Source organism: Xanthomonas hyacinthi (assembly GCF_009769165.1).
Taxonomy (GTDB): domain Bacteria; phylum Pseudomonadota; class Gammaproteobacteria; order Xanthomonadales; family Xanthomonadaceae; genus Xanthomonas_A; species Xanthomonas_A hyacinthi.
Genome location: NZ_CP043476.1, coordinates 3,398,060 through 3,455,730, shown reverse-complemented (window position 1 = coordinate 3,455,730; position 57,671 = coordinate 3,398,060). Strand labels below are relative to the sequence as shown.

At 64.7% G+C, this 57,671-nt stretch carries 40 protein-coding genes and 6 pseudogenes (2 of these 46 running past the window's edge); 10 read left to right on the top strand and 36 right to left on the bottom strand.

What is annotated here, in order from left to right; genetic code table 11:
- From yoaA to FZ025_RS15245, 8 genes and pseudogenes are all read right to left on the bottom strand, one after another.
- Positions 1-1,045, bottom strand: partial view of a DNA repair helicase YoaA gene (gene yoaA / locus FZ025_RS15275; RefSeq protein ID WP_104559002.1) — the 5' portion only. 956 nt of this gene lie to the left of the window's left edge; only the first 1,045 of its 2,001 coding nucleotides appear in the window; the start codon lies at positions 1,043-1,045; the stop codon falls past the left edge of the window.
- Between the two features lie 363 nt (positions 1,046-1,408).
- Positions 1,409-1,552: pseudogene (locus FZ025_RS22455) on the bottom strand (IS1595 family transposase); the annotation flags it as partial.
- A 203-nt stretch (positions 1,553-1,755) separates the two neighbouring features.
- Positions 1,756-2,187 carry a histone H1-like repetitive region-containing protein gene (locus FZ025_RS15270; protein WP_046980698.1) on the bottom strand — a complete coding sequence of 144 codons (432 nt, stop codon included), beginning with the start codon at positions 2,185-2,187 and terminating at the stop codon, positions 1,756-1,758.
- A gap of 338 nt (positions 2,188-2,525) precedes the next feature.
- Complete coding sequence (locus FZ025_RS15265) at positions 2,526-2,930, bottom strand: hypothetical protein (RefSeq protein ID WP_146093625.1); 405 nt, start codon at positions 2,928-2,930, stop codon at positions 2,526-2,528.
- A 476-nt stretch (positions 2,931-3,406) separates the two neighbouring features.
- Positions 3,407-3,802, bottom strand: a complete 396-nt coding sequence (gcvH, locus tag FZ025_RS15260; RefSeq protein WP_046980697.1) for a glycine cleavage system protein GcvH — start codon at positions 3,800-3,802, stop codon at positions 3,407-3,409.
- Positions 3,803-3,928: 126 nt separating this feature from the next.
- Complete coding sequence (gene gcvT / locus FZ025_RS15255) at positions 3,929-5,035, bottom strand: glycine cleavage system aminomethyltransferase GcvT (RefSeq protein ID WP_046980696.1); 1,107 nt, start codon at positions 5,033-5,035, stop codon at positions 3,929-3,931.
- A 270-nt stretch (positions 5,036-5,305) separates the two neighbouring features.
- Complete coding sequence (locus tag FZ025_RS15250; RefSeq protein WP_046980695.1) at positions 5,306-6,190, bottom strand: DnaJ C-terminal domain-containing protein; 885 nt, start codon at positions 6,188-6,190, stop codon at positions 5,306-5,308.
- A 136-nt stretch (positions 6,191-6,326) separates the two neighbouring features.
- Positions 6,327-6,794 (bottom strand): Hsp20/alpha crystallin family protein, encoded by a 468-nt coding sequence (locus FZ025_RS15245; RefSeq protein ID WP_046980694.1) that lies wholly within the window; start codon positions 6,792-6,794, stop codon positions 6,327-6,329.
- 167 nt (positions 6,795-6,961) lie between these two features.
- Here FZ025_RS15245 and FZ025_RS15240 point away from each other — a divergent pair, with 167 nt between their 5' ends.
- On the top strand, positions 6,962-7,444 hold the full coding sequence (locus FZ025_RS15240) for a peroxiredoxin (protein WP_046980693.1): 483 nt from the start codon (positions 6,962-6,964) through the stop codon (positions 7,442-7,444).
- 480 nt (positions 7,445-7,924) lie between these two features.
- Here the strand turns inward: FZ025_RS15240 and pbpC are convergent, their stop codons facing one another.
- The 10 genes from pbpC to FZ025_RS15185 form a co-directional block, all read right to left on the bottom strand.
- Positions 7,925-10,348, bottom strand: coding sequence for a penicillin-binding protein 1C (gene pbpC / locus FZ025_RS15230; RefSeq protein ID WP_046980692.1), 2,424 nt, complete (start codon positions 10,346-10,348; stop codon positions 7,925-7,927).
- A 205-nt stretch (positions 10,349-10,553) separates the two neighbouring features.
- Positions 10,554-11,057, bottom strand: coding sequence for a sensor histidine kinase (locus FZ025_RS22035; protein WP_208803819.1), 504 nt, complete (start codon positions 11,055-11,057; stop codon positions 10,554-10,556).
- 803 nt (positions 11,058-11,860) lie between these two features.
- Positions 11,861-13,075 carry a sigma-54-dependent transcriptional regulator gene (locus tag FZ025_RS15220; protein WP_046980691.1) on the bottom strand — a complete coding sequence of 405 codons (1,215 nt, stop codon included), beginning with the start codon at positions 13,073-13,075 and terminating at the stop codon, positions 11,861-11,863.
- Between the two features lie 10 nt (positions 13,076-13,085).
- Positions 13,086-13,499: a type II toxin-antitoxin system tRNA(fMet)-specific endonuclease VapC gene (gene vapC / locus FZ025_RS15215; protein WP_046980690.1), complete on the bottom strand. Its 414-nt coding sequence runs from the start codon at positions 13,497-13,499 to the stop codon at positions 13,086-13,088.
- A complete protein-coding gene (locus FZ025_RS15210) occupies positions 13,496-13,732 on the bottom strand; it encodes an antitoxin (RefSeq protein ID WP_046980689.1) in 237 nt (78 codons plus the stop codon). The genes vapC and FZ025_RS15210 overlap by 4 nt, the downstream gene beginning before the upstream one ends.
- 95 nt (positions 13,733-13,827) lie before the next feature.
- Positions 13,828-16,269, bottom strand: coding sequence for an ADOP family duplicated permease (locus FZ025_RS15205; RefSeq protein ID WP_104559001.1), 2,442 nt, complete (start codon positions 16,267-16,269; stop codon positions 13,828-13,830).
- A complete protein-coding gene (locus FZ025_RS15200; RefSeq protein ID WP_104559000.1) occupies positions 16,266-17,036 on the bottom strand; it encodes an ABC transporter ATP-binding protein in 771 nt (256 codons plus the stop codon). Before FZ025_RS15200 ends, FZ025_RS15205 begins: the two co-directional genes overlap by 4 nt.
- Before the next feature lie 18 nt (positions 17,037-17,054).
- The gene (locus FZ025_RS15195) at positions 17,055-18,305 is read right to left on the bottom strand and encodes an efflux RND transporter periplasmic adaptor subunit (protein ID WP_104559004.1); all 1,251 of its coding nucleotides are present in this window, start codon (positions 18,303-18,305) and stop codon (positions 17,055-17,057) included.
- A 150-nt stretch (positions 18,306-18,455) separates the two neighbouring features.
- Positions 18,456-19,400 carry a glycerophosphodiester phosphodiesterase family protein gene (locus FZ025_RS15190; RefSeq protein WP_104558999.1) on the bottom strand — a complete coding sequence of 315 codons (945 nt, stop codon included), beginning with the start codon at positions 19,398-19,400 and terminating at the stop codon, positions 18,456-18,458.
- A gap of 30 nt (positions 19,401-19,430) precedes the next feature.
- The gene (locus FZ025_RS15185) at positions 19,431-22,307 is read right to left on the bottom strand and encodes a TonB-dependent receptor (RefSeq protein WP_046980511.1); all 2,877 of its coding nucleotides are present in this window, start codon (positions 22,305-22,307) and stop codon (positions 19,431-19,433) included.
- Between the two features lie 209 nt (positions 22,308-22,516).
- Here FZ025_RS15185 and FZ025_RS15180 point away from each other — a divergent pair.
- Positions 22,517-23,346, top strand: a pseudogene (locus FZ025_RS15180) (IS5 family transposase).
- Positions 23,347-23,372: 26 nt separating this feature from the next.
- On the opposite strand, the pseudogene FZ025_RS15175 reads toward FZ025_RS15180, so the two are convergent.
- The 8 genes and pseudogenes from FZ025_RS15175 to FZ025_RS15140 form a co-directional block, all read right to left on the bottom strand.
- Positions 23,373-24,142, bottom strand: a pseudogene (locus FZ025_RS15175) (IS5 family transposase).
- A 214-nt stretch (positions 24,143-24,356) separates the two neighbouring features.
- Complete coding sequence (locus FZ025_RS15170) at positions 24,357-25,619, bottom strand: glycosyltransferase family 4 protein (protein ID WP_158185581.1); 1,263 nt, start codon at positions 25,617-25,619, stop codon at positions 24,357-24,359.
- Positions 25,620-25,626: 7 nt separating this feature from the next.
- Complete coding sequence (locus tag FZ025_RS15165; RefSeq protein WP_104559040.1) at positions 25,627-27,741, bottom strand: peptidase domain-containing ABC transporter; 2,115 nt, start codon at positions 27,739-27,741, stop codon at positions 25,627-25,629.
- A gap of 560 nt (positions 27,742-28,301) precedes the next feature.
- Positions 28,302-29,462 carry a radical SAM protein gene (locus tag FZ025_RS15160; RefSeq protein WP_158185580.1) on the bottom strand — a complete coding sequence of 387 codons (1,161 nt, stop codon included), beginning with the start codon at positions 29,460-29,462 and terminating at the stop codon, positions 28,302-28,304.
- A 61-nt stretch (positions 29,463-29,523) separates the two neighbouring features.
- Complete coding sequence (locus FZ025_RS15155) at positions 29,524-29,691, bottom strand: hypothetical protein (RefSeq protein WP_158185579.1); 168 nt, start codon at positions 29,689-29,691, stop codon at positions 29,524-29,526.
- A gap of 97 nt (positions 29,692-29,788) precedes the next feature.
- Positions 29,789-30,901: a hypothetical protein gene (locus FZ025_RS15150; protein ID WP_146093645.1), complete on the bottom strand. Its 1,113-nt coding sequence runs from the start codon at positions 30,899-30,901 to the stop codon at positions 29,789-29,791.
- Positions 30,898-31,749, bottom strand: coding sequence for a prolyl hydroxylase family protein (locus tag FZ025_RS15145; protein WP_046980249.1), 852 nt, complete (start codon positions 31,747-31,749; stop codon positions 30,898-30,900). Before FZ025_RS15145 ends, FZ025_RS15150 begins: the two co-directional genes overlap by 4 nt.
- Positions 31,750-31,775: 26 nt before the next feature.
- Positions 31,776-34,283 (bottom strand): ABC transporter permease, encoded by a 2,508-nt coding sequence (locus FZ025_RS15140; RefSeq protein ID WP_146093646.1) that lies wholly within the window; start codon positions 34,281-34,283, stop codon positions 31,776-31,778.
- Between the two features lie 92 nt (positions 34,284-34,375).
- Here FZ025_RS15140 and FZ025_RS15135 point away from each other — a divergent pair.
- The 8 genes and pseudogenes from FZ025_RS15135 to FZ025_RS15100 form a co-directional block, all read left to right on the top strand.
- A protein-coding gene (locus FZ025_RS15135) for an IS3 family transposase (protein WP_208803671.1) occupies positions 34,376-35,523 on the top strand; the annotation gives its coding sequence in 2 pieces (ribosomal slippage) (positions 34,376-34,652 and positions 34,652-35,523; 1,149 coding nt in all).
- A 392-nt stretch (positions 35,524-35,915) separates the two neighbouring features.
- Positions 35,916-36,134 carry a hypothetical protein gene (locus FZ025_RS15130; protein WP_046980807.1) on the top strand — a complete coding sequence of 73 codons (219 nt, stop codon included), beginning with the start codon at positions 35,916-35,918 and terminating at the stop codon, positions 36,132-36,134.
- Positions 36,135-36,136: 2 nt separating this feature from the next.
- Positions 36,137-37,387 carry an efflux RND transporter periplasmic adaptor subunit gene (locus tag FZ025_RS15125; RefSeq protein ID WP_046980806.1) on the top strand — a complete coding sequence of 417 codons (1,251 nt, stop codon included), beginning with the start codon at positions 36,137-36,139 and terminating at the stop codon, positions 37,385-37,387.
- Positions 37,388-37,400: 13 nt separating this feature from the next.
- Positions 37,401-38,108 (top strand): ABC transporter ATP-binding protein, encoded by a 708-nt coding sequence (locus FZ025_RS15120; RefSeq protein ID WP_104559061.1) that lies wholly within the window; start codon positions 37,401-37,403, stop codon positions 38,106-38,108.
- Positions 38,109-38,119: 11 nt separating this feature from the next.
- Positions 38,120-38,740 (top strand): hypothetical protein, encoded by a 621-nt coding sequence (locus FZ025_RS15115; protein ID WP_053057339.1) that lies wholly within the window; start codon positions 38,120-38,122, stop codon positions 38,738-38,740.
- Between the two features lie 342 nt (positions 38,741-39,082).
- Positions 39,083-39,259, top strand: a pseudogene (locus FZ025_RS15110) (transposase); the annotation flags it as partial.
- 68 nt (positions 39,260-39,327) lie between these two features.
- Positions 39,328-40,883, top strand: a pseudogene (locus tag FZ025_RS15105) (IS3 family transposase).
- 31 nt (positions 40,884-40,914) lie between these two features.
- Positions 40,915-41,551, top strand: a pseudogene (locus FZ025_RS15100) (IS5 family transposase); the annotation flags it as partial.
- Between the two features lie 21 nt (positions 41,552-41,572).
- Here the strand turns inward: FZ025_RS15100 and FZ025_RS15095 are convergent.
- The 10 genes from FZ025_RS15095 to FZ025_RS15050 form a co-directional block, all read right to left on the bottom strand.
- A complete protein-coding gene (locus FZ025_RS15095; RefSeq protein ID WP_104558747.1) occupies positions 41,573-46,540 on the bottom strand; it encodes an alpha-2-macroglobulin family protein in 4,968 nt (1,655 codons plus the stop codon).
- Between the two features lie 390 nt (positions 46,541-46,930).
- Positions 46,931-47,947 carry a nucleoside hydrolase gene (locus tag FZ025_RS15090; RefSeq protein ID WP_046978162.1) on the bottom strand — a complete coding sequence of 339 codons (1,017 nt, stop codon included), beginning with the start codon at positions 47,945-47,947 and terminating at the stop codon, positions 46,931-46,933.
- A 72-nt stretch (positions 47,948-48,019) separates the two neighbouring features.
- The gene (locus FZ025_RS15085) at positions 48,020-50,239 is read right to left on the bottom strand and encodes a TonB-dependent receptor (RefSeq protein ID WP_046978163.1); all 2,220 of its coding nucleotides are present in this window, start codon (positions 50,237-50,239) and stop codon (positions 48,020-48,022) included.
- A 350-nt stretch (positions 50,240-50,589) separates the two neighbouring features.
- Entirely contained in the window at positions 50,590-51,780 is a 1,191-nt protein-coding gene (prpF, locus tag FZ025_RS15080) for a 2-methylaconitate cis-trans isomerase PrpF (RefSeq protein WP_046978164.1), read from the bottom strand.
- Between the two features lie 35 nt (positions 51,781-51,815).
- Entirely contained in the window at positions 51,816-52,277 is a 462-nt protein-coding gene (locus FZ025_RS15075) for an SRPBCC family protein (RefSeq protein WP_046978165.1), read from the bottom strand.
- 143 nt (positions 52,278-52,420) lie between these two features.
- Positions 52,421-52,738, bottom strand: coding sequence for a type II toxin-antitoxin system RelE/ParE family toxin (locus tag FZ025_RS15070; protein ID WP_046978166.1), 318 nt, complete (start codon positions 52,736-52,738; stop codon positions 52,421-52,423).
- Positions 52,735-52,977: a type II toxin-antitoxin system ParD family antitoxin gene (locus tag FZ025_RS15065; protein WP_046978167.1), complete on the bottom strand. Its 243-nt coding sequence runs from the start codon at positions 52,975-52,977 to the stop codon at positions 52,735-52,737. Before FZ025_RS15065 ends, FZ025_RS15070 begins: the two co-directional genes overlap by 4 nt.
- A 94-nt stretch (positions 52,978-53,071) precedes the next feature.
- Positions 53,072-55,684 (bottom strand): Fe/S-dependent 2-methylisocitrate dehydratase AcnD, encoded by a 2,613-nt coding sequence (acnD, locus tag FZ025_RS15060; protein ID WP_046978168.1) that lies wholly within the window; start codon positions 55,682-55,684, stop codon positions 53,072-53,074.
- Positions 55,685-55,995: 311 nt separating this feature from the next.
- Positions 55,996-57,162: a bifunctional 2-methylcitrate synthase/citrate synthase gene (gene prpC / locus FZ025_RS15055; RefSeq protein ID WP_046978169.1), complete on the bottom strand. Its 1,167-nt coding sequence runs from the start codon at positions 57,160-57,162 to the stop codon at positions 55,996-55,998.
- 43 nt (positions 57,163-57,205) lie between these two features.
- A protein-coding gene (locus tag FZ025_RS15050) for a DUF1003 domain-containing protein (RefSeq protein WP_046978170.1) crosses the window boundary here: on the bottom strand, positions 57,206-57,671 show its 3' portion. Its footprint extends 137 nt past the window's final position; 466 of the gene's 603 nt are visible here — the last part of the coding sequence; the start codon falls outside the window, past its right edge; it ends in the stop codon at positions 57,206-57,208.

Genomic DNA, 57,671 nt, shown 5'->3' with positions numbered 1-57,671 from the left:
GCATCTCCTGCGCGCGTGCGGCGCAGGCGTCGAAGCCGGGCGAGGCCGCGCGCAGCGCCGCCAGGCTCTCCTGCAAGCGCGCCAGTTCCGCCAGCAGCGCGTCGAAACCGTCGCGCAGCTGCGGCTTGGCCAGCAGCCGCCATTGGGTGCCGCGGGTGGGCAGCCCTTCCATCGCCGCGCGCAGTTCGCGCAAGGCCTGCTCCAGCGCCTGCACCGGCGCCTGCAGGCTGGCCAGCGCGCCGGCGACGTGGCGGCTCTCGGTCACGCAATCGCGCGCCAGCTCCTGCAACGGACGCATGCCGAAGCTCTCGCCGAAGAAGTTCGCCGCCAGTTCCGGCAGCTGGTGCGCCTCGTCGATGACGAAGGCCTGCGCACCGGGCAGGATCTCGCCGAAGCCCTCCTGCTTCAGCGCCAGGTCCGCCAGCAGCAGATGGTGGTTGACCACCACCACGTCGGCCGCCTGCGCGCGCTGCCGCGCCTGCACCACGAAGCACTCGCCCCAGAACGGGCACTCGCTGCCGAGGCAGTTGTCCATGGTCGAGGTGACCATCGGCAGCAGCGGCGAATCGTCGGGCAGCGCCTCCAGCTCGGCGATGTCGCCGAAGCGGGTGCGTGCGCCCCAGGCGACGATGCGCTGGAACTGGGCGATCTGCTCGCGCGCGGTGAAGCGCGGCTCGCCCTTGGCCTGCTCCAGCCGGTACTTGCACAGATAGTTGGCGCGGCCCTTCAGCAGCGCGCTGTTCAAGCCCACGCCCAGCGCCGCGCGCACCCGCGGCAGGTCGCGGTGGTAGAGCTGGTCCTGCAGCGCGCGGGTGCCGGTGGAGACGATGGTCTTCAATCCCGACAGCAGCGCCGGCACCAGGTACGCATAGGTCTTGCCGGTGCCGGTGCCGGCCTCGGCGAGCAGCACGTCGCGCTGCTCGAACGCCTCGGCGATGGCCGCGGTCAAACGCAACTGCGCCGCGCGCGGCACGAACGCATCGAGTTGGCGGGCAAGCGCACCGCCTTCGCTGAGCGCTTCGGTGCTGGCATGGGCGAGGGACATGGGGGGACTCGGGACCGCAGGATGATGGCCCGGGGCAAATCGCTGTCAAGCGATTTGATGAGAAAGTGCCGACTTTAAAAAAAAGCGGCTTTTTTTGCAGCCCCAGCCCAACCGCCTTCTGTAGGAGGGGCTTCAGCTCCGACGCGTCACCGGGACCTGATTCTCCACATCGCCCATCCAGCGTCGCGAGCCGATAGGGCCGCGGTGCTGGATGCAGGGCGGCGCAGATCCATCGTGGCACCAAGGCCGCCAGGCCGAAGCGTCGGTTGAAGCGGTAGCAGACCGCGCTGAGGCCGCGCCGCAGGTCCTTGGGGCGCAACGCGTGGGAGCTGCCATGCACGGCGTTCTTGCCGTTGTCCAGCGATGCCCGCAGGCCTGGCCAAGGAAGCCTTGCGGCCAGCGCTGCTCGAACACCGCTGGCCGGCATTGCGCTTGGCTGCCATAGGACTCCAGCAACGCCGGCAGGCTCATGCCCGCCTGGAACTGGATCAGGTTCTTCTTGGCCATCGCCGCATCGCCTCTGCAGCATCAGCGGCGTGCAGCACCGGCCAGCCCCGGATCAGGAGATGCGATTGATCGGCAATCGGGTCCCGGTAAGGCGTCGGGCTGAAACCCCTCCTACAGCAAAGCCACCGGGCTGAAATAAAAAAGCTCCCTCCCCGCTGGGCACCGGGGAGAGGGCTTAGGTACGGCTATCGGGATGGATCGGATCAGATCAGCGGCGCGGGCGTTGCCGGCAACGCGACCGGCGCGGCCTTCTTCTTGCGAGCGGCCGGCTTCTTCTTTGCCACGGCCTTCTTGGCGACGGCCTTCTTGGCGGCCGGCTTCTTGGCAGCCGACTTCTTCACGGCCTTCTTGGCGACGGCCTTCTTCGCAGTCTTCTTTACCGCCTTCTTCGGGACGGCTTTCTTTGCAGCTGCCTTCTTCGCCGTCTTTTTCACCGCCTTCTTCGCGGTGGTCTTTTTGGCGGCCGCCTTCTTGATCGCCTTCTTTACCTTGGCGACCTTCTTGGCGACCTTCTTGGCGACTTTCTCGACCGCCTTCTTTACCGAAATCTTCTTCGCTGCCAGCTTCTTGGCGGCAGTCTTCTTGACCGCTTTCTTAGCGGCCGGCTTCTTTTTCGCAGCTTTCTTCGTGGCCATGGGATGGCTCCTCGTCAGTGAACTATGGATTGAAAACGCCCAGTTAAAGCAAACCCGCGGCGATGGTCCGCCTGCAGGACCCGCCGGCGCGCGCTGCGGGCCGGGTCGGATACAGAAACACCCGTACCGAAGCTCGATACGGGTGCCGTGCCAGGGGAGACGTTGCGTTTCTCGGAGGGAAGCGACACCTGCTCCACCATCATCAGGTTCCTGGCGGATGTCCAAGTCGTGCTTCGCGTTTCGATGTCGATCCGATTCACTCGCTTGCGCAGCAACGTCTGCTGGGCGAAACCTAATCACGCTTTTTTTTACTGTCAACAGTTCCGCGCAATTTTTTTTCAGGCGCCGCGCGTCGCGACGGCGCCGATCGCCGCGATCGGCAGCGCTCGGACCGCGACGGCAGCAGCGGCGAACCCCGCCGCCAATCTTCCACGCAAACAAAAACAGCGGTAATTCCCGTGCTTTTTTGCAACAGGCCAACGCAACCGACAGTTTCGCGTGCCGCCGCGCGCGGCGCTGGCGGCATCCAGGCGCGCGCACGCGCGCCTGTCCGCAAGCTGAAAAAAACTTTTCGCGGCATGCGCTGTTCCGGCATCGCACAAGAGCAAATAGGCGAAACTGCGCAAACTTTTTCGCGCTGTTCGACGCTTGGCAGCGTGCGCATGCGCCGCATCGCGGTGCAGCGACGCTGCCGCGGCGGCGTCCGCTTGTCTGCGCGTGTTCCTCACCGGCACATCACGCACACGCGGTCGCACGCGTCGGGTTGCGTCTTGCCCGGCACCCGCGCTGCCGATCCGCGTTCGCCTCGCATGCACGCCGCAGCGACCACGCTCGCGGCAGGTCGAACGCGACGCCGCGCGCCGACGATGGCCGCAGCGCGGCAAGCGCTGCTGCACTCGGCGGACGCTCCGCGCGCGGCGCACGCCTGCGATCCACATCACCGTCACTGCCAAAAATCCGACGCGTGGTTCGCCGCGTACCGGTGTCGATGCCGCGATGCCGCCTGTCGGCGGCGGCGGAGCCGCGGCGTGCGCATCGCCGCCCGCGCTGCGGCGCGCCTGGCAGACCGCATCCGCGGTAGCGCACCCGCCCGCTGCCACGCCGATCGCCTGGCTGGCGAAACCCAGCTGCTCTTTTGGCGATGCCGGCGTCCGCCGCCGCAAACGGAAACCGGCCGCACAAGGCGGCCGGTTCGGCTGTCGCGAGGAGGCGGGTCGGCTCAGTGGCCGTCTTCCTCGAGCAGCTCGGCGTAGTCGTCCGGGGCCAGCAGCTCGTTCAACTGCTCCGGGTCGGCGATCTCCAGCACGAAGATCCAGCCTTCGCCGTACGCGTCCTCGTTGATCGTCTCCGGCTTGTCGCTGAGCGCGGCATTGACCTCGACCACCTTGCCGCTGAGCGGGCTGTACACGTCCGAGGCGGCCTTGACCGACTCGACCACGGCCACGCCGTTGCCGGCGACGACGTCGTCGCCGACGTTGGGCAGCTCGACGTAGACCAGGTCGCCGAGCAGGCCCTGGGCGTGCTCGGAGATGCCGACGGTGACGCGACCGTTGCCTTCGACGCGCGCCCATTCATGGGACTTGAGGAATTTGAGGTCGCCAGGGATCTCGCTCATGGGGCTGCTCCGGAAGAAGACGGTGTCGGGGATGGAGGGATAGTGTAGCGAAGCGGATGCTCCGCAACGCAGCGGGAGACGCAGCGGCCGCCCGTCGGTGGCGGGAAGGCCGCCGCCGCGGCCGGCTCAGCCGAGCACGCCGGGCTGGACCTGGCCTTCGCGCACGAACGGGAACTTGACCACGCGCACCGGCACGTCCTTGCCGCGGATGTCCACCCGCACCAGCCCCGGCTCGCCGGCCGGCACCCGCGCGAACGCGATCGCCTTGCCCAGCGTCGGCGAGAACGTGCCGGACAGGATCTCGCCTTCGCCCTGCGCGGTGAGCACCTTCTGGCCGTGGCGCAGCACGCCCTTCTCGTCCATCACCAGGCCGATCATCTGCCGCGGCGCGCCGCTGGCCTTCTGCGCCTCGAGCACGTCGCGGCCGATGAACACACGGCCCTCGTCCAGCGCCACGGTCCAGGCCAGCGCGGCTTCGTACGGCGACACGCTGTCGTCCATGTCCTGCCCGTACAGGTTCATGCCGGCCTCCAGGCGCAGCGTATCGCGCGCGCCCAGCCCGGCCGGCGCGACCCCCGCCTGCAGCAGCGCGTTCCAGAACGCCACTGCCCGCTGCTGCGGCAGCACGATCTCGAATCCATCCTCGCCGGTGTAGCCGGTGCGCGCGACGAACAGCGCCACGCCGTCGCTCGAGGTCGCCTCGAACGCGGCGAAGCGGCCCAGCTTCTGCACCGCGGCGCGATCCTCCTCGCGCAGCAGGCCGATCGCCTTGGCGCGCGCATTGGGACCCTGCACCGCGATCATCGCGAAGTCCTCGCGCTCGCGCACCTCCACGCCGAACGCCTGCGCCTGCTCGCCGATCCAGGCCAGATCCTTGCTGCGCGTGGCGGCGTTGACCACCAGGCGGAAGAAGCTGTCGGACATGTAGTAGACGATCAGGTCGTCGATCACTCCGCCCTGCGGATTGAGCATGCAGGTGTACAGCGCTTTGCCCGGCAGCTTCAACTTGTCCACCGAGTTGGCCAGCAGATGGCGCAGGAACGCGCGTACCTGTGCGCCATGCAGGTCGACCACGGTCATGTGGCTGACGTCGAACATGCCGGCGTCGCGGCGCACCTGGTGGTGCTCGTCGATCTGCGAGCCGTAGTGGATCGGCATATCCCAGCCGCCGAAGTCGACCATCTTGGCGCCGAGGGCGCGATGGCTGTCGTTGAGGATGGTCTTGCGGGTCATGGCGCGGGTCCGTGGGTAAAGTTGCCCATTATCGCCGCCTGTGTGGGGGCAGAGGGAATGGGACGCGGGACGGCAGGATGCTCTGTCCCGGGACAAATCGATGTCAGGCGATTTGATGCAAAAAGGGCCGCTTTTTGCAGAAAAACGGCCCTTTTTGCAGCTCCGGCACAAGCGCTGTTCTGTAGCAGGGGCTTCAGCCCCTGCTACAGAACAGCCCAAAAGCAAGGCACTCGCGACCATCCCCTGGTCCCCGATCCCGGCTCACCTAAATCAACCCGCCTCGCCGAACGCCTTGGCCAGATTCCGATAGGCCTTGCGCTGCGCCTCGGTCTCCGGCGCCGGTGCCAGCACTTCCAGTTCGACGATCTGGTCGCCCGACGGGGTGCCCGGCAGGCCGCGGCCGCGCAGGCGCAGCTTGCGCCCGGCATCCGAGTCCGGCGGGATCTTCAGTTCCACCGCGCCGCCCAGGGTCGGCACGCTGATGCTGGTGCCCAGCGCCGCCTGCCACGGCGTCACCGGCAGGGTGTACAGGATGTTGAGCCCGTCCACCTCGAACTGCGGGTGCGCGGCGTACTCGATCTCCAGCAGCAGGTTGCCGCCGCCGTTGCCCTGCCCGCCCAGCCGGATCACCTGGCCAGGGCGCACGCCCTTGGGCACGCGCACGTCCAGCTGGCGGCCGTTGATGGTGATGCGCACGCTGTCGCCGCTGTGCACCGCTTCCAGCGGCACCGCCAGCTTGGCGCGGGTGTCGCCGCGCGGCGCCGCGCCCGGGCCGGGACCGGCACCGCCCTGGCGCGCGCGCTGCTGGCGCGCGAACAGGCTCTCGAAGAAATCGCTGAAGCCGCCGCCGGCGCCGCCGTTGCCGAACACTTCCTCGAAATCGTAGCCCTGCGCGCCGCCATAGTTGGGCGGGGCCTGGAACTCTTCGCCGGGCCGGTAGCCCTGCGCACGCAGCTGGTCGTAGGCAGCGCGCTTGGGCGGATCGCGCAGCGCCTCGTAGGCCTCGTTGATGGCCTTGAACTTGTCCTCGGCGCCGGCCTCCTTGCTGACGTCGGGATGGTACTTGCGCGCCAGCCGCCGGTACGCAGTCTTGATCTCGGCGTCGCCTGCGCTGGGCTCCACACCCAGGGTCGCGTAGTAATCCTTGAATTCCATCCATCACCTCAAAAAGAGTCGGCCCGCCGCCTTGCGGCAACGGGCCGGTTGCATGCTGCGCACCATCGCCCGGCCATTCTACTGACCGGCCGCGAAGGCGCGGCGGCGCCGCGGCGGCGCCGACGCGGGCGGGCGCTTACTGCACGATCGTGGCCCCGCTACCGACCTGGATCCGGCGCGGCGTGCTCGCCGGGCGCTTGGGGATGCGCACTTCCAGCACGCCATGGTAGCCGCTGGCGGAAATGTTGTCGGGATCGGCGCTGTCGGGCAGCGCGAAGCGGCGGTGGAAGCTGCCGTAGCGGCGCTCGATACGCGAGAAGCGCTCGCTGTCGGCGGTGGACTCGCTCTTGCGCTCGCCCCTGATCGACAGGATGCCCTTGTCCATCGACACCTCGATCTCGGACGGGTCGATGCCGGGCAGGTCGGCGTACAGCACGAAACGCTCGGCCTCTTCCTTGATGTCCACGCGCGGCACCCACTGCGCGGTGACGACGGCCGACTCGTCGGTGCCGCCGTTGGGGTCGAAGAAGCGGTCGAACACCTGCTTGATCTCGTTCTGGAACGCGGCCTGGGCCGGCAACGGGCGATAACGGATGATGCTCATCGTGGTCTCCTTGAACGTGAATGGGATGAACCCTGACGGGTGGTTCGCGGCGCCGGGCCAGGCCCGCCGCCATGCCTGCCAGATAGGAATGGGTCCGCGCTTTTCAAGGGCCTTGACGCCGGCTTCCCATTCCGATTTCTATACTCGATTCATCCAAGGAGCCCGACATGCCCATCCAGCCCGGCCAACGCATTCCCGAAGTGGTCCTGCAACGCATCCGCGAGGGCGTGGAGCAGGTGGACACGCGCAGTCTGTTCGACGGCCGCAACGCGCTGCTGTTCGCGGTGCCCGGCGCGTTCACCCCGACCTGTTCGGAGAAGCACCTGCCCGGCTACGTGGAGCACTTCGAGGAATTCCGCAAGCGCGGCATCGCGGTGTACTGCATGGCGGTCAACGACCCGTTCGTGATGCAGGCCTGGGGCAAGAGCCAGCTGGTACCCGACGGCCTGCAGATGCTGTCCGACGGCAACGGCGAACTGGCCAAGGCGCTGGGCCTGGAAATGGACGCCAGCAGCTACGGCATGGGCGTGCGGGCGCGGCGCTTCGCGCTGTACGCCGAGGACGGCGTGGTGCGCGCGCTGTTCGTGGAGGCGCCGGGCGAATTCAAGGTCTCCGCCGCCGACTACGTGCTGCAGCATCTCCCCGACTGATCTCCCTTCACCCGCCACACAGGAACCGGCCAGCCATATCCAACAAGCCAGCCAACGACGCCAAGCCGCTGCGGCGCACCGCCGGCCTCACCGATCCCGCCGCGCTGCGCACCAACGCCCGCCAGAGCATCGAGGACGGCGTGATCGCCAAGCGCTACAGCGCCGACCGCGAGGCGGCGATCGACATGCCGACGAGTTCGCCGACTTGCTGGAAGGGTGGATCGGGAAGTAATCCGACCAGTCGTATGCATGACATCAGCGCCCGGCACATGCCGGGCGCTTTTTTGTGGCAACCGCGGTGGGATTCACCGATAGAGCCCGTCGCGGTCGGAACAAGATCCTGCGTCTGCGTAACCCCGCCGCGCGCTCCCTGTAGGAGCAACTTCAGCCGCGACGGGCTTTCCCGACAAAGCCCCGTCGCGACTGAAGTCGCTCCCACAACCATTCCCCACTGCCGAAGGAATGGCCTGTCGGGCGCACTCAGTGCAACACCCGGAACCGCACCTGGGTCCAGGCGCCGTTGCTGGCCAGCGCGGTCAGGGTGTGCTCGCCGGCGTCGGCGAAATCGCGCTGGAAGTGGCGTGCGCCCTCGGTGCGGGCGATCCAGCGCCCATCCAGCAGCCAGTCCACCGGCGCAGTGGTGCCCAGCGCGTGCACCTGCAGGCGCACGCTGCTGCTGCCCGGGGCGCGCGCCAGGGTGGCGCGGTCGTTCAGCCCTTCGATGCGCAGCACGTCGTTGCCGCCGCGGCCGTCGTCGCGGCAGTCCGGCGCCAGGGCGGGCAGTTGTCCGGCCTGGCGTTCGCTGGCGTGCAGCCACGGCGTCAGCAGCGCCGGCCAGCGCGCGAGCTCGCGCTGCACCGGCGTGTGCGGCCGCGCGCAATCGGGCGACAGGCGCAGGCCGCTGCGCGCATCCACCTGCAGCGTGTCGCGGCCGGCGCTCCACAGCCGCGCGTCGCGCTCGGCGAAGGTCGGCGGCACCGCGCCGTCCAGCGCGTAGGCGGGGAAGCGCCGCTGGCACAGGGCGGGCGGGGTCTGTTCGGCGACGATGCCCAGCGGCCAGCACACGTCCAGCTGCTGCACGTTGCCCGGCATCGGCCGCGGCGCGTTGTCGCCGCGCGCGCGCGGCAGGCTGTCGATGGTCTCCAACATCAGCGGCAGCGCGGTCACCGCGCCGTACTGGCCGGGTAGCGGCGTCCCGTCGGGGCGCCCGACCCAGACCCCGACCGTGTAGCGGCGGGTGCTGCCGATCGCCCAGGCATCGCGGTAGCCGTAGCTGGTGCCGGTCTTCCACGCCACGCGCGGGCGCGTGCCGACGTCGAAGGTGCCGACGCCATAGCCCGGGCGCGGATTGGCCTCGAGGATCTCGCGCACGATCCACGCCGCACCGGGCGACATCAACCGCCGCTCGATGACCTTGTCGGTGGCGGTGTAGCGCACGTGTCCGGCGATGCCGTCGCGGTTCAGCGCGGCGAAGGCGCCAACCAGTTCTTCCAGCTGCGCGCCTGTACCGCCGAGGATCAAGGCCAGGTTCGGCGTGCTGCCGCGCGGGAACTTCAGGCCGATGCCGGCATTGTTCAGGCGCGCGGCGAAACGCGCCGGCCCGACCCGCTCGAGCAGGTCCACCGCCGGCACGTTCAGCGACAGGCGCAAGGCGCTGGCGGCGCCGACCGGGCCGTTGAAGGCCTCGTCGAAATTGCCCGGGCGGTAGTCGCCGAAGCTCTGCGGCGCGTCCACCAGCAGGCTCTCCGAATGGATCAGGCCATCGTCCAGGGCCATGCCGTACAGGAACGGCTTGAGCGTGGAGCCGGGCGAGCGCCAGGCCTGCACCATGTCCACGTCGCCGAGCCGCTTGCGGTCGCCGAACACCACCGAGCCGATGTAGGCGCGCGCCTGCAGGTCGCGGTTGTCGACCACCAGCAACGCCGCGGAGGTGCGCTCGGGCAACTGCGAGAAATACGCGCTGACCCGGTCCTCCAGGGTGCGCTGCAGATCCGCATCGATGCTGGAGACGATGTGCGTGGCGCGCGGTGATTGCCGGCGCAGGCGCTCGGCCAGCAATGCGGCGTGCATCGGCGACTGCAGCGAGCGCGCCACCACCGGTTCGATGCGCGCGTCGTCGACCTGCTCGCGCGGCCACACCTGCAGGTCGACCATGCGCTCGAGCACCTTGTCGCGCGCGGCGCGTGCGGCCTCGGGATGCCGGTCCGGACGCAGCCGGCTCGGCGCCTGCGGCAGCACCGCCAGCAGCGCCGCCTCGGCCTGCGACAGGCGCGCCGCGGGCTTGCCCAGATAGGCCCAGCTCGCCGCCTCCACGCCTTCGATGGTGCCGCCGTAGGGCGCGCGCTCCAGGTACAGCTGCAGGATCTGGCGCTTGCTCAGATGCACTTCCAGCTGCAGCGCGCGCAGCAGCTGCTGCAGCTTGCCCAGCGGGGTACGCGTGCTCGCGTTCTGCGGCATCAGGATCCGCGCCACCTGCATGGTCAGGGTGGAACCGCCGGAGACGATGCGGCGCGAGAAGACCCATTGCTTGCCGGCGCGCAGCAGCGCCCACGGATTGACGCCGGGGTGATGCCAGAACCAGCGGTCCTCGTAGTTCAGCAGCGCCTGCAGGTACAAGGGCGACACGCTCTGCGGCGTGGCCGGGTAGCGCCACACGCCGTTGCCGTCGGCGAAGGCGCGCAGCGGGGTGCCGTCGGCGGCGACCACCAGGGTGGAGGTATCGCGCGATTTCGGCAGCGGCAGCGGGCACGCCAGGTCCAGCAGCAACAGCGTGGCCAGCAACGCGGCCGTGCCCCAGCGCAGCACGCGCCAATGCGTGCGGCCCCAATGCGGCCGCGGCAGCAGGCGCGTCCAGCGCCAGGTGCGCCGCGCGGGGTGCGTGGCGGCGGTCTCGTCCTGCGACATGCGGGCTCCCGATGGAAGCGGCTATTTTGCCTGTTGCGGTGGCGACGCGGCGAGCATGTTTTCACCCGATCCATTTGCAGACCACGAAACTTGTGGGAGCGACTTCAGTCGCGACGGGCCTTACCGAGAAAGTCCGTCGCGACTGAAGTCGCTCCCACAGCACTTCGCCAACTACAGGTATCCGAGTTGAATACGTGGGCCGACATCACTCGCGGCCGTCCGGCGCCAGCGGCAGGCGCAGCGTGGCCACGCTGCCGGCGGCATCCATACGTGCGCGCAGGCTCAGGCTGCCACCCTGCGCCTCCAGGATCTGCCGCGACAGCACCAGGCCGATGCCCGATCCGCCGGGCTTGGTGGTGAAGAACGGCACGAACAGGTTGTCGCTGGGCGGCAGCCCGGCGCCGCCGTCGAGGACCTCGATCAACGCGCTGGCGCCGTCGCGGCGCGCGCGCAGCGCCACCGGCGCGCTGCCGCCGGATTCCAGCGCATTGCGCAGCAGGTTGATCAGCACCTGCTCGAGCTGGTCGGCGTCGGCGTGCAGCCGCAACTGCGGCTCGACCTCGAGCTGGATCCGCGCATCGTCGAGCAGCCGCTGCACGCGCGCGCACAGCGGCGCCAACGCCACCGCCGTCGGCACCGGCGCGGGCAGCCTGGCCAGGCGCGCATAGCCGCCGAGGAAGCGCTGCAGCGCCGCGCTGCGCTGTTCGATCACGCCCAGGCCGTTGCGCAGGTCCTCGTGCAGTTCGGCATCGAGCGTGGCCGGCGCGGCCGCCAGCAGGCGCGCGAGGGTGTCGGCGATCGAGGCGATCGGCGCCAGCGAGTTGTTGATCTCGTGGCCGAGCACGCGCAACAGGCGGCGGAAAGCCTGCGCCTCCTCCTCGCGCAATACGCGCTCCATCGGCTGCACCAGCAGCAGCTGTCCGGCCTGGCTGCGGCTGCGCAACGCGGCGTGGCCGATCTGCCAGCGCCCCTGCTGGCCGGCGAAGGCATGCGCGTGGATGCTACCCGAGGGCAAGGCGAACAATCCGGCCAGGCCCAGCGCCTGCGCCGATTGCCCGATCAGCTGCTCGGCGGCGACGCCGAGCAGGCGCTCGCCGGCCGGATTGACCAGGCGCAGGCGCTGGTCCTGTTCGAACGCGAACACCGCCCCGTCCAGCGCCGCCAGGGTCTTGCTCAGCAGTTGCAGGCTTTCGTGCGAATCGCGCTGCTCGTCCTGCAGGCGCTGCGCCAATGCGTTGAAGCGCTGCAGCAGGCCGTCTGCATCGCGATCGCGCGCCTTGCGTCACCCGCACGCTGTAGTCGCCCTCGCGCAGCGCCTCGAGCAGGCCGCCGAGGGTGCGCAGGCGCTGCCCGGCATCGCGCTGCTGCCAGCGCCACAGCGCCGCGGTCAGCGCCAGTACGCACAGCATCAGCACGGCCGCCTCGGGCGGCCGCGGCGCGCCGACCGCGAGTACCAGCGCCAACGCCAGCACGGCCGGCGCCGCCAGCCACAGCGGTCGCCGGCGTTGCCGCTCAGCCGCCGTCATCGCTGCGCAGGCCGTGCTTGCCCAGGCGCCGATACAGGCTCTGCCGGGTGATGCCGAGCTGATCGGCGGTGCGTTGCAGGTTGCCCTGCTGCTGCGCCAGCGCCTGCCGCAGCAGCAGCGCCTCGGCTTCCTCGAGGGTCAGCTGGGTCGACAAGGCCGGCGCCGCGGCCGCGGCCGGTTGCAGGCGCAGGTCGTCGCTGCCCAGCGTGGCGCCGTCGGCGAGCAACGCGGCGCGTTCCATCGCGTGCGCCAGTTCGCGCACGTTGCCGGGCCAGGCGTAGCCGAGCAAGGCGCGCTCGGCGTCGCGCGCCAGCACCGGCAGCGGCCGCCGGTAGCGCGTGCAGGCGGCGGCCAGGTAGTGCCGCGCCAGCGGCAGGATGTCGGCGCCGCGCTCGCGCAGCGGCGGCACCCGCAACTGGAAGGTGTTGAGCCGGTACAGCAGGTCCTGGCGGAAATTCCCCGCGGCCAGTTCGAAGCGGCCGGCGCGGTCCTGGCGCGCGTCGGTATAGGCGCCGCGCACGTGGCCGAACAATTCGGCCTCGAACAGGGTCGGCGCCAATCCGCCGATGTTGACCTTGACAAAGGCCTGCGCACGGCGCGGCGACCATTGGTGCAGCAGTTGCGCGAGCAGGCTCTTGCCGGTGCCGTTCTCGCCCAGCAGCAACACGTTGGCGCCGCTGCCGGCGATGCGCAGCAGATCCTCGACCAGGCGCTGCATCGGCGCCGATTCGGCGACGAAGCCGGCGGCGCTGTCCTGCAGCAGCAAGGCCTGCGCCTCGCCGAGCCGCTGCGCGTTGCGGCGGCTGCGGTCCAGCGCGATGCGGCTGTCCAGCACCGCGAGCACGCGTGCGTTCTGCCACGGCTTTTCGATGAAATCCACCGCGCCGTCGCGCATCGCCGCCACCGCCAATTCGATGCTGGCCCAGGCGGTCATCGCGATCACCGGCAGCCCCGGCCACTGCGCGGCGATCTGCGCGATCAGCGCCAGGCCTTCCGCGCCGGAAGTGGTGTCGCGGGCATAGTTCATGTCCACCAGCACCGCGGCGAACTCGTCGCCGCGCAGGCAGGCCAGCGCCAGTTCCGGCGACTCGGCGCCGACCATGCCGTAGCCGGCGCTCTTGAGCAGCATGCGCAAGGCCTCGCGCACGTCCGCCTGGTCGTCGACGACGAGGATGCGCGGCGCGTCGGCCAGCGCTTTCATCGCCAGACCTTCATGCTGGCGACACCCAGTTTTCCAGGCGCAGGCCAGCAACGCGCTCGAACTCGCGCACGTTGTTGGTGACCAGCACCGCATCCAGGGCCAGAGCATGCGCCGCGATCAACTGGTCCAGCGCACCGATCGAGGTGCCCTTGCGCTCCAGTCCGCTGCGCAGCGCGCCATAGCGGCGCATGGCCGCTTCGTCGAACGGCAGGATGTCCAGCGGCGCCAGGAACTTGTCCAGCGCCTGGCGATTGCGTGGCGATCCGCTCTTGTCCACGCCATAGGCCAATTCGGCGCCGGTGATGCTGGAAATGGCGACCTGCCCGATGCGCAACGCGGCAAAGCGGTCGAGCACGCCGGGCGGACGGCGATTGATGATGTAGATGCAGATGTTGGTGTCGAGCAGATAGAGCGGCTGACTCATACGGGCCACTCCCCGCGCACCTGCTGTTCGGGCTGCTCGCGCTGCAATTGGAAGCCGGGCTCGAACTCCTCCAGCGCCTCGCGCAGCAACTGCCAGGGGGCATCCAGGGGCAACAGCAGCACGCCGTTGCCGAAACGCCGGGCGATCACCGCCTCCCCTTCGAAGCGCAAGGCCTTGGGCAGACGGACAGCCTGACTGCGCCCGGACTGGAACAGTTTCGCGGTCGTGGTCATGGCGATACTCCAATGGAAATGATTGATATATACCGATGATATATACCATCTCAGCGGTGTCAATACCGCCCCTCGCCGCCCCGCCTGCCAAGGCTTCATTCGGCGCGCAACGCCTGCATCGGCGGCACCCGCGCCGCACGCTGCGCCGGCGCCAGCGCCGCGAGCAGGCCGGCCGCGGCGAGCACCAGCAACACCGCGCCGATCGCCAGCGGATCGGCCACCCGCACCTCGAACAGGAAGCGCTGCAGCAGCCGCGACAGCGCCATCGCCACGCCCAGGCCCAGCAGCAGCCCGATCCCGATCTGCAGGCCGGCCTCGCGCAGCACCTGCCGCCGCAGCCGTGCCGGCGGCGCACCGAGCGCGGCGCGCACGCCGAACTCGTGCTGGCGCGCGGCCACCGCCACCGCCATCACCGCGTACAGGCCGACCGCGGCCAGCAGCAGCGCCAATGCGGCGAACAGGCCGACCAGCAGCAGGTTGAGCTTCTGCTCGCCGGTGGTGGTGGCGACCAGGGCGTTCATCGACTGCAGATCGGCGATCGGCTGCTGCGGCGCCACTTCGCCGATCGCCGCGCGCAGCGCGCGCTCGTCGGCGCCCAGCGCACCGGCATGCAGGCGCACGCCATAGGTCAGCGGACCGAAGCTGCGCAGGATCTGCCACATCGGTTCGCTCATCTGCGCCAGCGGCTGGTACACCATCGCCGCCGCCGCTACGCCGGGACCGTCCTGGCGAACGTCGCCGACCACGCCGACCACGCGCATCGGCACGCGGTTGTTACCACCATCGTCGTCCAGGGTGACGACCTTGCCGAGCGCGTCGCCATGCAGGTAGCGCGTGGCGAACGCGGCGTTGACCACGCACACCTTCTCGGCACCGGCCACGTCGCCGACACCGATGCCGCGCCCGGCCAGCAGCGGGATGCGGAACACGTCGAGGAAGCCGGACGTGACCAGGCGGTACTGCGTGTCGAGCGAGGACAGGCCGGCCACCGACACGCTCCAGCTCAGCCGGGTCGTGGCCGGCGGGTTGCTCGAGGCGCCGACGCGCGCGATCCCAGGCACCTGCTGCAGCCGCGCGAGGATGCGCCGGGTCTGTTCCACCGCATCCTGCACGCTGGCGTAGCGCTCCTTCACCGGCGACAGGGTGAAGATCACCGCGGAGCGGCTCTCGAAGCCCATCGGCACGTCGGACAGCTTCTGCAGCGTGCGCGTGAACAGCGCGGCGCCGATCAGCAGCACCACCGCAATCGCCACCTGTGCGATCACCAGCGCGCGGCCGAGACGACCAGCCTGCAGGCTCCAGCCGCCGCGACCGCCGCCGGCCAGTTCCGTCACCAGGTTGCGGCGGCGGCCACGCACGATGCCCAGCGCCGCGGCCAATACCGCGGTGGCGCCGCCGGCGAGCAGCGCGAACAGCACGCTGGCGCCGGTCAGGTGCGCGGCCTCGCCGCGCATCCACAGCAGCGGCACCCAGCCGCCGAGCAGGCGCAGGCCGAGCCAGGCCAAGGCCAGCCCGGCCAGGCTGCCGAGCGCGCCGATCAACGCACCTTCGGCCAGCGCCGGCAGGCTCAGCCGCAACCATGGCGCGCCGAGCGCGGCGCGCACCGCGCTGTCGTGGCTGCGGCCGAGCGCGCGCAGCAGCATCAGGCTGGTCAGGTTGATCGCCGCGATCAACAGCACGCAGGCCGCTGCGGCGAAGAACAGCCACAGCGTGTGGCCGCTATAGGACGTGTACAGGCTGTCTTTCAGCGGCAACGCGCTCGGCGGATCTTGCTGCAAGCTGCGCCACCACGATTCGTCCATGTGCGGGCTGTTGCGCAACAAGCCCTTGATCACCACCGCGGTCTGCGCGGAGGCAGCGGGCACACTCACTCCCGGCTGCAGCCGCGCGACGACGACCTCGTTGGTGGACAGGTTGGTTGCGGACAGGTCCGGCTGCATGTTGCGGATCAGGTCGAACGGTTCGGCCCATGGGAAGTCCGCCGGCAGCACGCCGACGATCTGTACCGGCTTGCCCTCCACCTGCAGCGTGCGCCCCACCGCCGCCGGATCGCCGCCGAAATAACGCTGCCAGAAGCGATGCGCGAGGATCACCGCCTGCGCTCCGCCGGGCCGGCTTTCCTCGGCCGTGAAGTTGCGCCCTGCCGCCATCGGCAGACCCAGCGTGCGCAGGAAACCCTCGTTGGCGCTGATCGCGGTGACCACCTCGCTGGCGTCGCCGCGGGCGATGTTGGCCGGCACCGGAAACCCACGCAGCATGCCGATCGCCTGCAGACTGGGCATGCGTCGCAGCGGCGGGTAATAGCCGGGCGCGGCGACGTTGCGGCCGCCGTCGATCGGCTTGCCCAGCGTGACCAGTTGCTGCGGTTGCGGAAACGGCAGCGGCTTCAGCAAGGCCTGGTCGAGCAGCGCGAACACCGCGGTGGTGGTGGCCACGCCCAGCGCCAGGGTCAGCACCGCCAGCAGCAGGTAACCGGGCTTGCGCGCCAGCGCGCGCCAGGATTGCCGCGCTTCGGCCAGGTACATGGCGGCGCTCATCGCGCCTGCTCCGCGGCGCGCGCCGGCAGCGCCACGTCCTGCTCGTGGCGCAGGCGCTCGAAGGTGTCCTCGTCGACGATACGCCCGTCGAGCATGTGCACGATGCGCTGCGCGCGCCGCGCGAACGCCGGATCGTGGGTGACCATGCACAAGGTGGTGCCGTTGTCGTGCAGCTGTTCCAGCAGCTGCATCACCGCTTCGCCGTTGCGCGTGTCGAGATTGCCGGTGGGTTCGTCGGCGAGCAGGATCGACGGATTGCCGGCCAGCGCGCGCGCCACCGCCACGCGCTGCTGCTGGCCGCCGGACAGTTGCCCCGGATAGTGCCTGTGGCGATGGTGCATGCCGACCAGCTCCAGCACTTCGCGCACGCGCTGGCGGATGCGGCCGCGCTCGGCGCCGTCGCGGTAGGTCAGCGGCAGCGCCACGTTCTCTTCCACGGTGAGGTCGGCGATCAGGTTGAAGGCCTGGAAGATGAAGCCGATCTCGGCGTTGCGGATGCGCGCGCGGCCGACCGCGTCCAGCTCGGCGACGCTGCGGCCGTTGAGCCGGTAGGCGCCGCCGCTGGGCGCATCGAGCAGGCCGAGGATCGACAGCAGGGTCGATTTGCCGCAGCCGGACGGCCCGGTGATGGCGACGAAATCGCCGCGCGCCACGTCCAGCGCGATCTCGGCCAGGGCGTGAGTCTCCACTTCGTCGGTATGGAACACCTTGCCCAGCCCGTGCAGGCGGATCAGCGGCTCGGCGGAAACTGCGGGAATTGCGGTCATTCTGGTTCTCCTGGAGCGCTAGCGTAAGCGCAGGGTGGCGTAGGCGTTCCACTGGCTGGTATCGGACAGCACGACCTGGTCGCCGGCGCGCAGGCCGGCACGTACTTCGATGCGGTCGCTGGAGGCGGCGCCGAAGCGCACGCGGATGCGTTGCGCGCGCTCGCCGCCGTCGCGCAGCACGAACAGGTTGCCGGCGGTGTTGGGTGCGGCCAGCGCCGGGCGCGGGATGCTGACCACGTCGCGCAGCGTGCCGAGCACGATGCGTCCGTCCACCGACAGGTCCGGGCGCACGCCCGGCGGCAGCGGCGGCGCCAGCCGCACGTCGACCACCACGCTGCCGCTGCGCACTGCAGGATCGATCCGCGCCACTTGCCCGCTGACCACGCCGTTGTGCGTGTCCACGCTGACCGGCAGTTCGTCGATCACGTCCTTGGCCAGCACCTCGGCCACCTGCAGCCGTGCCAACAGCTCGTCCGGGCGCGCCACCCGCGCCAGCTTGGCGCCGACCTCGACGCGCTGGCCGGGTTCCACGTCCACCTGCTGCAGGATGCCGTCGCTGCCGGCGCGCACCTGCAGCGAGGCGGCCTGTTGCGCGGCGATCGCCAGGGCGCTGGCGGCCTGCGCGCGCCGCGCCTGGGCGGCGCGCAGCTGCGCGGCCATGTTCTGCCGGAACGCGGCCACGCGCTGGGTTTCGATGCCGGCGCGGCCACGCTGTTGCGCCTCCACGATCTGGCTCTGGGTCAGGTCGATCGCCGAGATCGCGCCGCCGTCGTGGCCGCGTCGGTAGGCCTGCGCCTTGATCTGCGCGATCTGCAGATCGGACGCGGCCTGCGCCTGCAACGCCTGCTGGTCCAGCAGTTGCGAGGCCAGCGCCGCGTGCAGCGCGGCCACGTCGGCATCGGCGCCGGCCAGTGCGGCGCGGGCGCGGTCCAGGCCGGCATCCAGCTCGGGATTGGCCAGTTGCAGGATCAGCGTGTCCGCCTGCACCCGCGCGCCGGCATCGACCAGTTGCTGCTGCACGGTGGCGGTGGCGCCGGCGGTGATCCAGCGGATCTGCCGCGGCACCAGCACGCCGTTGGCGCGGATCTCGCGGCGCATCTCGCCGCGCGTGGCCGCATCGATCCACAGCTCGCTGCGGCTGACCTGCGGCGCGGCGCGGCCCGCACCGAACAGGACCACGCCGAGCAACAGCACAGCAGCCACGGCCAACGCCAGCCAGCGGCGCCGGTGGCGCCAGATCGAACGGTTCGGAGACTTCGCGATATCCATGGCCATTGCAGAGTAGGCCGCATGCCAATCGGCGAAGCGCTATAACGCATTGAAACGACTGCCTATCGCCCGCGTCGGGCGCGGCCGCCGCGTCCGCAAGCGGACGCTCGGCGACCGATTACGGACAGTTGCGCGGCGAACCGCGCGCGCTCAGCGCTTTTCGAGCGAAGCGCGGTAGCGCAGCAAGGCTTCGGGTTCGTCGGTCTGGAACGCGCCGATCCCGGCGCGGTACAGGCGTCCCCACACCGCATCCGGATCGCGCAGCGCGTCGGCGTCGCCGCCGTAGCCGGCGACGAAGCCTTCCCACAGCGTGTTGACCAGCAGCCGCACGTGCTGCTGCCTGGTCAATGCGGCCAGCGGCGGCAACTGCTCGGCGCGCATCCGCGGCAGTTCGATCGCCACCGGGCGTACCTTGCCGCCGATCTGGGTGCGCACGGTCTGCAGCAGGTCATCGGTGCCCGGCGGATTGAGCAGCACCGGGGTGAAGTTGACCTGGTCGAACGGCGGCAGCGACGCCAGCGGCTGGCTGTACACGCCGACCTCGGTCTTGAGCACGACCTGGCGCTGCATGCCGGCGCGCCGCACCGCGTCCGCCACCTCGGCGTAGATCGGCGCCTTGACGTCGAGGTTGAGCATGATCCGGCCCTTGGCCGCGGCCAGCATCTGCTCCAGGGTCAGCGGATGCTGGTCGGTGAGCGCGGCATCGGCGCCACCCTCGTCGTCGCGCAGGCGCAGCCGCGACAGCTGCGCCCAGGTCAGTTCGGCGACCTTGCCGCTGCCGTCGGTGGTGCGCTCGACGGTGGCGTCATGAAACATCACCAGGGTGCCGTCGGCGGCGCGGCGGATGTCGGTTTCGAGCATGTCCACGCCCATCGCCACGCAGCGCTCCAGGCCGGACAGCGAGTTCTCCGGCGCATGCCCGGGGAAGCCATGTGCGGGCGCCGGATTGTGGCAACCGCGATGGGCGACGACGAAGATGCCGCTGGCCGGATCGGCCAGGCGCGCCTGGCTGGCGGCGCTGCCGGCGGGGGCCGCAATGGCGGGACCGGTCAGCGCGCTGCCCAGCAGCAGGAGCGGCAACAGAGTGGATTTCATGGCGATGTCAGTCCTAAGGATTGAAAGGGTTTAAAGAGAAGGCGTGAAGCGGATGCCGAACCAGTACGTGGTCGGCACCGAGTAGGTGTCCTTCAACAGGTTCTCGCCCGGTCCGGTCACGCTGGTGATGCGGCTGTGGGTGACGTTGCTGACCTGGCCGACCACGCTGACCTGCTTGTTGATCGCATAGGTCGCCGACAGGTCCAGCTGCGAGCGCGGCGACCAGTACAGGTCCTGCCAGTCGATGTTGCTGACGATGGCGCGCAACGCCTTGCCCTGGCGGTTGTAGGCCGCGCGCAGTTCCAGCCCGCCGACGCTGTAGAACAGCGAGGCGTTGGCGGTGTAGCCGGGCTGGCCGACCAGGCGATCGACGCTGCGCTCGCGCTGGCTCACGTTCGGCGCGCTGCCGACGCTGTAAGGCACGTCCATGCCGCCATCGAGCAAGGCCAGGTTGGCACTGCCGCCCAGCCCGGACAGCGCCGGCACGCCCGGCAGCAGGGTGTTGAGCACCGCACTCAGTTCCAGGCCGCGGATATGCGCCTTGGACGCATTGGCCGGGGTGCTGATCAGCACGTTCGAATAGGTGGTGCCGTTGAAGCTGAACTGGTCGGTGCGCGACAGGGTGAAGATCTCGTCCTGGATGCGTTTGTCGAACACTGCGGCGGCGAGCATGCCGTCGAAGTCGTCGGGCAGGCGCCATTCCAGCGACAGGTCCAGGTTGGTCGCCACGCGCGGCTTGATGTCCGGATTGCCCACGGTCACGGTCACGCCCTGGGCGTTGGGATTGCCGGCATCGGTGCTGTTGACGAAGCCGATCGAGGTGCGCGCGGCGTAGGCGTCGTACGGCGGGCGGCCGAGCGTGCGGCTGGCGCCGGCGCGCAGGTCGAGGCGGTCGCTGAGGTGGTAGGTCATGATCGCCGACGGCAGCAGGTTGGCGTAGCGCGAATCGGTCGGCGCGGCGACGTAGATGTATTTGCCGCTGACCGTATCCAGCTGGCGCTGGCGGCCGACGGTGGACTGGTCGGTATTGTCGTAGTGCAGGCCGGCCTCCACGTTGAACGCCTCGGCACGGTAGCTGACCAGGCCGTAGGCGCCGAAGATCTTTTCGCTATGGCTGAAGTTGTCCTGGTTGCTGAAGGCCGACTGGTCGGTGCTGTTGAACGCGCTGCGCGGCGTGGACTGCAGCACGCGCCGGGCCTTGTCCGGATCGATGGCGATCAGGTTCAGGCCGAGATAGCGCAGCGGCGCATTCGACGGCGCCAGCACGTCGGCGATGTTCAGTGCCGGCGCACTGCTGTTGGGCTGGTATTCGTCGCGGTAGATCTCGAACGACGGCTTGTCGGTGGTATACGACAAGCCGGCACCGAAGCCCAGGCCGCGGTCTTCCTCGGCCTGGTTGAAGCCGTAGTCCAGGCGCCCGGTGAGGATGCGGTCGCGCGCGCTGCGCTTGTAGTCCGGACGCCAGTACGACAGGCTGTAGTTGTCGTAGTCGTAGTACGCCTGCGGCGCCACCGGGAAGCGCTGGTTCAACGCCGAGGTGTCGTAGCTGAAGGCATAGTCGGCGGTGGGAGTGACGGTGACGCCGGGGCCGGACTGGCCGACCGCGACCGGCGCCGGGCGCGACGCGCCGGTGACGTACTTGAACATCTGGATCGGCTCGTCGTAGGTCGCATCCGACCACGAGCCGCGCGCGGACAGCACCTGGTGGTCGTCCGGATGCCACTCCATGCCGGCCTGGCCGAGCTTGGTGCGGGTGGTGGTGACCTGGCTGGAATAGCCGACCTCGATGTCGCCGGCCGGATAGCTGCCGGAGGTCGCGGTCTGGTTGGCGACGCGGTTGCGGTTGCGCGGATCGATGAGCAGCTCGTTGCGCTGCATGTCGTCCTTGAAATAGTAGTAGCCCGCGGTGACGTAGGCCTGCAGGTCGGCGCTGGGACGCGCCTCGAACTTGCCGGTCAGGCCGTAGCGGTCGCGCTTGTCCATCACGTACCAGTACTTGTCCTGCTGCGGCACCGCCCAGCCGTTGCCGAGGTTGCTGCCGCTCTGCAGCACGCCGTTGCCGTCGTAGAACCCGTAGTGCACCGTGTCGGTGGTCATGTGGGTTTCGGTGTAGCTGCTCAGCGTCTGGTAGTTGCCCGACAGGGTCAGGCCGTATTGCCGGTCGCTGCCGAAGGTGGTGCTGCCGGTGGCGCCGAGGCGGTAGCCGGGATCGTCCTGGTCGCGCGGCTTGCCGACGTCGTTGGCATGGCCCAGCGCGGCCTCGCTGGTGAAGAACGGCTTGCCGCCGTTCTCGAACGCGCTGCGCGTGCGCAGGTTGATCGCGCCGCCGGTGGCGTTGGGATCCAGGTCGGGGGTGAAGGTCTTGACCACCTGCAGTTCGCTGACCATCGAGGCCGGCAGGATGTCCAGGCGCACGCCGCGGGTGATCGAACCGAGCGTGCCGTTCGGCGTGCCCGGCGAGGCCACGGTCAGGCCGTCGATGGTGACGTTGTTGTAGGACGGGCCGAGGCCGCGCAGCACCGGCGTGGCGGCCTCGTCGCGCGGATGCTCGTTGTCGGTCGCCGGCAGCACCGACAGGCCGGGGATGCGGCGCAGCGCCTCGACGATGGTGGTGTCCGGCAGCGCGCGCACGTCGGTGGAACTGATCACGTCGGTGATGTTGGTCGCCGCGCGCTTGCTCTCGATCGCCGCGGCATTGGCCTTGCGCACGCCGGTGACGACCACGCTGTCCAGGGTCTTGGCGGTCGCAGCGGCCGGCGGCGATGCGGCGGCGGTATCGGCGCCGTCGGTGTCCGTGGCGGCTGGTGGCAACGGCGTCGCCGCTTGCTGCGCGAGGGCGGCCTGGCAACTGGCGGCAAGCAGGCACACCAGCAACGTGCGCTGGTGGCGATGGTGCGATCGCGTCATCTCTATCCCCTGGAAAATTTCGGAATTAATTACTAACTTTAAAGTAGTTAATTTTACCCAGAAGGTGATGACAGTCCCATGTCACGCGGCAGGACGATTGCGAAAAACCCGCAGTGACTGTCGATCTGGTCCGACACGGCGCCACAGGGTAGCGTGGCGCCGCGGCGATGGCGCGCCAGCACGACCGTCCAAAACGACGCTAGGGCCGCATGGCCCTAGGGATTGTCATCAATTGTTCGGATAGGCGATGCTTGTTGCCCCTTTCTTTCCTGCACACCCCTGCAATGGCACGCCGCTACGCCCTGCGAGACGATCAGTGGGATCGCATCCGTGACCTGCTCCCCGGCCGAGCCGGCCATGTGGGTGTGACCGCCAAGGACAACCGGCTGTTTGTCGAAGCCGTGCTCTACCGCTACCGAGCCGGCATCCCCTGGCGGGATCTGCCTGAGCGCTTCGGCGACTTCCGCGTGATCCACCTGCGGCATAGCCGCTGGAGCCGGTCCGGCGTCTGGCAACGCGTGTTCCACGCCCTGTCAGAGGAGGCGGACAATGAGTACGCGATGATCGACAGCACCATCGTCCGGGCGCATCAGCACAGCGCCGGGGCAAAAGGGGGGCGCCGCAGGCCATCGGACGCAGCCGAGGCGGGCTAAGCAGCAAGATCCACGCCGTGGTCGATGCACTGGGCAATCCGGTGGCGTTTCATCTGACCGCAGGCCAGGCGTCGGATCTGGAAGGTGCAGATGCGTTGCTGTCGCAACTGTCGGTCGGCGCCCTGCTCGCTGACCGCGCCTACGATGCCAGGGCACGTGTCATCGAGCCGATGCAGCGGCAGGGGACGCAGATTGTCATCCCCTCCCATCCAACGCGCAAAGTGCAGCGCGACTACGACCGGGTGCTGTACAAGGATCGACACCTGATCGAGAACTTCTTTGCCAAACTCAAGCAGTACCGGGCCATTGCCACCCGATACGACAAGACCGCCGGCAACTTCCTCGGCGCGATTTACTGGATCGCCTCTGTCATCCTGCTTAATTGATGACACGCCCTAGGCCGAATCGACATTCAAGGCAGCCATAGCGGGATCGAGGCGAGGAATGCGAGAAAGTGCGCGGGTTTGCGATCGAATCGGGTTGCGATGCGGCGGAACTGCTTGAGTCTGGCAAAGCAGCGTTCAATGCAATTGCGTCGCCGGTAACGTGTGCGGTCGTACAGCCGGGGCTGCTGGCAGCTGCGCGGTGGAATGACCGGCTCTGCGCCTTGTGCCCGGATCGCCTCCACCAATTCCCGACTGTCGTAGCCCTTGTCCGCCAGCACGTACCGCGGGCTGAAGCCGGCCAGCAACGCCCGGGCCTGCGTGATGTCGTTGCGCTGCCCGCCGGTCAGCATGAAGCGCAGTGGTCGGCCCTGACCATCCGCCGCCAAGTGAATCTTGGTACTCAGACCTCCTCGGGAACGCCCCAGAGCCGAGTCCAGCTCCCCCCTTTTCCGGTCGCCGCCTGTGCGTGCGCCCGGACGATGCTGCTGTCGATCATCAGGTACTCGTTATTTCGATCCCGGATCAATGCCTGGAAGACCTGTTCCCACACGCCTTTGGCGGCCCAGCGCGTAAACCGCTTATGCACGCTTTTGTAGGCGCCGTAACGCGGCGGCAGGTCGCTCCAGCGCGCGCCAGAGCGCAAGACCCACAGCACCGCATTGACGAACAAGCGATTGTCGCGCGCCGTGCGCCCTGGATCACCGGCTTTACCTGGGAGCAGCTCTTCGATCCGCTCCCACTGGGTTTGACTCAATTCGTAACGGCTGGGATGCCGCGCCTGTTGTTTCTTCTCCATCTTCCAAATGTAACGGATGAATGTCGATTCGGCCTAGCGTCGTTTGCGTTGCGCGCGGCGGCGGTAGCGCGGCGACAGTCAGCACTGCGCATACGCAAGCTACCCAGCCTGCTAACGGACAATAGCCAAGGAGCGCGCCCTCAAGTCCCCGCTTCAGGAGGGGATTACTTTTCAACACGAACCCTCAATGCGCAAACGCTCCGGTCACCAAAAACTATATAACGACCCTAATAGATTCACCGGAACGACTCTTAATCTTCAAATCCTCAAGTTCAAATAGTCTGGAGGATGAGATGATGGTCGCCTTAAGGCCACCAAGATGATCACTCGTAAAGGGATCTCCACGGTATGATGCCGCAACCTTCCTTACTTCAACTATCTTTTCCATTTGAGCGTCGAATGAATTTTCGCCCTGTGAAGATCGTAATACGTTGGCAAGCCCCATGCTGCGCATCATGTCAGGCTGCTTCAAGAGGCTCTCGAGCGCGGCCAGGAACTTTGGCTTCTCATGTGCATCGGCTTCCGTCCGATCTATCAGCAAGGCTCCGCCGTCGTGAAAGATAGCCTTGGAAAACTCAAGACCAACCCCTGAGCAGGATACAACCGCCATCCCACAGCTAGCCGCTTCAATGAGAGACAAGCCAACAGTCTCAAACTTCGACGGATGAAAAAAAACATGCGACCTTTGCATCTCGCGAATTACTTCTGAGCGCCCCACCGATGGGAGATGAGTTATTCTGGATACGAGATGAGGGTAGCGATTTTTAAAATTATCCGGTATATCTCCGATGTACGTAAACGACAAGCCCTCCATTTCGGACATCAAATGGGACATCACCTCCAGAGCTAGCGCCCCATTTTTCGTCTCGAAGTCGCGCCCACAAAACACAACCCGCCGCTCATCCAAATCATTCCATTTGGCCTCGAAATTGGCCCAGGAGATTGGCGCACGGGCGGGCTTGACGGCGGTCACCTTCTCCAAGTAAGCCTCACCGAGCTCCACGACTTCCAACCGAGAGAACCAGTGCCGAGCAATGTCGAAGCTAGAATCAGGATCGCCCCTAAGTATGATCCCGGCGCAAGATCCATGAACGTAAGCGGACAGCATAAGACGCATGCGCTCCTTCATGAAAGATAAGAAATCGTCCGAATGCAGGCGCTTTAAATTATCTTGGAACTCCGAATCAAGAAACATTCTTCCACAAAGGGGACCTGCCAGAAGGTCGTCAGTATCAACAAGCCAAGAGCGCGAACCGATGACAGGAAGCCTTGCGGACTGAATTATTAGCCCGGAGCCGCCCGATCCAAACAATAAAAATTCGCCATGATGTTGATCACTGTAAGGCGAGACAACCTCATCTCTAGAAACAAAGACATGATCCGGACTTGCCACGAAATAATCGGACTGCCGATCCTCAAGCATAATCGCATGATAGCCGGAATGAAGATCTATGCGAGGAGCAAGCACAACACGCATGCGCTCTTTAACTGACCGGTTCGGCACTATTGACCCCATGCAATTCAATAACACGATCGGCGGACCTGATCGTGTCAGGCCTATGGGCAACGATCACCCTTGTCATATTTAGCTCGGCAATAGCCGAGGCGATAGACACCTCGTTCCCGACATCCAGATGGCTCGTCGCCTCATCCATGAAAATAACTTTCGGACTACCGTAGAGTGCGCGCGCAAGTAATATACGCTGCTTTTGCCCCGCAGAGAACGATTTGCCCATATTAATTACCGATGTTTCATAACCCATTGGCATCGCCATGATTTCATCATGAATTCGCGCCTTAATCGCTGCCGCAACCACCTCATCTCGACTATAGTTAGGCGCAAAAGAGGCAATATTCTCAAATACCGAGCCGCCGAAGAGTTGATCATCTTGCAAGACGCAAGCAACTGATCTATGAAGATCCACAGGATCTATCTCATTAAGAGCAACCTCGTTAAAGGTAATTGTTCCAGACGAGGGCTGAAGCAGGCCCATCATCAACTTGATGAGGGTCGACTTACCGACGCCAGATCTACCTATTACGGCAACACACTCCCCGGCGCCTATCTCAAAGCTCTCGGCCCTCAGCACACTTTCCGTGTCTGCACCGTATCCATAACTCAAAGACTCTACCTTGATACTTATCGCATCAGACGGCGGCAGAGGGGTGGCGCCCGGAACGACCGGCTTCTCATCTAGAATATCCGAAAGTCTCTGGTTATGGATCTTCACCAAGCGCCAATCGACGAATACGTCACTCACCCTTGTGCAGCGGTCGATAAACTGAGTTGAGTAGCTCACATACGCGATCACCATTCCGAAGGACATACCGCCACGCAGGCTTATCAACACTCCAAATCCAATGATAATTACAGTATGAAACTGAAGGAGGAATTTTGAAATCGTGGAACCAGCAGACGTCCAGCCTTGCAAGCGCGCCATTGCATGGGCAGCAGCCCTTGTTCTGGATTCGTATCGGGAAAGCTGAACAGACTCTAGCCCCCCGCTCTTTATCGTGGTTATCCCGTTCAGCATCTCCTGGAGGATGCCATGCTGAGCCGTGGTTTCTCTAATCTCGGCGTGCTCGCAATCCCTTGCGTTCTTGAAGGTGAAATGCCTTGAACACGCATAGACTGCGCCAAAAATAAGAGTGACGACCGCCAATCTTGGCGAATAAGCAAATATCATCGCCATCGTGAAAATCAGACCAAGGCCGTCGAGTGCTGACTCGACAAACTTGTTGGTGATCGTTCTCTGAATCACATCGATCGACCTGAACCTTGAATACACCTCCGAAGATGCCCTCCTGAGGAAAAATGAGTAAGGCAACCTCATCAAGGTTTCGCTGATCCTGACATTCCACTCGACGACCAGATACTCGGAGAGGCGGCTCAACAGGTTATTCCGATATATTCCAAAAGCCAACTGTATGAGCGCGGCTCCGGCAAACGATGCCATGAGCACATAGGCGAGCTCGACATCCCCAGCTTGAATGACGCTATCGGTAAACGACTGAATCAGCAAAGGACCCAGGAGCAGGAGCACCTCCAGGATGAGAGCAACGGCCACGACCGCGGATATGGTTAGCTTCCTTGAAGCGACACCTGCAAGCAAAAAAGCGAGAACACCCGAACGCTCTACGAGTTCTTGAGAAATTGGTTCTGGAGGCGGACCGAATGCAACCACCACTCCCGTAAATCGGTTGCCGAATTCGCCCATGGCCATCTTCAACTCCCCTTCCGCCGGGTCATTGATGAAGATGCAGCCGCCCCTTATGCGCTTGATGACAACAAAGTGCGACAAGTCGAGCAGCGCTACACATGGACTCGGAATCTCTGCCAGGTGCTCTGGCTCGATCCGGTATGCGGTGGACCTGTATCCAATAGAGCGCCCCAGTTCAACAAGATCCCGGACACTGGTACCGTAGTTAGACGGCGGAAATCGAACTCGCATCGCTCGTAAAGTGGCCTTGCTCCCGTGCGCCTGACTTATCATCGTCAAGCAGGCGATACCGCATTCATTGACCTCCGCTTGATAAATCATCGGAACTTTAGGTTTGCGCCTCATATATTTGAGGAATCCGGCGAATAGATGATTCATCCGCGACCACCCGGAGCTTCTTCATGATCGAGAATCCAACGCAAGATGCTTTTTCGTTCGACCAAAACCAGCGAGGTGTCTGGCCCCAAGCTCTGACGCCTCGCGTCAACTGCCGCGATGATTCTGCCTGAGCTCACAAATCTACAGATAACTTTGATCTCTCGCCTAGCGGCGGAGGAGTTATCGACAAGATAGGCCGTACTGCTTCCAACCCTAAATCGATCTACTACAAAGAAAATGATGGCACGCTCGCTTGGCAGGCTACGTTTGTTCCGGCACGTGGAAGAGCCTTCAAATTCGCTCAGCAATTCCTGGCCCGCGGACTGAACAAAGATGTTGCTTTGTTCGTGCTCAATAGAACAAATCGCCGCACCGTAACAGGCGATAGCAGCTACAAGAAGCACCGGAAACAACAACGCAGAGCGAAGAGATGAGGCTCCCCCTCCCCTAAGGGGCCTGTACCATTCCGGAAGTAGTCGCGCCTGAAACGCCTGCCTTCTGAGCAGTCCGGCACCCTTATGAACGACATCACTTGGCTTTTGCATATGAGTTCGGACCGCTCAAGCACTTCGTGAAAGAGCAGCCTCGCCAACATTAAGCACGTTCTCTACGTGCTCGTAGACGGAATACACATCCTTGCAATGCCTGGACGGGTTGTTGAATCCGGACGAATTCGAGTAACGACTGGCAACATCCCCCCCAGCGCAGCTACGGGCAAACCTGCAATCAAGGCACGCATCTGGCACGCTCGCCGATGCTTTGATGATCTCTTGGACTCTGTCCGAATGTAGCCAGTCCGAGAACTTGCTTTCGAATATATTCATTACCGGCTGGCCTTTAAACCACGATTCAACAATCATGAATTCGTCCGCAATCCTAACTGATCCATCACTTAATACAGCGACCGCCGCGTCCACATTGGATGTTTTCCTACCCAATTCGCCGGAGCTCTTCCCGAGCATTAGACTGCGAATGATAGTACTGAACATTTCGACATCGACCTTTCCCATGTGGTTGAGCAACCAATAATCGAAGGCCTCGCAAAGACCCTTTGAATAGTCGAAATCGGACGCTATCGCATCAGATGACCTTTCATAAGTCTTATCGGGGAACAGGAATTTTATACGGGAGATGCCCATCACCTCGGTCAGGTGCTTGTAGACGCCGAGGACATCAGTTTGCGGCGCCAACACGGAAATTGTCCCGACTGCCAAGTCAAAATTAGCGAGATTATCTCTTAGCTTGGATAAATTTCCAATGATTCGATCATAAGTCCCCCTGTTTCTATGATCGACTCTAAATCTGTCATGCTGTGCCTTATCACCGTCGATACTGATACCCACATCAATCTTGTAGCGACTGATGAGAGACAGCCAAGCATCCGACAAAAATACAGCATTTGTTTGGACTGCGAACTTCAGCGCTGTAGTCACTGGCAACCGGGCGGTGAGTTCGTCGCAAAAGTCAGCCACAATGGAGGGCTTCAGGAGCGTTGGCTCGCCTCCATGAAACGCAATCACCACTGTCGATATCTCAAAGTCCGATTGTGCCTGGGCAATGTAATCAACCAACCCATTCAGGACTGAGGGAGGAATTAATGGAGGGCGATCAAAGACATCCTTGTATGCCGGATCGTAGTAATAGCAGTACGAGCAATTGATATTGCATCGTTCCGAGAGCTTAACCACGACAAAGAGGTTGGTTACTTTAGTTTTTTTCACGATTCATCCCTGAGCAGATGCGGTGCGGCGAGCAAGAAGTGCTCGCCGCACCTGGTCTACCTTACATCTGCGAAACGGCAGGCTGGACCGGACCGACGGTCACTTTAGGCCACTTCGGCTTAGACTGACCACCGTAGATGTCACTTGCCTCCATATCAGAAAGCTCACGAAGAACTAGTTTCGACGCAGCTTTCTCAAGCGCCAACGACTCTTTGATTTTATCGCTCATATTCAGTTTCTTCCTTGTGTTGCCAAGCCGGCAACTGGGCATCGGCCATCAGCTGGCAGATTCTTTTTATGGAGCATTCGCCGCAGTCATCACTACCCTAATTGGCAGCGGCCATCTCCTGAATAACTCTCCAAAAATCTTTACCTTCTTGACTCAGCCCTACGCCTGACTTAAGAGCATCGGCGCATTCAGCGTAGAAGATAAAGGAATACTTCGACAGTGCCATCCTTGAGTATTGAGGCTCCACGTCCATTTCCACGAAAGCCCGGAATAGCATCATCATCGCTGCGCACTCGGCAGCCTTAACCAAGGCCTTCCTAGCCGTCCAGTATTTATTTCTAGGGGCGTTGTAAACGACACCCTCGTTGTCAGGACTTGTTAGAGTTGAGACCAAGAACAGCTGGAGAAGATACTGAGACAACGTCGCTGAAACTATGTTTTCAACATAGCCAAGGGGAGAGGCGTCTTTCCGGATAAAAAGAAGGCCGGGATAGATCTTTGAGCCAACGCCAATTTCCCTATCAGTCCCCAACACAATCCCCGACGTAATATTATGCATCCAAGAGTAGAAGTTTGGCGCCACGCGCTTGATCACATCCCAAGCGGCATCTAGACGCTCGTTCTCTTCACTGGGGATGCACTCATACAACGGATCGAAAATCGGCCTGGGCGGGTAAACTTCAGGAAAAGAAGCCTTGACGCAATATATTCCTTCATGAGCATATGTTCTAGAAAAACTAGTTTCCGATCGGGCGTATGAGCATTTGACCTCGGTACTGAAATCGTGAGGCACGCAGAGCGAGAAATCTCTACTTTCGATCCGAAGCTCACTCTTTGAGATCCTGAACTCAGTTTGCCCAGTGCAAGCGAAAGAGACGCCTCGAGCGCAAAACCTCGCTTCTTCGCTGAAATCGACCGAGAAATCGAGATCTCGAGAAATATCTGCGATCACGAGCTGCGCAACCGCAGCATGAATATTGTTCTGCTCGGCAAACTTTTTAGCCAAGTCGACCTCTGGAACCCACCCAACCGAGCGGCTTTCCCCTAGTGAATTGATTACCTTGGAAGGTCCTGAGCCTAACAGATGAGCAGATGCGCCGTCCGCAATCCTCCTGCACACAGACTCAACGTATTTAGAGGCGATGAGTGCGGAAACTTCCGAATTAGCCTGAGTTGGGAAAGCCAAATCCTTAGCGAGATCAAAGCTCACATCATCCTCCCGCCCATAGTCCCCTTGGTTACCCCGTTCTCAATATCACGATCTGTGAGCAGGATCGTCGCCAACCACTTGCTACCGCCACCTACCGGTGTTCCGGCATGACGGGAGAGATCCCTGTTTATGTCGCCAGGCTCGTAGCTAAATAGTAACGAATTCCCTTGGTGAGGTATGAATTCAAAATGAGCATCCGGGAAAAAGGTCGATCCGCCATATGTCGGACGGTTCAAATAAATTAGAAACGTACCAACCCGCTGCCAAGGCATCTCCTCACCATCGGACGAGTCGAGAAAGAAGTCACAATGAGGAACGAATTCGCCACCAATTCCATATTGAATGACTTGGATTCCCTCCATTTTTTTGGTTGGCCAATTGGTCAATTCAGAAACCTTGCTCAGAATTTCATCCGTGAAATCCGAATCCCCGAGCACATAATTGGCCTGATTGCTGCTCCTCGTGTAAGAGGGCACAACCTTTGTTACCCCGTTTTCATCTGCGCTATAGACCACCGAACGCTTCATACGGGTCTTTGATATCTCAATTAGCCGCTCACAATCTTCCGCGGACATGAAATCAGCGAAAAAATAGCACCGAGGCTTTCTCGTAAACATCAGCAGTTTCACTTCTCGCCCTGCCACGCTTAGCGAAGAAGGATGGCCCGTAATGTCGGGCTCCGGCCTAGCTTCATCGAGCGCCTCCTCGGACGCGACCTTGGATAGCAGCTGCTCTACATATGCCTTATCCAGGCCCATCTGAACCAGCTCGCCACATATTTCATTATGGTCATAACCTTGCTGACGAAGCTCGGTCAACAATTGATTCTGATAATCTTCCGACACCATGACATCTCCTTATGCCAGTTATATTTCTAATCGTGACGAAGCGCCTCGATAGGATTTGACCTACTGGCTCGCAGAGCGGGAAATCCAGTTGCAGCCAGAACCACGAAAACACAAATTGAAAGAAGCGCTGCAATTGTCGAAATTTCTATGGGGCTGACTTTGAACAGGCGCTCAGACAGCATCACTGCAATGAATAATGAGAGCGGAACACCAGCGCAGCAAGCAACGCCCATCAGAGAGAACGCCCCTTTAAGAATCAGGGAAAAAATTCCCAAGTCGCTTTGACCGAGCGCCTTTCGTACACCGAACTCTCTCAACCTCACTAGAATCAGATTGGTAAACGACGAGTACAATCCGACGCCGACCAGGGCCAACGCCACAACAACGAGAAAAGAAAGAGTGTTATTGATGTTTATACGATCCACGATACTGCTTGTCAAGCGCTCTTCGAGGGGCCGCAAATCGGCAACTTTGACGTCGGGCGCTTGCTTGACCAAGACCGAAGAAAGCCATTTTGCATCGCTACTACTGACAACAAGCTCTACGGCTCCAGAGGGAATGGCCTCCAAGCCATATGGAGTAGCTGCGGGTCGATACACAGAGGCGTAATCGTCATCCCTAGCAAGTTCTCTCTGCCGGCTATGTGAAACAACGCCAATGATCTGATGTTGTTGCATGACCCCAGATGCATCAGCGAAACCTATGGAGCGCCCTACCGGATTTCCGTCTGGATAGTTCTTTTTGGCAAACACATCATCTACGATCACCACCCTCGCAGAATCTGACGCCTCCAAATCTGTAAATTTCCTGCCTAGCTTAAGCTTGATCCCAAGCACGTCGAAATACCCCGCACTTACGAAGTTCCCGTAGACATTCTCGGTCGCCTGTAGCACATCACTTCCTGTAGCCCCAACTTGAACTGGCTCCACTGAGACAATGTCGCTTAAAGGCGCTGATGCCATGAATGCGCTTGCGTTGTCCCCCCTGACCTGCGCTATGTTCTTTGACACGTTGTAAAGCTGGCCACGAATTCTTTCGACTTCGGCAGGACTGTCATCTTGCGTTTTGGCTTCAAGCACCGCGACTAGGCGTTTGCTCGGATCTAGACCCAAGTCCTGGTGGATCAGATTGTATTCGCTCATGGTAAGCAGAATCGTGCAGTAGACCAGCGGCAGTGTCGCCATCAGCTGAACTATGACTAAAGCGCTACGCAGACGCCTTGACGCTGCGCTTATTCCACCCAGCCCTTTTCCGCTCTGCCTGACAGTCTCAAATATTTCCGTCCTTCCAAGAGCGATCCAGCCAGACAATGTCATTGCGCATGCAAGAGCCGCCGCGAACGCCGCCATCCCGGCAATGACAGGAGCTTCCAGCGAAATAGTCCCTGGATAGTCGTTAGGCAAGAAGCCAAGCGAATCCAGGCCGCTCCAAAAAACTGGAAATGCTGCAACCACCAAGACTGCGCCCATCAAGACTTGCAAGGATGCCTCAGCCGCAACGTAATAAAGCTTCCTCCAACTGGTTGCTCCAAAGACGGAAATTAGCGCGTATTCGTGTGAACGCCTGAGCTGTCGCAATGCGAAGAGGTTGCACAGGTTCGCAGAGGTGATCAATAGAATAGCGGTGACCGCCGCCAGCAAGGCGTATATTCCAGAGCTACGATCCTCTGTCCATATTGTCCGCAGCGGCTTGACGCGGACGGACAGATCGATGTCTGAGGAAATTTTCCGCAGGACGGCATTTCGATTAAGTGTTTCATTGATGGCCGACTCGACACTCTTGGCCTGCGCGTGTTGTTTCAACTTCGCGACTAGCTTAGGACCGCCGAATGACCCGGCGTTTGAAAGCTCTCGCTTTTCAAGCGGAATAAACAGAGGAATCCAAACCTGGACGGCCTTGCTTGGAAATGAGGCTTCTCTAGCGACAACGCCCACAACTCTCGTAGCCTGCCCAGAGATGATGAGTCGCTTGCCAATCGAGGCCGAAACATCCTGACCGAAGATCGACTTGGCTAGCACCTCTCCCAAAACGGCTACCGCAGGCGCGGCAGGCGCGGCATCTTCAGCTGTGATCGCCCGACCTGCGATGACCCTTGGCTCCAAGATCTCAAAGATTTCGGGACTCGCTTCGACCGACCGGGCTGAAGGGACCGACCCGCCGCCATCTCGCTCGATTGCGACCTGGCCCTCCTTGTAAGCAGCGACATTCTCGAGCCGCTCAAGATTTCCGTTGTAAATGAACGGAGGCGGCCACCCGAGCTCCATCCCCATCTTCTTGGAGTAGAGCGACAACGAAACCAGGCGATCTTGATCGGGGTAGTGAAGAGGCTTCCAAAGCAGCCCGTAGGCAAGACATAGCACCGCCAGGCCTGCGCCAAGAGACACCAACAGGAGGGCGCTCGATATCGCAACCGTCGCCTTGTCTCCTTTCATCCTGCGGAGCACAAAGGCGAGGCAATCACCAACCTGCATATCCGTATGCCTCTTAGTGGCGTTCCCCTGAAGAGAATCGCGTTCCTGTCGAACATAGATCACACATCCTGCGCAAGTCAAGAGGCTTGTCCTGGTCTAATTCTCGTGGACACCTCGATAGGGGATGATCATCTCCAACGAGGACTTTGAACGACATGACGCCCCGTAGCCGTAGCCGTAGAACTTTCGACACCGCCTTCAAGCTACAGGTGGTGCAGATGATCCAAGACCAAGGCCTGAGTGTGGGCCAGGTGTGCCGCGACCTGGACCTGGTCGATAGCGCGGTGCGCCGGTGGTTGTCCCAGTCCGAGGCCGAGCAGGCTGGCCAGCCGGGACAAGGCAGGCCGCTGACCCCCGAGCAGCAACGCATCCGCCAACTGGAGCGTGAGAACCAGCGGCTAGGCGAGGATGTGTCGATCCTAAAAAAAGCATCGGCCTTCTTCGCCCGGGAACTGAAGTGATCCAGCAGATGATCCATCAGTGGCAGGAGAAGGCCGACACCACCCGGTTGTGCCGGCTTGTGGGCGTGAGCCGTTCTGGGGTGTATGCCGCTCGGCGGCGGTCAGCGCCGAGGGCCTGCGCCCTCACGGCGCCCTTGCAATCGGCCTTCCAGGCTAGCGGCGGCAACTACGGCAGCCGCCGGCTGTGCGCCGCCCTGAAGGCCCAGGGCCTGCCCGCCGGTCGCTATCGGGTCCGCCGCCTGATGAAGCAGCAGGGGCTGAAGGCGCGCTGGAAGCGCAAGTTCGTCCATACCACCGACAGCCGGCACGAGATGCCGGTAGCCGACAACCTTCTGGATCGGCGCTTCAACCCGGAAGCCCCCGACCAGGCCTGGGTGGCCGACATCACCTACATCCGCACCGAGCGCGGCTGGCTGTACCTGGCCGCGGTGCTGGACCTGTACTCACGCAAGGTGGTCGGCTGGGCGATGGCCCCGAACATGCCTGCCGAGCTGGTCTGCACCGCCTTGCAGATGGCCATCGCCCTGCGCCAGCCCAAGCCGGGGCTGATCGTGCATACCGACCGTGGAAGCCAATACGCCAGCCAGGCCCACCGCGACCTACTGGCACGCCACGGTCTGCTCGCCAGCATGAGCCGCCGGGGCAACTGCTGGGACAACGCGGTGATGGAGCGGTTCTTCCTGAACCTGAAAATGGAGCGGGTCTGGCAGCGCCGCTACGCCAACCCCGCCGAGGCCGTTGCCGACATCGCCCATTACATCGTCGCCTTCTACAACACCCACCGGCTGCACTCCACCCTCGGCTATCGATCGCCTGCCGACTACGAGAAAGCCACCACCTGAAATCCCCTATCTCCGTGTCCACCAAAACTTGACCACGACAGCTGTTACACCGATAGTGCCCTATGCCCTACGCCACGCTGGCAACCCCACAACCGCACCAGGCGCTGTTGACGAAAGAGCCCTTGCAAGAGCCAGAAGTTCAGAAGAAGCTATGAGGACGGACGCCGTGCTCGAAGGACTCGGAGCGCGTCAGCATCGCAGAAATCGCATCTCGCTCATCCATGGAGGGTAAGTGCTTTTAAATTTCAGCCATCACGCTCGTTCGACTCGGAAGTTGCAACGAATGCTCATTTCAGCGCCCACCGCTCGTATCGTCGGATGGCGCGCCTTCGGACAGCTGGCCTCCCTGTGCGTTCCCGCGCTTGATTGCAGTTGAAGCCGACCTACGAAGCATGGTCAACTACGTCTTCGGCCTAAATTGCTGGCCTCATTCGCAGGTCGATTTCGGTGCGGCAATAGCATTTTTGAGCTTGATGGAGGCCGTTCGATTGCAGTCCCAGACATGGAACCCTGGCATGGAAGCGATACCTAGACCCTTCGATAGCGACTTGAAACATGCATTGCCATGGAAGATGAAAGTCGACCTCATTTACCTTATTCGCATGGATTGATAATGGATAAACCGCGGCAGCAGAACAATTCGGCAAGGAAAAGAAAAAAGCTGATTGTCATTTCATCGGTGCTTTCTACCGTGCTGCTCGCCTGCATGTCAGCTTTCTGGAAGCTCTCGGACAATGCTCCGCAGGTTGCGAGAAACGACATTACTGTTGGCACCGTGCAGCGCGGCAGTTTGTCCAGGACTGTGAGAGCATCGGGCAGACTCGTATCAGCAAAAATGCTCTGGCTCACCGCGAGAACGACGGCCCGCGTTGATAAAATCGTTGCGCCGCCCGGTACGGAAGTGCTGTCCACCACTCAAGTTATTCGGCTGACCAACCCTGGTCTTGAAGAGAGCTACAGGGCCGCATCATCGACTTACGCAGCTGCGCGGGATGGGCTTGATGCGAAAATTGCAAACCTGAAACTCGAAAACTTGAATGCCGAATCCGAGCTGATTAGCAGGAGAAGCGAGCATAAGATACTCGTATCTCGCATTAAAGCAGAGGAAAGGGCCTACGAAAAGCAGGTTATTTCGAGACTTGAATACAACACGAGCATCACCCAGGCTGAAGAGCTCTCGAACCAGATTACGATCAGCGAAAAAAAACTAGCCGGCACGCGCGCCTATGTTACAGCCCAGGTCGCGGCCGAAAGATCGCGCGTAGCGCAGCTCGAAGGTGAAAGGAATTTAAGGCGTGCCGAAGTGGACGCACTTTCGATCACTGCGGGAATGGACGGCATCGTCCAGCAGATCGCCGTTGAAGAGGGGCAGCAAATTGAGGCCGGCGCCAACCTCGCGAGGATTGCGGAGCGGGGCCAGCTCATTGCGGAGCTTCGAGTTCCCGAATCGCTCTCATTCGAACTCGCTCTCGGCCAGGAGGTCAAGGTGGAAACGCGGTCAGGAGAAATCAACGGACTCATCCGGCGCATCAACCCGAGAGTTGATAAAGGTGCAATCCTGGTTGAAGTATCTCTCTCCGAGCAACGAGACGCCTCTCTAAGGTCAGATCAGTCGGTTGATGGGATCATCCAGATTGAGAAGGTTCCAAACACGACTTTCATAGAACGTCCGCAGAACGCTTTGCCTGGCGAAAAAATGCCTGTGTATCGCCTAAAAGGAGAAAACATGGCCGAGCGCGTGGAGGTAACCTACGGAAAGCAGTCCTCCGACACAATCGAGGTTCGCGGGCTCGCTGCAGGAGACAAAATCATCCTATCTGATACCAGCCAATTCGAAGACGCAAACAAGTTGAAAATCAAGTGACGGAGCCGACATCATGGACGCGAATGTTAGTAGAGTTATTTCACTGAAAAATGCGACAAAGATATTTCTATCCGACGAGATCGAAACTCACGCCCTTTCAAGCATCGACATTGAAATTAAGCGCGGCGAGTTTGTCAGCATCACCGGACCGTCTGGCTGCGGCAAGTCAACCCTACTATCCATCCTTGGACTGCTAGACTCACTTACGTCTGGAAATTATTTCATTGATGGAGTCGATACATCGACGTTAGAAAAGTCGTCCCTATCAGCGCTACGCAATCGCAAGATTGGATTCATCTTTCAGTCGTTCAATCTGATCGGCGACATGTCTGTCATTGAAAATATCGCGCTACCTTTAACATTCCGCAAGGACATCGACAAAGGATCAAGGATTGAAAGATCAAAAAAGGCCCTTGATCTGGTTGAACTCAGCCATCGGTCCGCCCATTTTCCCGCCCAGCTTTCCGGCGGCCAACAGCAACGCGTTGCGATAGCCAGAGCCATTGTCGGCGAGCCACCAATCATCCTGGCTGACGAGCCGACAGGCAACCTGGACACTAAAAACGGAGAAGTCATCATGCAACTTCTTAGACGCCTCAACGAGAGCGGCTCGACCATTTGCATGGTTACCCACGATCCCCAACACGCACAACTGGCCGATCGCCAGATCCACATGCTGGATGGACTCGTTGCCAATGAGTCCTCGGTCAATGCCCATTGAGACGCCCTGTCATGCCTATTGATGCTGCCGCTAAAGATAATTTCGGCCATTTGGCCAAGAGTTTTAATGATGACGGCTACGCCATACACAGAAGCCTGTTATCCAAGGAAATCCTGAGCGTCGCTTTCAGATACTACGCGTCATACGTGGATCTTCCCGGTTATTACAAAGTTTATGAAAAGGTCAAGGCACTGGATAGGTATGCTGACGCGCTGAGCGAAGCACTTATGCTCGACGTGATGTCCAGCATTGAGCAGGCTATCGGGAAGTCCCTACTCCCCACCTACTCTTTCGCCCGCATCTATACGAGCGAATCGAAACTGACCAAGCATGTCGATCACAGCGCCTGTGAAATCAGCGCGACAGTTACCATTGGGCACAAGAATGCTCCTGGCGAGTGGCCTATATGGCTCACCAGTCGAGATCGTGATCTACCGGTTTCCCTCGAGATTGGGGACGCCTTGATCTACAAGGGCACTGAGCTCCCTCACTGGCGCGAGCCCTTGTCGTCAGGAATTTGGTGCCAAGCGTTCTTCCATTTCGTTGACGCGTCAGGACCGAATAAGGACAAGATTTTCAACGGAAGACGGAAGCTTGGGCCCACCCCCTGGAGCGGACCAGCCTCTGGCTAGTAATCTAATTCTTAGCTACCGCCCGGCACACGTCACAGCGTGTCGGCCATCGACGCGATCGGCGCCGTCGACTTGTTGATATCGTGGCAGAGCACGCACTGCGTCGGCGGAACGCCAGCGCATCTTCGTCGCGCAGCGCACACTCCATCGGCTGCGTCACCAGCAGCCATCATGAGACGGATCGACAAGTGCGACGTGGCGGCGGCGCCACGCCATCGCACCGGATCGCGCCTGATCGGCGGCGCATACAGGCGGCAGTCCGCGCCGCACGCAATTGGCCAGGCTAAGAGCAGCTAACAAAACCATCTTGAAAACCTGCACAGTGATGGCAAAATCATCTGCATGGCACGTCGCAAAGAGATTCCCGCCGCGCTGTGGAAGCGCATCGAACCGTTGATCCCCCCAGTGAAGCCCTCGCCCAAGGGAGGGCGACCGCGCATCGGTGATCAGCAAGCCCTCAACGGCATCATCTACGTCCTGCGCACCGGCATCCCTTGGGAAGATCTGCCGCTGGAACTGCCCCCTACGTCAGAATAGTTGTCGCCCCGATAGGATCCGAAGCCAAGGGGCGATGACGAGAGGTTGAAGTGGCACGATACGGACAACAGTTCAAGAACAGGGCGGTGGCGCGTTTGCTGCCGCCGGAGAGCGCGGCGGTAAGCGATGTGTCGCGGGAGAGTGGCGTCTCCGAAGCGACGCTGGAGCGTTGGCTGAGCCAGTCGCTGGCCGAACCGCAACGTGAGCGGCTGTGGACGTCGGCGGCGCGGTTCGATGCGGTGTTGACGACGGCCAGCCTGGACGAGGCTTCGCGTGGTGCATGGTGCCGCAGCAACGGGGTGTACCCGCAAGAGCTGACGCGGTGGCGCGAGGCGGCCCAGCGCAGCTTGGCCGAGCCTGGCGAGATTGGAGCCGATACTCGACAGGACAAACAGGACCGGCGTCGTATCCGGGAGCTTGAGCGCGAGTTGCGGCGCAAGGACAAGGCGCTGGCCGAGACGGCCGCGTTGCTGGTGCTGTCAAAAAAACTCGAGACGATCTTCAGCAAAGGCGAGGACGAATGATCGTTCTGGAAGATCGTCAAAGCCTGGTGGCCGACATCGAACAAGCCCCCCGTGATGGTGCCCGGCTGGGACAGGCCTGTCGCATTGCCGGCATCGATGTCCGCAGCCTGCAACGATGGAGGTCCAATGACAGTCTGGTCACTGGCGATCGACGTCCACACGCGGTACGAAAGCGCCCAGCGCATGCGTTGACCGAGGACGAGCGTGCTCAAGTGCTGAACGTCGCCAACGAACCGCGTTTTGCCGACATGCCATCGGCGCGCATCGTGCCGATGCTGGCCGACGAAGGCCGCGACATCGCCAGCGAATCGAGCTTTGCCCGCATCCTGCGCGAATACGGCCAGAACGCCCGCCGCGGCCGTGCTCGCGCCCCGCGCCCCAGCCGGGCGCCGAGCACGCATATCGCCACGGCGCCGGGCCAGGTCTGGTGCTGGGACATGACCTACTTGCCGGCCGAGGTGGCAGGTCGCTGGTTCCACCTGTTCCTGATCATGGATCTGTACAGCCGCAAGATCATCGGTTGGGAGGTGCACGACAGCGATGGGGCAGAACATGCCACGCACCTGGTCAGGCGCACGGCGCTGGCCGAGAACATCGTGCTTCAGGATCCCGCACACCGCCCGGTCTTACACGGCGACAACGGCGCCTCGTTCAAGGCCACCACCGTGCTGGCGATGCTGTACTGGCTGGGCATCAAGCCGTCGTACTCGCGCCCGCGCGTGAGCGACGACAATGCCTTCGTCGAATCGCTGTTCCGCACCGCCAAGTACCGCCCCGAGTTCCCGGCCACCGGCTTTGCCGACCTCGACGGCGCGCGCCAATGGGCAGCGAACTTCGTACGTTGGTACAACGTCGAGCATCGCCACAGCAGCATCGGCTATGTCAGCCCCGAGCAGCGGCACGCCGGACAGGACCTGGCCATCCTCCAGGCCCGTCATGGGCTGTACCAGCAAGCACGTCAGGCCAACCCGGCACGCTGGAGCGGTCGAACCCGGAACTGGGAGCGCATCACTGCCGTCGCGTTGAATCCGGAGAAGGAGGCCGCCGTCGCGGCAGCCACTGAAACTCAAGAAGCCGCATGAATCAGGCGACAACTATCTTGACATGCACCGACTGGGCTACGGCAGCGGCATGACCTGCTGGCGGCGTCTGCGCGACTGGCAGGCCGCCGGCGTGTGGCATCGTTTGCATCATGCCTTGCTGGCCGAGCTGCGCCGGGCCGACATGCTGGATCTGAGCCGGGCCAGCCTGGACGCGGCCAGTGTGGCCTCCCCCTGGGGGGCGCATACACCGGGCCAAATCCGACCGATCGCGGCAAGCTCGGCAGCAAACGGCATCTGATCACCGATCGTCACGGCATTCCTCTGGTGGTGTGCGTCACCGGAGCCAACCGACATGACTCAGTGGTGTTCGAAGAATTGGTGGATGCCTTGCCTCTGATCGCCGGCAAGCAGGGACGTCCGCGACGCTGGCCAGACAAACTGCATGCCGACAAGGCCTACGATAGCGAGCGCTGCCGCGCGCATCTCAAACGACGAGGGATCAGCGCCCACATCGCGCGCAAAGGGATCGAGCGCAGCGCAATGACCGGCTGGGGCGACATCGCTGGGTGGTGGAGCGCACGCATGCTTGGTTCGCGGGCATGGGCAAGATGCGCACCCGTTTCGAACGCCGAATCGATCTCCATCTGGCCTTGCTCTCTCTCGCCTGCTCGATCATCTGCCTTCGACGTCTTCCCGAGTTTTGTTAGCCGCTCTAAAGCGGCGCAGCGTTACGGCTGCACGACGCTGATCGTGCCCGGGTTGCTGCGCCCGACCCCGCGCAGGTCGGGACGGTACATGTCCTCGACCAGCGGCGGCGGCACCGTGTAGGTGCCCGGGGTCACCGCGCGCACCAGGTAGAACACCTGCGCCTTGCTGCCAGAACCCAGACTCAGCGCGGCCACGTAGCGGTCGTCGCGGAACTCCTCGTGCTTGACGTCGGCGGCCTCGGAACGGTCGCTGATCTCGATGCCGTCCACCACCACGTCGGCCCACTGCTTGGCATCGCCCAGGTTGAAGTTCTCGATCTCCAGGCCGGCCGGCAGCAGGTCGGTCAACAGCGCATCGGGCATGCCCACGTTGGCGGTGATGGTGACGCGCACGATCAGCGCTTCGCCTTCCTTCAGCGGCCGCGGCGTCCATGGCGTGCCGTCGGTGCCGTACCACTCGCGCTCCACTTTGAGCGTGCTCTCGTCCACCTCCGGCGCCTTGCGCGGGATGCCGGCGATTTCCAGGCTGGCGTACAGCGGCGCCTCGCCCTGCGGCACGAAGCTGACCCCGCGCGCCAGCTCGGTCTCGCCGAACTGGCGGCCGAACGCCTTGGCCGCGCCGATCGCCTCGCTGCCGGCGCCGATCGCCAACTGCCCGGACACCAGCTTGCTCTGGTTGACCAGCAAGGCCTTGCCCATCCGCGCCAAGGCCACCTGCTCCTGGGTGCTCAGCCACAGCCAGCCGCTGCGGCGGCGCGCGTCGATCTCGCGGCCCAGCGCCACCGCGCGCGCGTCGTCCTCGGGCTTGGCCAGGCCGCGCTCGTGCAGCAACGCGATCATCAGCGCGTCGTCGCGGATCACGCTGCCGTAGTCGCCGAAGTAAGGCGGACGCTCGCCGCTATCCTTGGCGAAGCCGGCCGCGATCGCCGCTTCGCCGCGCTTCTTGTCGCCCTGCAGCGACAACGCCACGCCCAGGTGCACCAGCGACAGGCCGGTCAGCGCCTTGCCGCGGTCGTTGTCGTACAGCGCGCGCAACGTGCCCAGCGGAGCGCGGTTGACGCGGGCCAGCACGTAGCCGGACCAGGCCTGGTTGGCGAACTTCAGGTACTCGCGGCGGTCCTGGCCGTAGAAGTTGTTGCCGCCGGACAGCAGGTCCTCGCTGAGCCGGTTCAAGGCCTTCTGCAGCACGTTGTCGGGCACCGCGAAGCCGGCGTCCTTGGCGTCGAGCAGGAACTCGGCGATGTAAGGGGTCAGGCCCGGATTGACGTAGCCGTCGTCGCCCCACATCGAGAAGTGCCCACTGGAAATCTGCATCGAGGCCAGCCGGCCGAACGCGCCTTCCATGCGCTCGCGGCGGGTCGCCGCGTCCAGGCCCTTGGCGCCGAGCAGCCTGGCGGTGGCGTCGTCGAGCAGCAGCGCGGCGTAGCCCTTGCTGGTGGTCTGCTCGGCGCAACCGTACGGGTAGTTCAGCGCGCCCTGCAGCGCGCTGGCGAACGGGATCGGCGGCAACGCGCTGACCAGCATGCGCGCGTTGACCGAACCGGCCATCAGGCCCTCGGCATCGCTCATGCCCAGCGTCACCGGCGCCAGCCCGCCGGTCGCAGACGTGTCCAGCACGCGGGTCTGCGCGCGCAGCACCGACGGCCACGCCGCGCGCACCGGCAGGTCGTAGCGGCGGTCCACGGCGAAGCCGTTGCCGTCCACCCGCAGCCGCACCTTGGCCACGGTGTAGCCCTCCTGCGCCACCAGCGGGAAGCTGAGCGTAGCCTTGCCGTCCTTGCCGAGCTTGGCGCTGCGCGCGTTCTCGGCGATCGCCAGCGGGCCTTCGCCGTCCACCCGCACCTTGAACTCGCCCGGCTGCCCGGTGAAGTTCTGCACGTCCAGGGTGACCGTGCTGCGGTCGCCCGGCGCCAGCACCCGCGGCATGCTGGCCTCGGCCACGATCGGCGCGCGCACCAGCGTCTCCACGTCGCGGTTGCCGTAGCGCTCGTCCGCATACACCAGCGCCGAGACGCGCAGCGTGCCGTTGAAGTCCGGCACCGGCAGTTGCACCCGCGCGTTGCCCTTGGCGTCGAGCTGCACCGAGCCGGAGAACAGGTCCACGGTCTGCACCCGCGCGGTCGGGCGCTTGGCCTGCGGCAACGCCGCCAGCGCCATGTCGCCGCCGAAGCGCAGCTTGCCGGTGCCGCCCTCGAAGCTCTCGATCACCCGGCCGTAGATGTCGTAGGCGTCCACGCCCAGGCGCCGCTGCGCGAAGAACTGCGCGTTGGCGTCAGGCACCGGGAAGCGGGTGATGTTGAGGATGCCCACGTCCACCGCGGAGAGGGTCACGTGCGCCTGCTTGCCGGCCAGTTCCGGCACGCTGACCGTCACCGGCAGCGGCTGCTCCGGACGCATCTGCTTGGGCGCGACCAGGCCCACCGCCACGCGCCGGGTCTTGCGCTCCATCGGCACGAAGGCCACGCCGACCGCGCGCGCCGGGGTGATCTTGCTCGGCGCCGAACCGCCGCGGAACACCAGCGCGGTGACGTAGACGTCGTGGCGCTCCCAGTCCTTGGTCACCGGGATCTCGAAGCGGCTGCCCGGCTTCACGTCGATGTCCTGCACGTACAGCATCTTGTCGCTCTCGACCATCAGCACGCCGGGACCGGCATGCGGCGGGGTCAGGGTGACCTTGAGCGTGTCGCCGGCCTTGTAGCCGGTCTTGTCCAGCGCCAGCTTGACCTTGTCCGGACGCGCGTCCAGGCCGCGGTTCTCGTCGTTCCAGCTCCAGCCGGCGCGGAACGGATAGCGCGTGGTCAGGCCGGTGGACGGATCGAACACGTCCACGCGGTACTCGCCCCACTCCACCGGGAAGTCGAACTTGGCCGCGCCGCTGCCGGCATCGACGGTGAGGGTCTGCTTGTTCTCGAAGCGGCGGGTGAAGTCATAGTCCCAGCGGTTGTCGGTGAACGCCCAGTGGTAGTCGCGCAGCTCGCGCACCAGCGTCACCTTCAGCCCCTTGGCCGGCTGCGGCTTGCCCTGCGCGTCCACCCGCATCAGCTCGAAGCGCGCGTTGGCGTTGGCGTCGGCGCCGTCCTTGTCGTCGAACAGCGGGCGCACCCCGACCAACGCCGGCGCCGGCCACAGCACGCGCTTGAGCGTGCGGGTGACGGTGCGCCCGCCGGTCTCGTACACGCTGGCGGAGACCAGCGCGGCGATGCTGCTGGTCGGCTTGGCTTCGTCCGGCAGCGCCAGGTCTTCGGCGATCTTGCCGTCGGCGCCGAATTCGGTATCGATCACGTCCTTGGCTTCGCGCGGCAGCTGCAGCGTCGGGTCGCCGAAGAAATAGCCGGGCAGCGCTTCCACCGGATGCTGCTCGACCGCCACCGCCAGCTTGGCGGTGAAGCGGTTGCCATCGGCCGGCGCGCCGTACAGGTAGGCGGCGGTGGCCTGCAGCTTGAACGGCTCGCCCGGCTTGAGCGTGTTCTGCGCACTGTCCAGGTCCAGCTTCATGCGCTCGGGCAGGAACTCCTCGATGCGCAGGGTCATGCCCTGCACCGCTTCCTTGCTGGACGGATCGGTGCGGAACTCCACCTGCCAGCGCCCGGTCGGCGCATCGGCGGGGATCAGCTGCTCGAAGCTGAAATAGCCCTGCTCGCCCGGCTGCAGGCGGGTCTCGCGGAAGATCTTGCCGTCGGGCTGCTTCAGCCGCAGGAAGACTGGTTGACCGCCGGCCGGCTGCGCGCCCTTGCCGCTGGTCGCCACCGGCTTGCCGTCGTTGTCGCGCAGCAGCGCCGACACGCGCACCGTCTCGCCGGGGCGGTACAGGTCGCGGCCGGACCAGGCGAACACGTCGAACCAGGCGTTCTCGCGCCCGGCCACGGCGAACTCGCTCAGGTCCAGCGCCGGCTGGTTGAACGGCAGCATCGACAGGTCGGTGCCGCTGCGCGCCACCAGCACCTGGCCGGCGTCGAGCGTGTAGTTCAGCAGCGCGTTGCCGTTGGCGTCGGTCTCGCCTTTCAGGAACAGCTCGCCCTTGGCGTCGAGCACGCGCAGTTCCACCTTCTTCAGCGGCTCGCCGCTCTGCAGCGCGGCGGTGTGCACGAACAGCTTGTCCTTGTAGGCGCGCGCGTGCAGGCCGATGTCGCTGACGGTGAAGAACGCGGTGTCGTATTCGTTCTCGAAGCGGCCCGGGCGCTTCATCACCGCGAAATACAGGCCCGGCGCCTGCAGCTCCTTGATGTCCTGGATCGGCAGATAGGTCAGCGCGCGTTCGTTCTTGTCGCCGCCGAGCACGAAGCGGTTGACGTAGACCGACTCGGCCAGCTGCGCGATCGGGGTGTGCTCGCTGTAGTCGCTGTCCATCTCCCAGCTGCCGCGGCGGCCGCCGCGCTGGTACTGGGCGAAGAACGCCGGCAGCGCGCCTTCCTTGACCCGCATGAATTCCACGTCCACTTCCGGCACGTTGAGCGACACCACCGGCAGGCCGCGGCTCTCGCGCGCCGGCAACACGCTGCCCTGCGAGGCGAAGCCGACCGCCGGCTCCAGTTCGCCGGTGTAGACCTTCTGCTTGAGCGGCTTGCCCAGGCGGCTGCCGTCGGCGGCGAGCAGGTCGGCGGAGATCAGCACGGTGTAGTCCTTGGCCGCCTCCACGTACGGATAACGTAGGGTCTTGCCGTCGTCGGACAGCGACCAGGCGCTGTCGTCGGTACCGACTTTTTCCTCGAAGCGCAGCAGCTTGTCGAAGTCCTGGGTGCCGACCAGCGGCCGCGAGAACTCCAGCGCCAGCGACAGCCCGTCGCCCTTCTGGTCGGGATAGGCGCGGACCAGGCCGAAGCCCTTCATCGCTTGCTTCTGTCCCTTCACCGGCTCGCCGCTGGCGTCGGGCAACTGCCCGGATTCGTTGCGCTTGCAGCCGCCCAGCGCCAGCGCCAGGCCCAGCAGCAGGAAGGTGCTCAACAGCCCCGCGCGCAGGAGGCGCCACTGCCGCTTCGAATCCGTGTGCATACGTTCGCTCCATGAAAGTGGCGCGAGTATAGAACGCGGACATGGCGGCCGGAGGGACGGAATAGAGATTGCGAACGCGGCGTTCGCCCGGGCCTGACAAGGCGGTCGGGGACGGCGGCGGACGCCGCGGCCAGGCCGCGCGCGCCGCGATTGTGGTGCCCAGGTTGCGGGCACATCGGCGGCGGCGCCCTCCGCGCGCCCTGGCCGAGCCGACATGCCATCGTCTCCCCAGACATCGCCGTGGAAGCGGCCAGCCAGGCAACTGATTCGCCCGGCCCGGATGCAGTCTGGACTGAAGTCCCTCCCACAGTGCACCCGGCGAATTGGCTGCGAGTTCCTTGTGGGAGCAGCTTCAGCCGCGACGAACGAAGCGGCGGACTGGCCGCCGCCTCAGCGCAACAAGCGCTGCATGTACAGCGCGATCAACCGCGGCCGGTCCAGTGCCAGGCAGACCTGGGCGTTGGCGCCGCCGGTTGCGGCGTGGCGACCAGCCGCAGCGCCGCCTGCCCCGCCGCCGGACGGCACTTCCCGCGTATACCCCTGATCGTCGACGGCGATGCGCAGCGGCACGGTCGGGCACAGGCCCGGGTCGAGCAGCTGCGCCACCGGCACCACGTCGAACAGGGTCGGCGTGGCGCTGGCCCAGGGCTGGTCGGTGTCGCGCCACTGGTAGTAGAGCTGGGTCAGCGCGTCGGTCAGCGGATCGCCGTGCGCGAACAGCGCCACCCGCTCCGGTTCCTCCAGGGTCACCTGGGTCGCGTCCAGCGGCAGCATCACGATCGGCACGCCGGCGGCGAACACGCGCTGCGCGGCGCCGATGTCGGACACGATGTTGTATTCGGGCACCGGCGGGTTCGGCGGCCGGTAGCGCGACTTGCCGTAGCCGGCGCGCACCGCGCCGCCCATCAGCACCACCTGCTTGAGCTGAGCGAAACCGCGCGGGTCGCGCTGCAGCGCGCGCGCCGCGTCGGTCAGCGGACCGAGCACCAGCAGCGTGACCTGGCCGGGATGGCGCCGCGCCTGCGCCAGGATCAAGTCCGCCGCGTCCGCTGCGTTGCGCGGCAGCGTGCCCTGCGCCGCCCAGCGCGCCTGGCTGAAGGGGATGCTGCTGGCGGTCTTGTGGCCGATCGCCAGCGCGATCTCGCTGCGTCCGGCCTGCTGCAACAACCGCTGCAACAATTGCACACGCAGCCCGGTGTCGCCCCAGGCCGAGGCGATGCCGAGCACCTCCAGCTCCGGGCTGCGCAGCAGCAGCGCCAGCGCGAACGCATCGTCAATGTCGTCGCCGACGTCGGTGGATACGACCACCTTCTGCGCCGGCGCACTGGCCGCGGCCGGAGCCGCCGCGGCAGCGGCCGATGCCAAGCCCAGCAGCGCCAGCGCCGCCCACCGTTTCAGACTGCGCATGCGCGCCTCCCGCAAAAAGAAACCGCCGGCATGATAGCCGGCGGTCGCTGGTTCATCGCCTGGCCGCGCCGATCAGAAATTGGCGCGGAACTGCGCGCCGACGATGCGCGGATCGTTGATGAAGCCGGTGAGGTTGTCGAAGTCGATCGCACCGGTGGCGCGGATCTGGTTGGTGCAGTTGCGGCAGAACACCGAGACCTCGTATGCGCCGGCGTCCCAGTTGTAGCCGATCTTGGCCCCGCCTTCGAGCAGCGGCTGGCCGACGAACTCGCGCGAGTCGTACAGGAAGAAGTTGACTTCGCTGCGGTAGGACCAGTCGGTGTAGAAGAAGAACTCGGCGGCGTCGCCGACCGGGATGCCGTAGCGCAGCGTGGCGTTGCCCATCCACTTGGCGGCCTGCGGCAGTGTGTTGCCGTCGATGATGGCATTGCCGGCGGCATTGAGCGGATCGGTCACGGTGCAGCTGCGGCACACGCCGACCGACAGGGTCGAGTCCTCGATGCGGGTCCAGTTGTAGGCGCCGCCGAGGGTGACGCGCAGGTTCTGGGTGATCAACGCCTCGAAATCGAACTCGGCGCCGCGCGCCTTGGACTTGTCGGCGTTGAGCAGACGTACGTCGTTGGAGGTGCCGCCCACCGCGGTCAGCTGCTGGTTCTTCACCCGGAAGTCGTAGATGTCGAAGCTGATGCGCGCGCGCTTGTCGAACAGGTCGGACTTGATGCCGATCTCGTAGGAGTCCACGGTCTCCGGCGCGGCCACGGTCAGCGGCGCGGTCGCCGACGGCTCGCCGAAGCTGGCGCCGCGGAAGCCGCGCGCGGCGCGGGCGTAGACGTTGACGTCGTCGTTGATCGCATAGGTCGCGCTGAGGTCGCCGGTGACCTTGGAGTTGTCGGTGCTGCCGGTGGACGGCTCGAGCAGGGTGACGCGGTCCAGCGCCAGCACGTCGAAGGTCTTCTTGTCGTAGGTGTAGCGGATGCCGGCGCGCAGGTTCAGGCGATCGGTCGCGGCATAGTTCAGCGAGCCGAACGCGGCCCACGAGGTATTGCGCTGGCGGGTCAGCTGATAGCTGGCCAGCGCACCGCCGCCCAGGGTGTCGTAGGTGTAGCTCTCCCCTTCCACCGAATCGTGGAAATAGTACAGGCCGGCCTGCCAGTTGAGCGGGCCTGCGTACTGCGATTCGGCGCGCAGCTCCTGCGAGTACTGGTCCAGGTTCTTGATGCCGCCGGCGGTTTCCACCGGGAACGGGATCGTGCCCGGCCCCGACGGCGGCGCGAACACTGCGCCGTAGCCGCCGTCGATGTCGCCGCGGCTGTAGTACTTGCCGATGCCCTCGTAGCCGGTGATCGAGTGCAGCACGATGTCGCCCAGGTCCCAGCTCAGGTTGGCGCTGCCGCCGTAGGTCTGCAGTTCCTGGGTGTTGCCGCCGTCGATGGACACCTTGTCCGGATCGAAGCCGGCGACCAGCTTGTTGCTGCCGGGGCGGAAGATGTTGGCGCGGAACAGCCGCGCGGTGCCGTCGAGGTGGCGCGCATGCGCGTTGAACAATGCGCTGAAATCCTCGCCGGGCTGGAACAGCAGCTGCACCCGCACCGCCGAGTCGGTGTAGCCCTCGAACGAACGGTTGTCCACGGTGCTGTCGACCCAGTCGTCGCGGCGCTGGCCCAGCGCCGACACGCGCGCGGCCCACTTGTCGCCCATGGCGATGCTCAGCCCGGTTTCCATGGTCATGGTGCCGTAGGTGCCGTAGGACAGGCTGGCGTAGCCGTCGTTGGCGCCGATGGCCGGCTTGACCGAGTTGAACTTGACCACGCCGGCGGGGGTGTTGCGGCCGAACAGCGTGCCCTGCGGTCCGCGCAGCACTTCCAGGCTTTCCAGATCGAAGATCGGGAAGCCCTTCAGGAACGCGTTCTCGGCCACCACGTCGTCGTACACCAGCGACACCGGCTGCGAGGCGTAGGTGTTGAAGTCGGTATTGCCGTAGCCGCGGATATAGAAGCGCGGGAACACGCGGCCATTGGAGGATTCGACATTGAGGCTGGGCGCCTTGCCGGCCAGCACGCGCACGTCCGAGCCGCTGGTGGCGATCGCGTCCAGGTACTCCGGGCGCAGCACGCTGGCGGAGATCGGCACGTCCTTGGAATCTTCCGCGCGCCGCTCGGCGGTGACCTTGACCGTATCCAGGCGGGCGACTCCGTCCGCGCTGTCCGCCTGTTGGGCGGCGGCGGCGAACGAGAGGGCGGAAATGACGGCTACGGCAAGTGCGCTGGTGCGCAGCGACCAACTGGCTGACATGGAGGACTCCGGAGTGGAATGGGCAAGAGCGGGGCGCGTCGCCGGCAGGCGATGTCGCGCCGCAGCATAATTAACACAAAATACACATGCTTTGCATGTCCCGGTCACTTGAACGCATTAAGGCTGTAACCGCGCAATGCGCCGCCACATGTGCCCTGCATGTGCGCTGCCCCCAGAAGGCCCTGCTCCCGGTCACGCTTGAAATCGGGCTCCGGACTCCCGGTTCGCCGGCGCCATTGGCTGCCTCGGCCGTGCAGCACCGCGCTACTGCGCCAGGCCCCGCTCCTACAAAAAAACAAGACGGGATTTGCGGCGCCCCAGCGGTGCCGCCATGCCACCGCCTCGCCGGCTCAGCCGATGTCGCCCGGCACCCGTACCCAGCCGTCCATCAACACCCGCGCGCTGCGGCTCATGATCGCCTTGGTGACGCTCCACTGGCCGTCCGCCTGGCTGGCTTCGGCACCGACCCGCAAGCTGCCCGAGGGATGGCCGAAGCGCACCGCCTGGCGCGCGCCGCCGCCGGCCGCGCGGTTCACCAGCGTGCCGGGGATCGCCGCGGCGGTGCCGATCGCCACCGCCGCGGTGCCCATCATCGCGTGGTGCAGCTTGCCCATCGACATCGCCCGCACCAGCAGGTCGATGTCGGCGGCGGCGACCGGCTTGCCGCTGGAGGCCACGTAGTCGGCCGGCGGCGCGACGAAGGCGACCTTGGGCGTGTGCTGGCGCGTCGCCGCGTCTTCCAGCGTGGCGATCAGGCCCATGCGCAGCGCGCCGTACGCGCGGATGGTCTCGAACCTGGCCAGCGCCTGCGCATCGCCGTTGATCGCGTCCTGCAGTTCGGTGCCGCGGTAGCCCAGCGCCTGCGCGTCGAGGAAAATGGTCGGAATGCCGGCGTTGATCAAGGTCGCCTGGAAGCTGCCGACGCCCGGCACCTCGAGCGTATCGATCAGATTGCCGGTCGGAAACATCGCCCCGTCCGCCCCCTCTTCGTCGGCCGCCGGATCGAGGAATTCGAGCTGCACCTCGGCCGCCGGAAAGGTCACCCCGTCCAGTTCGAAGTCGCCGCTTTCCTGCACCGCACCGGCCACGATCGGCACCTGCGCCAGGATGGTCTTGCCGATGTTGGCCTGCCAGATCCGCACCGTGGCCATGCCGTCGTGCGGCACGCGCGCGGCATCGACCAGGCCGGCGGCGATCGCGAACGGCCCCACCGCCGCCGACAGATTGCCGCAGTTGCCGCTCCAGTCCACGAACGGGCGATCGATCGAGACCTGGCCGAACAGATAGTCCACGTCGTGGTCCGCGCGCGTGCTCGGCGCCACGATCACCGTCTTGCTGGTGCTGGAGCTGGCCCCGCCCATGCCGTCGATCTGCTTGGCGTAGGGATCGGGACTGCCGATCACCCGCAGCAGCAACGCATCGCGCGCCGCGCCCGGCACCTGCGCGGCAGGCGGCAGATCCTGCAGGCGGAAGAACACGCCCTTCGACGTGCCGCCGCGCATGTAGGTGGCGGGAATGCGGAGTTGGGGAACATGGGACATGGGGTTTTCCGATCGACGCAGAGGGCAGGAGTGGCTCAGGGGTTGGCGGGAATCTCGGCCTCGACCAGATGCGCCAGCAGGGTCAGCGACTCCTGCCAGCCGAGGTAGCAGAGTTCCACCGGGATCTGTTCGGGAATGCCGTGCTGGACGATGTCCAGCTCGGTGCCGCACGCCACCGGGCGCAGCTTGATCGTCACCACCATCTCGCCGGGCAGGTCCGGGTTGTCGAAGGTATCGGTATGGCGGATCAGTTCGCCCGGCACCAGTTCCAGATAGGTGCCGCCGAAGGACTCGCTGGTCCCGGCGCCCAGGTTGCCGAAGGAGATCCTGAAGCTGCCGCCCACGCGCGCATCCAACGCATGCACGGTGGCGACGAAGCCATGCGGCGGCAGCCATTTGGCCAGCGCCGCCGGCTCCAGGAAGGCGCGGTAGATGCGCTCGGCCGGCGCACGCAGGACGCGGTGCAGGCGGACGCTACCGGGATGGCCGTTGCTCATGGTGGTTTCCTCATTGGTGGACGGCGCGCGCAGGATGGCACGCGCTCATGACACCGACGAATGGGACAGTTCATTTTCGACAGCTCCACGAAATTCCTGCACGAAGCGCTACAGCACGCAGCAACGCGCCTTCTTCGAGGGGTTCATGCGTCTTCCCGCATCCATGCTGGGATGTCCCGCTGCGCATGCAGAAGGCGCCAGAGTTCGACATGCGTCTCGCGTTCGACATAGAAGATCAGATACGGGAAACCTTCGAGCAGCCAGAATCGCAGGTGCGGCAGCTTCAACAGAACGGCATGGCGCGTGGAGCCGATACCCGGATGCCGCGCGATCGTCTTGATCGCCGCTTCGAGCGCATCGACGAACGCCAGTTCCAGTGTCGAGCCGCCTTGTTCGCCATACCACGCCGCTGCCTCCTCGGCATCGCGCTGCGCCAATGGACGCCAATGCGCCGGCTTCACTTGCCGGCAGCCCGCCCTTGGGCACGCTGGCGCATCGTGCCGAAGAAATCGGGTTCCATCGCCGTCGCCGGTCCGGAACCGGCGCCGTCCAACAACACTCCACGCAGCGTTTCCACGTCGCGGTGCTTGCGGATCAACTCGCGCATGTACTCGCTGCTGGAACCGTAGGCGTGCTCGGCGACCTGCTGATCGACGAACTGCTTGAGTTCGTCGGGCAAGGAGATGTTCATGGTGGCCATACGCACCTCAATGGCAAACTTTGCCAAAATTGTGCATCGCCCCCCCCGGGAGTGCAAGCGAGGCCGATGTTTCCTGGTAGGGACTTGCGTGACATCAGGCCGCAGAAGCTTCCAGGAAATCCTGCGCGAAGCGCTGCAGCACGCCGCCGGCTTCGTAGATCGCCAGTTCCTCGGCGGTGTCCAGGCGGCAGGTCACCGGCACCTCCACGCGCGCGCCGTCGGCGCGGGCGATGGCCAGGGTCAGCGTGGCGCCAGGCGTGCGTGCGCCGAGCACGTCGAACACCTCGCTGCCGTCGATGCCCAGGGTCTTGCGCGTGGTGCCGGGCCGGAATTCCAGCGGCAGCACGCCCATGCCGACCAGGTTGGTGCGGTGGATGCGCTCGAAGCCCTCGGCCACGATCGCCTCGACCCCGGCCAGGCGCACGCCCTTGGCCGCCCAGTCGCGCGAGGAGCCCTGCCCGTAGTCGGCGCCGGCCACGATCAGCAACGGCTGCTTGCGCGCCATGTAGGTCTCGATCGCCTCCCACATGCGCAGCACCTGCCCTTCCGGCTCCAGCCGGGTCAGCGAACCGCGCTGGACCTGGCCAGCGACCACGGCCATTTCGTTGAGCAGTTGCGGATTGGCGAAGGTGGCGCGCTGCGCGGTGAGGTGATCGCCGCGGTGGGTGGCGTAGGAATTGAAGTCCTCCTCCGGCACGCCCATCCGCGTCAGGTATTCGCCGGCGGCGCTGTCGGCCAGGATCGCGTTGGACGGCGACAGGTGGTCGGTGGTGATGTTGTCGCCGAGCACCGCCAGCGCGCGCATGCCGCGCAGCGTCCGTTCGCCGGCCAGCGCGCCTTCCCAGTAAGGCGGGCGGCGGATATAGGTGCTCTGCGGGCGCCACGCGTACAGCGGCGCCACCTGCGCGGCGGCCAGTCCGCTGCGCGCGAACATCGGCTCGTAGACCTGGCGGAACTGCTCGGGCTTGACGCTGGCAGCGACGATCGCGTCGATCTCCGCGTCGCTGGGCCACAGGTCCTTCAGCGTCACCGGCTGGCCGTCCTTGTCCACGCCCAGCACGTCCTTCTCGATGTCGAAGCGGATGGTGCCGGCGATCGCGTACGCCACCACCAGCGGCGGCGAGGCCAGGAACGCCTGCTTGGCGTAGGGATGGATGCGCCCGTCGAAATTGCGGTTGCCCGACAGCACCGCGGTGGCGTACAAGTCGCGTTCGATCACCTCGCGCTGGATCGCCGGGTCCAGCGCGCCGCTCATGCCGTTGCAGGTGGTGCAGGCGAAGCCGACGATGCCGAAACCCAGCTGCTCCAGCTCCGGCAGCAGCCCGGATGCCTCCAGGTACAGCTGCACCGCCTTGGAGCCCGGCGCCAGCGAGGTCTTGACCCACGGTTTGCGGCTCAGCCCGCGCGCGTTGGCGTTGCGCGCCAGCAGGCCGGCGGCGATCACGTTGCGCGGATTGCTGGTGTTGGTGCAGCTGGTGATCGCGGCGATGATCACCGCGCCGTCGGGCATCAGCCCCTGCGCCTGTTCGCGCCTGCCGGCCTGCAGCTTGGCCTCGTCGGCGATGCCGCGCGCGGCCAGGTCGCTGGTCGCCACGCGTTTGTGCGGATTGGACGGGCCAGCCATGTTGCGGGTCACGCTGGACAGGTCGAACTGCAGCACACGTTCGTACTGCGCCGCGGTCAGGTCGTCGGCCCACAGCCCGGCGGCCTTGGCGTAGGTTTCCACCAGCGCGACCTGCGCGTCCTCGCGGCCGGTCAGGCGCAGGTAGTCCAGGGTCTGCCGGTCGATGGAGAACATCGCCGCGGTCGCACCGTACTCCGGGCACATGTTGGAGATGGTCGCGCGGTCGCCGATGGTCAGCGCCGCCGCACCGGCACCGAAGAATTCCAGGTAGGCGCCGACCACCTTCTGCGCGCGCAGGAACTCGGTCAGCGCCAGCACGATGTCGGTACAGGTGATGCCGGCGCCCGGCCGTCCGCTCAGCGCCACGCCGACGATGTCCGGCAGGCGCATCCACGACGCGCGCCCCAGCATCACGCTCTCCGCCTCCAGCCCGCCGACGCCGATCGCCAGCACGCCCAGCGCATCCACGTGCGGGGTGTGGCTGTCGGTGCCCACACAGGTATCCGGGAACGCCACGCCATCGCGCACCTGCACCACCGGCGACATCTTCTCCAGATTGATCTGGTGCATGATCCCGTTGCCCGGCGGGATCACGTCGACGTTCTCGAACGCGCGCTTGGTCCAGTCGATGAAGTGGAAGCGGTCGGCGTTGCGGCGGTCTTCCACTGCGCGGTTCTTGGCGAACGCGGCCTTGTCGAAGCCGCCGAATTCCACCGCCAGCGAGTGGTCCACGATCAGCTGCGTCGGCACCACCGGATTGACCTGCGCCGGATCGCCGCCGCGCTCGGCGATCGCATCGCGCAGCCCGGCCAGGTCCACCAGCGCGGTCTGGCCGAGGATGTCGTGGCACACCACGCGCGCCGGAAACCACGGGAAATCCAGGTCGCGGCGGCGTTCGATCAGCTGCGTCAGCGAGGCGTCCAGCGTGGCCGGATCGCAGCGCCGCACCAGGTTTTCGGCGAACACCCGCGCGGTATACGGCAGCGTGGCATAGGCCCCGGGCCGGAGCGCATCGACCGCGGCGCGCGCGTCGAAATACTCCAGCGAAGTGCCCGGCAGGGTGGTGCGGTAGTGGCTGTTCATGGCTGGCTACAGTAGAAGAAAGCGAAGACGCCCCCTTCTCCCATCGGGAGAAGGTGCCCCGCAGGGGCGGATGAGGGTACGGGCGAAGCCTCGTGCAAATGAGAGCCCACATGGGGCGGATGAGGGTACGCGCGAAGCCTCGTGCAAATGAGAGCCCACATGGGGCGGATGAGGGTACGCGCGAAGCCTCGTGCAAATGAGAGCCCACATGAGGCGGATGAGGGTACGCGCGAAGCCTCATGCACCCAAACGCCACGAGGCTGCGCCCGTACCCTCACCCCCGGCCCCTCTCCCGAGGGGAGAGGGGAGTATCAGCTGCGCCGGTCGATCGGCACGAAGGTCTGGTCCTCCGGCCCGGTGTAGTTCGCGCTGGGGCGGATGATCTTGCCGTCGATGCGCTGCTCGACGATGTGCGCGCTCCAGCCGGCGGTGCGCGCGATCACGAACAGCGGGGTGAACATCGCGGTCGGCACGCCCATCATGTGGTAGCTGACCGCGCTGAACCAGTCCAGGTTCGGGAACATCTTCTTGATCTCCCACATCACCGCCTCCAGGCGCTCGGCGATGTCGTACATCTTGCGGCTGCCCTGCGCATCGGACAGTTCGCGCGCCACGTCCTTGATCACCTGGTTGCGCGGATCGCTGACCGTGTACACCGGGTGGCCGAAGCCGATGATCACGTCCTTGCGCTCGACCCGCGCGCGGATGTCGGCTTCCGCCTCGTCGGGCGTGTCGTAGCGCTTCTGCACTTCGAACGCGACCTCGTTGGCGCCGCCGTGCTTGGGCCCGCGCAGCGCGCCGATGCCGCCGGCGATGGCGCTGTACATGTCGCTGCCGGTGCCGGCGATGACCCGGCAGGCGAAGGTGGACGCATTGAATTCGTGTTCGGCGTACAGGATCAGGCTGGTGTGCATCGCCTGCACCCATTCGGCGTGCGGCTTGACGCCATGCAGCAGGTGCAGGAAATGGCCGCCAATCGAATCGTCGTCGGTCTCCACCTCGATGCGCCGGCCGTTGTGGCTGTAGTGGTACCAGTACAGCAGCATCGAACCCAGCGAGGCCATCAGCTTGTCGGCGATGTCGCGCGCACCGGGATGGTTGTGGTCGTCCTTCTCCGGCTGCACGCAGCCCAGCACCGACACGCCGGTGCGCATCACATCCATCGGATGCGCCGACGGCGGCAGCTGTTCCAGCGCCGCCTTGACCGCGGCCGGCACCCCGCGCAGCGAGCGCAGCTTGGCCTTGTAGCCGCGCAGCTCGCTGGTGCTGGGCAGTTTGCCGTGCACCAGCAGGTAGGCGATCTCCTCGAACTGGCTGCTGCGCGCCAGGTCCAGGATGTCGTAGCCGCGGTAGTGCAGGTCGTTGCCGCTGCGGCCCACCGTGCACAGCGCGGTGTTGCCGGCGGCGGTACCGGACAGGGCCACCGATTTCTTCGGCTTGAAGGGCGTGGCGGTGTGCGGGGCGGTGGTGTCGTTCATTGGAAAATCTCCCGGATGTTCGCGGTCGTGTCGGCGCAGGCAATCAGCGCAGGGAGGCGTCCGGCGACAGGCCGCCGGCGCGCTCGAGCAATTGCTGCAGCATGGCGATCTGGCGGTTCTGCAGGTCGACCAGCGTCGCCCAGTCCTGCTCGCGCAACTGGTTGAGCTTCTCGTGCACCTGCAGGATCTCCAGCTCGGATTTGATGTTCACTTCGTAATCGTTCTGCGCGCGCAGGCGGTCCACCGCGGCCTGGCGGTTCTGGCTCATCATGATCACCGGCGCCTGGATCGCGGCCAGGCACGACAGGCACAGGTTGAGCAGGATGTAGGGATACGGATCGAAGGCATGCGCCAGCACCAGGCTGTTGAGCGCGATCCACGCCAGCAGCACCAGGCCGAAGCCGATGATGAAACTCCAGCTGCCGCCGACTTCGGCCACGCGATCGGCGATGCGCTCGCCCAGCGAGCGGTCGCGGTCGGCCTGCTTGACGATGTCGCGCGCCACGTGG

What these genes read in the sequence shown, in the direction of transcription:
- FZ025_RS15270 (WP_046980698.1), bottom strand. Translation starts at nt 2,187, where the DNA reads ATGGCCACGAAGAAAGCTGCGAAAAAGAAGCCGGCCGCTAAGAAAGCG.
- gcvH (WP_046980697.1), bottom strand. Translation starts at nt 3,802, where the DNA reads ATGAGCGAGATCCCTGGCGACCTCAAATTCCTCAAGTCCCATGAATGG.
- gcvT (WP_046980696.1), bottom strand. Translation starts at nt 5,035, where the DNA reads ATGACCCGCAAGACCATCCTCAACGACAGCCATCGCGCCCTCGGCGCC.
- FZ025_RS15250 (WP_046980695.1), bottom strand. Translation starts at nt 6,190, where the DNA reads ATGGAATTCAAGGATTACTACGCGACCCTGGGTGTGGAGCCCAGCGCA.
- FZ025_RS15245 (WP_046980694.1), bottom strand. Translation starts at nt 6,794, where the DNA reads ATGAGCATCATCCGTTATCGCCCGTTGCCGGCCCAGGCCGCGTTCCAG.
- FZ025_RS15240 (WP_046980693.1), top strand. Translation starts at nt 6,962, where the DNA reads ATGCCCATCCAGCCCGGCCAACGCATTCCCGAAGTGGTCCTGCAACGC.
- pbpC (WP_046980692.1), bottom strand. Translation starts at nt 10,348, where the DNA reads ATGTCGCAGGACGAGACCGCCGCCACGCACCCCGCGCGGCGCACCTGG.
- FZ025_RS15220 (WP_046980691.1), bottom strand. Translation starts at nt 13,075, where the DNA reads ATGAAAGCGCTGGCCGACGCGCCGCGCATCCTCGTCGTCGACGACCAG.
- vapC (WP_046980690.1), bottom strand. Translation starts at nt 13,499, where the DNA reads ATGAGTCAGCCGCTCTATCTGCTCGACACCAACATCTGCATCTACATC.
- FZ025_RS15210 (WP_046980689.1), bottom strand. Translation starts at nt 13,732, where the DNA reads ATGACCACGACCGCGAAACTGTTCCAGTCCGGGCGCAGTCAGGCTGTC.
- FZ025_RS15205 (WP_104559001.1), bottom strand. Translation starts at nt 16,269, where the DNA reads ATGAGCGCCGCCATGTACCTGGCCGAAGCGCGGCAATCCTGGCGCGCG.
- FZ025_RS15200 (WP_104559000.1), bottom strand. Translation starts at nt 17,036, where the DNA reads ATGACCGCAATTCCCGCAGTTTCCGCCGAGCCGCTGATCCGCCTGCAC.
- FZ025_RS15195 (WP_104559004.1), bottom strand. Translation starts at nt 18,305, where the DNA reads ATGGATATCGCGAAGTCTCCGAACCGTTCGATCTGGCGCCACCGGCGC.
- FZ025_RS15190 (WP_104558999.1), bottom strand. Translation starts at nt 19,400, where the DNA reads ATGAAATCCACTCTGTTGCCGCTCCTGCTGCTGGGCAGCGCGCTGACC.
- FZ025_RS15185 (WP_046980511.1), bottom strand. Translation starts at nt 22,307, where the DNA reads ATGACGCGATCGCACCATCGCCACCAGCGCACGTTGCTGGTGTGCCTG.
- FZ025_RS15170 (WP_158185581.1), bottom strand. Translation starts at nt 25,619, where the DNA reads ATGCGTGTTGTGCTTGCTCCTCGCATAGATCTTCATTCCGGCTATCAT.
- FZ025_RS15165 (WP_104559040.1), bottom strand. Translation starts at nt 27,741, where the DNA reads ATGAATCATCTATTCGCCGGATTCCTCAAATATATGAGGCGCAAACCT.
- FZ025_RS15155 (WP_158185579.1), bottom strand. Translation starts at nt 29,691, where the DNA reads ATGAGCGATAAAATCAAAGAGTCGTTGGCGCTTGAGAAAGCTGCGTCG.
- FZ025_RS15145 (WP_046980249.1), bottom strand. Translation starts at nt 31,749, where the DNA reads ATGGTGTCGGAAGATTATCAGAATCAATTGTTGACCGAGCTTCGTCAG.
- FZ025_RS15130 (WP_046980807.1), top strand. Translation starts at nt 35,916, where the DNA reads ATGGTCAACTACGTCTTCGGCCTAAATTGCTGGCCTCATTCGCAGGTC.
- FZ025_RS15125 (WP_046980806.1), top strand. Translation starts at nt 36,137, where the DNA reads ATGGATAAACCGCGGCAGCAGAACAATTCGGCAAGGAAAAGAAAAAAG.
- FZ025_RS15120 (WP_104559061.1), top strand. Translation starts at nt 37,401, where the DNA reads ATGGACGCGAATGTTAGTAGAGTTATTTCACTGAAAAATGCGACAAAG.
- FZ025_RS15115 (WP_053057339.1), top strand. Translation starts at nt 38,120, where the DNA reads ATGCCTATTGATGCTGCCGCTAAAGATAATTTCGGCCATTTGGCCAAG.
- FZ025_RS15095 (WP_104558747.1), bottom strand. Translation starts at nt 46,540, where the DNA reads ATGCACACGGATTCGAAGCGGCAGTGGCGCCTCCTGCGCGCGGGGCTG.
- FZ025_RS15090 (WP_046978162.1), bottom strand. Translation starts at nt 47,947, where the DNA reads ATGCGCAGTCTGAAACGGTGGGCGGCGCTGGCGCTGCTGGGCTTGGCA.
- FZ025_RS15085 (WP_046978163.1), bottom strand. Translation starts at nt 50,239, where the DNA reads ATGTCAGCCAGTTGGTCGCTGCGCACCAGCGCACTTGCCGTAGCCGTC.
- prpF (WP_046978164.1), bottom strand. Translation starts at nt 51,780, where the DNA reads ATGTCCCATGTTCCCCAACTCCGCATTCCCGCCACCTACATGCGCGGC.
- FZ025_RS15075 (WP_046978165.1), bottom strand. Translation starts at nt 52,277, where the DNA reads ATGAGCAACGGCCATCCCGGTAGCGTCCGCCTGCACCGCGTCCTGCGT.
- FZ025_RS15065 (WP_046978167.1), bottom strand. Translation starts at nt 52,977, where the DNA reads ATGGCCACCATGAACATCTCCTTGCCCGACGAACTCAAGCAGTTCGTC.
- acnD (WP_046978168.1), bottom strand. Translation starts at nt 55,684, where the DNA reads ATGAACAGCCACTACCGCACCACCCTGCCGGGCACTTCGCTGGAGTAT.
- prpC (WP_046978169.1), bottom strand. Translation starts at nt 57,162, where the DNA reads ATGAACGACACCACCGCCCCGCACACCGCCACGCCCTTCAAGCCGAAG.